Origin of the sequence: Rossellomorea vietnamensis (assembly GCF_008180615.1) — a bacterium.
In the GTDB taxonomy this organism is placed as follows: Bacteria; Bacillota; Bacilli; order Bacillales; family Bacillaceae_B; genus Rossellomorea; species Rossellomorea vietnamensis_D.
Window position 1 is genome coordinate 57,672 of sequence record NZ_VTEH01000012.1, and the last position, 57,671, is coordinate 115,342.

The window sequence follows — 57,671 nt, forward strand, 5'->3', positions numbered from 1 at the left end:
GTCTTTCGTGGCCGGCTCGAGTGCCACCAGGAGTCGATTTTTCATAGCTAGGTGTACTCCGTGGCCGGCTCGAGTGCCACCAGGAGTCGATTTTTCATAGCTAGGTGTCCTCCGTGATCCGCTCGAGAGACACCAAGAGGCTGATTTTCGTAGTTAGGTGTCCTTCGTGGCCGGCTCGAGTGCCACCAGGAGTCGATTTTTCGTAGTTAGGTGTCCCTCGAGACCAGGGTGAGTGACGCCTGGGAAAATCAGGACCCTGAAGGTATAACTTTATTTATAGAGAACAATGTGGTATTTTAAAGTTTATATTTTTTGAAGCGGAAGCATGTTAATACAAGGTGCTGCTGGCAGTAGAAATCATTTAACTATTTATTCGTTAATGAGAGCACCTTCACACGAATGTCATTGCTTTAGAAAGGAGGGAATGGTTTGTTTAATATACCAATTCAAGATCCCGTTATTATATTTGCTATTGCTGTAACTGTTTTCTTTTTGTCTCCAATCTTGATGAATAAATTAAGGATGCCAGGCATCATTGGACCGATTGTGGCTGGTGTGATTATCGGACCACATGGCCTTCATCTGTTGGCCCGGGATTCAACTATTGAACTGCTGGGGACAGTGGGATTATTATTTATCATTTTCATTGCGGGTCTTGAGCTTGATCTTGATGGCTTTAAGAAGTACCGCAACAGAAGCATTCTCTTTGGAGTGCTGTCCTTTTCCATCCCGCTGGTAATTGGGACAACAGCATGCCTTTTTCTTGGGTACAGCCTTATGGCATCTATTCTCTTAGGATCGATTGTCGGGTCGCATACACTGCTTGCCTATCCAATTGCAAGCAGGCTCGGGATATCAAAGAATAAAGCAGTAACCACTGCAGTCGGGGGCACCCTGCTTACGGATACTTTTGCTCTATTAGTGCTGGCTGTCATTACAGGAGCTGCAGCGGGCGAGTTATCCGCAGGTTTCTGGATGAAGATGGTGATATCTCTTTCTATCTTTGTATTCGTCATCATGTGGGGGGTGCCTCTGCTTTCAAGGTGGTTCTTCAAGAATGCAGGAAGTGAAGGCATTGCAAACTTTTCGTATGTGATGGTGATTCTGTTTGGATCAGCCTTCCTTGCATTGGCAGCCGATATGCAGCCAATTATAGGGGCGTTTTTAGCAGGACTGGCTCTCAACCGATTTGTGTTGGAGCATGGAACATTGATGAACCGCATTCGTTTTCTGGGCAATGCCCTCTTCATTCCTTTTTTCCTGTTATCCGTGGGTATGCTTATGGATCTGGGAGTCCTTCTGAGTAATCCATCGGCTTGGCTTGTCAGCTTGTGCATCATTTTATCGGTGTTCGTAGGAAAGTGGCTGGCTCCTCTCATCATTTCAAGAATTTATCATTACTCTAAAATTGAAACTAAAGTTATCTTTGGTTTGACCATCCCCCAGGCAGCTGCCACCCTTGCTTCCACATTGGTGGGCTACCAAGTCGGCCTTCTCGACCAGGCTACTGTGAATGCAGTGATTATCATGATCCTGATCACTTGTATTGCCGGACCCTATTTTGTTGAAAAACACGGACGGTTGCTGGCTCTGAAAGAAGATCAGTCACCTGGAGAAAGAAGTGAAGGTCCGGAAAGGATCCTTATTCCGTTATATAATCCAGACACAATGGAATCGTTAATGGATTTAGCATACATGATTAAACAGCCGAATACACAAGAAGAGCCGCTCTATCCATTAACAGTCGTCCAGAAAGATGTGAAGTCAGCTCATAAAGATGTGGAGAAGGCAGAAAAAATGCTGGGGCACGCCGTCATGTATGCTTCTGGTGCTGAGATGCCGGTCCGGATGCTGACAAGGGTAGACAGAAATATATCTTACGGAATTGAACGTGCCATTGCGGAAGAACGCATCAATACAGTAGTGGTAGGATGGAATGCAGAGCGAAAAAACAATCAGCTCTTTGGCAGTGTATTAGACCGTTTGATTGATGAAACACACCAAACCCTGCTGGTTTCCAAACTGGGACACCCGCTGAAGACAACTAAAAGAGTTCTTCTTATAATCCCTTACGGAGCAGATCACAAAACTGGATTCGAGGATGCTTTAAAAAGGATTAAGCTGCTGACCAGCAACTTGAGTGCGTCACTGCTTACACTCGTCATCAAAGATTCGATAGATGCATATGAACAAAAGTTGAATTCAATTAAGCCGGACCCTCCTGCTTCAATTAGAAGAGTGGAGAATTGGTCCAAGTTGGAAGAAGAAGAAGTACCTAAACTGACCCAGGATGACTTGGTTATCATCCTGAGTGCCAGAAGAGGAACGGTCGGCTGGCATCCAAAACTGGAAGAGCTTCCTAAACGGCTGGCTGCAATCGAGCCGGAAAGCTTCATTATCTACTATCCTTCCGAGCAAGGCCATGTAGATATCAGAGGTTCCCGCGGATTTGCCATACCGAAAGAAGTCTTGCGAAAACAGGATTACGATCAAGAATAATGGCTGGATAATGGCAATCGGGTGGGACACAGGGACAGGTCCCTCGCCCCACCATATATTTACAATTTCGAGCCGTGGTCCTCGGAGTCTTTTTTAAGAGCCACCAGGAGATGGTTTTAGGTTGCTAGGTGTCCTTCAGCACTTATTTAACAGAAGCGTAGGGGCAATTTTCCCCCATCAAGTGTCTTTTTCATGATAATAACAAGGGCCTGGCCAGCAAATCCACCAGATGGATTGCTGGCCAGGCCCTTTTCTAACTATCTTTTAAAAATTTGTCGAACAGCGAAGCCAGACTGCTTTAACGCAGTAATCCGCCTAATCGCTACATATCAGAGATGCTCCTCAGTACATTAAACCCTTAACATACCGGGTGTCAAACCCAAGGCAGCAAATCAGCCTCATTCAACTCATTTTTAAATTATCCAGAGATTCTTTTAAGCGGAAATGGGTGCTTAGAAAAAGATGAATAAGCGGCACAAGGCCATTATGTAAATCTGTGCCCATACTAATTTTTTATTATTCGGGAACAGTAATAGAGGAATTATTTTCGAAACTGCCAATAAGGAGAGAAGCTGCTGATGAGCCATTTCTTTAATAAGACTTCCCAGGAAGTTTTAGATGAACTGAAAGTTACCAAGAATGGGCTGCTGTCCAGTGATGTGGAAGAGCGGCGCGAACAGTACGGATATAATGAGTTGGTTGAAGGGAAAAGGAAAACAGGTATTCAGGTCTTTTTTGAACAGTTTAAAGATTTTCTCGTGATTATTTTGATTGCGGCAGCCATTATTTCAGCCTTCTTAGGAAAATTTGAAAGTACAATCGTGATCTTGGCTGTCATCATCCTCAACGCGATTCTAGGCACAGTTCAGCATCTGAAAGCGGAACAAAGCTTGAACTCTTTAAAAGAATTGTCATCTCCAGCTGCCAGGGTTCTGAGGGATGGCCAAAGAATGGATATTCCTTCAAGGGAACTGCTGGTTGGAGACATCCTGCTTCTCGATGCAGGTGACCTGGTCAGTGCGGATGGACGGATCATTGAGAATCACAGCCTGCAGATCAATGAAAGTTCGTTAACAGGAGAATCCTTGAGTGTGGAAAAGGAGATTGACCCTATTCCGGAAGAGGACGTCCCGATTGGGGATAAAACGAATATGGTGTTTTCAGGGAGCTTTGTTACATATGGACGCGGTGCAGCCGTTGTCACAAACACAGGGATGAACACGGAAATTGGAAAGATTGCCAATCTGCTCGAATCGGCAAAAGAGAAAAAAACACCTCTGCAGGAAAGTCTCGATCAGTTTGGAAAGAAGCTTGCGATCATTATCATCGCCATTGCAGTCTTGATCTTCGCATTGGATCTTATCAGAGGAAATGAGCTTGCGGAATCATTCATGTTCGCTGTAGCTCTGGCAGTAGCCGCCATTCCGGAGGCACTGGGATCGATCGTGACGATTGTGCTGGCTTTTGGCACCCAGAAGATGGCGAAGCAAAACGCGATTATCCGCAAGCTGCACGCTGTGGAAAGCCTCGGAAGCATCTCTGTGATTTGTTCGGATAAAACAGGGACGCTGACTCAAAACAAAATGACGGTCCAAAAAGTATATGTAAATCATGGAATGAAGAATCATGACGAGCTGGATTTGGAAAACCAGACAGAAAAGAGACTTCTGCTCACCTCATTGCTTTGTAATGATTCTGAGAAAAACGGTGAGAAGGAAATTGGCGATCCAACAGAACTCGCGCTGGTGAGTCTTGGGGAACACTATCAGCTCAATGAATTGAGTGTAAGGAAAGAGTGCCCGAGGGAGGGCGAACTGCCTTTTGACTCTGATCGAAAAATGATGAGTACAGTCAATCGCTATGAAGGCCGTCATCTCCTGTTCATTAAGGGGGCATTTGATGCTCTTTTATCAAGGGTCAACAAGATTGAAACATCGGAGGGCATTGCGGAAATTACCGACAGTGACAGACAGGAAATAGAAAGTGTAAACAAGGAATTTTCCAGAAGCGGGCTGCGGGTTCTCGGCTTTGCTTACAAAGAAGTCGAAGAGGGCAGAACCATTGAGTATGAAGACGAAAATGACTTAACGTTTATCGGATTGATCGCGATGATGGATCCGCCGAGGGAAGAGTCGGCAGGAGCGGTTGCCGCCTGTATTGATGCCGGAATCAAGCCGGTCATGATTACAGGAGACCATAAGATTACAGCATCGGCCATCGCCAAACAAATCGGCATCCTGAAAGATGAATCGGAAGCCGTCGAGGGTGCTCAAATTGAAAAATGGAGTGATGAGGAGCTGCAGGAAAGAGTAGCCGGCATCTCCGTTTACGCAAGGGTTTCTCCAGAACACAAAATCCGCATTGTAAGGGCTTGGCAGGAAAAAGGAAATGTCGTGGCCATGACGGGTGATGGCGTGAATGATGGACCGGCCTTGAAGCAGGCTGACACCGGAATCGCCATGGGAATCACCGGAACAGAAGTGGCCAAAGAAGCATCTTCCATGGTTCTGACAGATGATAACTTTTCCACCATTGTAAAAGCCATTGCTAATGGACGCAGCATCTACGCGAACATCCAGAATTCCATCAGGTTCTTACTGGCCGGAAATATGGGCGGGGTTCTAGCCGTTCTGTATGCATCACTGCTGGCCTTGCCGGTTCCATTTGCAGCGGTTCATTTACTCTTCATCAATCTTTTAACAGACAGTCTGCCGGCAATCGCCATCGGGCTTGAGCCTCACAATAAAAACATCATGAAACAGGCGCCAAGGGATACTAATACCCCGCTGTTGAATAAGTCTTTCGCCAAACGGGTGACGGTGGAAGGAATCATCATTGCTGTCGCAACCTTGATTGCCTTTCACATTGGATTATCCACCGGAGATGCGATGATTGCCAGTACCATGGCCTTTGCCACCTTGTGTTTAGCCAGATTATTTCATGGATTCAACTCCCGAAGCAAGCAGTCCTTATTCAAGATCGGGGTGTTCTCTAACAAATATGTCTGGTATGCCGTCATCATCGGGTTCATCCTGCTGCATCTGGTTCTGCTTATACCTCCCTTTATGAGAGTATTTGAAGTCGCACCGCTCAATGCCGCACAATTTGGCACCATATACATCATGTCTCTAGTGCCACTTGTGGTCATTCAGTTGTATAGATTGATTTTTGTAAAGTAACAAAGGGACCTTGCCTCTCAACAATGACAGAGGGGCAAGTCTTGTCCCTAGTTGGATATTGACACTTCACTCACAATATTATATTCTTATCTTACAAAGTGAATAGTTCTATTCCTAAAGGGGAGTAGCTTTTATAGCAAAGTCGTCAATACAGAGTTGAACAAGCTCTCGGCTTTGGTAGCAGCCAATCGCTGTTAGCAAGACCTTTACCTGTTTGGTAAGGTCTTTTTGTTTGCCTTAAAAACCTTTACCAAATTCCTGGTGAAGGTTTTTTTATGTTCTACCCAGACAAATTTGAAAGGAAGATGACATCATGAAAAAACTAAAACCTTCAATACTAGAGCTGATGAAACAAAACCGAGAAGAGTTATTAAGAGATAGAGAGAAGATGGAGAAGATCGAAAGACGGCTTGAAGAGAAGCATGCCAGCCAGAAATAACGAATTTGGCAACTGAAAAGAAAGGGAGAATACGAGTGTGAAAAAAATCGATTTCCTCATATTTATTATATTATAAGGAGAAACGATTTTAATTGAAAAACCATATACGGAGCTTGTTTATAATCTTCACCCTATTAACGGTGGCAGAAACACAGTTCCTTGCTGTAGTAAATGAAGACAAGAAGAACCCTCCGCGATTTCAGAACAGTATTGTCACAAACGTTCAGAACTTTAGTGATCATTCTTTTAAAAATAGAAGGTAAGGGCGTGGCTTGAGGCTTGGAGCTTGATAGGCAGCTTAGTGGCCCTAATGGCGGGGGTGAAAGACACGACACCAGCAGGCTGATTTTCGTAGTTTGGTGTCCCTGAATCCCCAACTGAGAGCCAGTTAATCGAACGTTTGATGAACTAGCAGAAAACCAGTATTATCAACTGCTGAGTTAATTTTAAAGGCTGAGAGATGCAATAATCTCTCAGCCTATTTATATAAATATAGGAGTTGGAAAGAAAGTTTGAAAAATAAGGGGAGAAATTCCCCTTATTTACAGAATAGTACCCAAAATCCTCTTAAATAGAGGGAGAAATTCCCGCTATTCTCTTAAAAACCGGGAAAATAGCTCGTTTTCCTTCGCTTAAGGGGAAAATTTCCCGTTATCTATCCAGGAATAGAGTCCAACTTTGCATTTAACGGGAAAATCTCCCCTTATTTTGGTGTAGAGCGGTGCCTCTACACTAAATATTAACGAGTCAACGCACCAGAGGCCAGTCCCCAGAACATTCAAACCTGATCCTCTGTTCCGATGGTACCTCAAAGTAAGGCGCTTCCTTGGTGCAGTCAAAGTCGACAGGAAAAGAATGCAAGCTAATCATACGCGCTTAATCTCCCATTCTATAAAAACAGTAGAGCTTGCAACCCTCTAAAGCGGCAGCAAAATTCGTATCGAAGTCCCTTCCCCCGGCCTGCTTTTCACATTAATGCTTCCCTGATGCAGCTGAACCAATTGCTTCGTAATCGCCATGCCCAAACCAGTTCCGCTTCCGGAATCGCTTGTATTGGTTCCGCGGTAGTATCTTTGGAAGAGGCTGTTGACGGTTTGCTGATCCATTCCGATGCCATCATCGGCGATCATCACTTGAAATAATTGATTCTCAATGGTGGTTAGTGAAACCGTGACGGTGGTTCCGGCAGGGGTATATTTAAGGGCATTTTCAACAAGATTATCTGTGATTCGTTGAAACCATTTGGGATCGACCGAAGCTAATATGGTTTCGTCCTCTGCTTGGAAATCAAGGGTCTTATCCGAGTAGTCCGGGTTGTTCATATACCCGATGACGGTCCTCCGTACGAGTTCCGTGATGTTGGCTTCTTCACGGACGATGGGCAAAGCCCCATTTTTGATGCGGTAGGTTAACGTCAAATCGTCCAGCAGATCGCCCATGTAGGATGCCTTGCTGCCAATGACCTCCGCAAACTCCCGCACCTCTGACTGTGACCAGTTGTACTCCTCGGACTCCATCATTTTCGAATATCCGGCTATGGAGGAGAGGGGGGTCTTTAAGTCATGTGAAATCCCGCTGATCCATTCCTCCCGGGTCATTTTAATTTTTGCCCGCTGCTCCTGGTTCTCCTTCAGTGTCTCCGTTAACTGTGTAAGGGTAGTGATAAGATCACGGTACAATTTAAATTTCCGTTTGAGCTTTCCGTTTTTCTTGAACAGGATAGGCTGATCAACATGGTTGATGGGCTGCTGGTAATGGCCTTTTCCGAGATTTTCGATCCATTTCATCATCGTCAAGAGCGGATTGCCGAATTTATAGGCATACCAAAAGGTGATTAGAAGCAACAATAAGAAGATCAACACGGCGACAAGGAGGATGCTGCTTCCGATCTTGCTGTCTACCGTTTCCTCCAATGCGGCAGCGGTTCCTTGGTTAGGCATTCCGAGCAAAATCGTCTGCTGAGTATCTCTATCATAATGAGCTGAAACGGATTCCTCCATAGATTGAGTCAGCTCCAAAATGTCTTCCTGAGTATAGGACTCACGCTTCTCTCCGGCACGATACTCATCCGTTACTTCCCCAGAAGAGTTCACCAGCTGTACCCAGGCATTTTTGCCCTCCAATTGGGACGCCATTCCTTGTTGCAGTCCCAGTTCACCTTGCTGCCAATCAACCTGCTCGACCACTGACTGTAATAGGAGAGATTCGCCCTTCTCTTTCTTTAAAAAAACTAAGGGAGAGTCAGAGTCTGATTCATCGAGCTCCCAGTAGGCATATTCGAGTGTCGGATCTTTTTCCAGCAGCAGGCCGGCGAGTTCTCCTTCCTTAAAAGAGAGGCCCTCGGGTTCGGGATAGCCGCCAAGAACTTCTCCTTCTTTTGATACGACGAGGAGGGTGCCGTACTGCTCTTCAAGCAGTCTCTTAAGTCTCTCTGAAATCGTCGCTTCTCCATCTTCGAGTGAAACGTTTTCCGAAACAAAATAATTTTCAGCTTGCAGCAAATCAAATTCCGCCTCTGTATCGGAAAGCAAGTACCCGATCAGGCCAAAGAGGAAGAAGAGAAATAACCCAACGAAGAAGAAAATGAGCATGAGCTGAAGGAAAAGCTGAATCATAAACCGTTTATGAATGTTCATGGAGGTCTCCGTGCGGAATGAATTTATACCCCAATCCTCTGACTGTCACAATATAGCGCGGGTCACTTGGCTGGTCTTCAATCTTTTCGCGAAGCTTCCGGATATGGACCATCACCGTGTTGTCTTCTCCCAGGAACTCCTCGCCCCACACCTGTTCATACAGCTGATTTTTACTAAAAAGCTGGTTCGGGTGCTGGCAGAAAAAGATCAAAAGCTGATACACCTGGGCGGGGAGATCGACTTTCCGGCCTTTTACAGTAACCACTCCGGCAGACGTGTTGACGTTCAAGTCACCAAATACATAGGTTTTTAGAGGAGAGGCAATGGCTGCCCTGCCGTCTTTCCTTCTTAAATGAGCCTTGATCCGCGCGACGACCTCGAGCGGATTGAAAGGCTTTGTAATGTAATCATCCGCTCCCAAAGCAAAGCCGGACAGCTTATCCAAATCAGTTGTCCTGGCTGTCAGGAAGAAAATCGGAGCGTCGGTTGTCTCCCGGATCAGCGGACAAATCTCAAAGCCGCTGCGGTCGGGCAGCATGACATCGAGCAGGACTAAGTCGTATTGCTTCTCTCGGCAGCGAGCCAGTGCGTCGCCCGCAGTGTGGGCGCTGTCTATATAATGAAAATTTTCTTTTTTTAAAATGGTGGCGAGCATTGTAACGATGGAAACTTCATCATCTACAATGAGAATCTTAGAATCATGCATTATCCTAACCTCTATTTCTGCTGAAATTATAGATTCATCATATCAATATCTTTCATGGAAAAATAGGAATTAAGGTAAAATTAAGGAAGAGATTCGCAGGCTTTAAGGAAAGGGATGTAAGATGGGGATATCAATAAAAGTCGTATTGATATCGAAGGGAGAAAAGCAATGTTTGCCATTGGAAAAAGAGAATTCCTGAAATTATTCAAGGGTGTCAAATCAATCATCATCATCCTGATCCTGGTTTTAACGTCATACTACTCTGCAAAATTTTCAAACCTGCTGCTGTCACTGGACGAATTCTCACCGGAGGATGCGGATAAAATTCAATATGCAGGATTATTATTTTTATTACTCTTCTTTGGACAATTGTTTGTCATGGGATTGTCTCATGATGCGATGAACCGGGAAATCCATGAACGGACGATGCGGTTCCTGGTCACGAGGACCTCAAGATTATCGATCGTGCTCGGAAAATTTTTCGGAATCGTGCTGTTCTGGTTAACGTGTGTAACCCTGTCCTTCCTGATCATTTTTATCATGTCAGGCACGATGGATTTCCTCAGCTACTTCCAGACGTTGAGTCTGCTGGTCTATCAAATAGCGCTGACCATCCTTTTGTCCACCGTGATTCCTAAACCGGCATTCACCATGTTTCTCAGCATTATCATCGGACTGGCCTTTCCTATGCTTGGCTTTTGGTTATCATTCACGAGCAATCAATGGGTGGCATGGCTGAAATACCTGACACCGTTTCACTACTTGATAGATGATTACACCTTTCCTATCATTTTACCGCTGGCTGCCGTAATGCTCGTCATTTCATACATCGTGTTTAGAAGGAGGGAGTGCTGATGGCTGTGATTGAAACCAAACAGTTGGTTAAAACGTATGGAAGAGTGACCGTTGTAAAAGGAATCGATTTGTCTGTGGAGAAAGGAGAAATCTTTGGGTTCCTGGGCAGGAATGGAGCAGGGAAATCCACTTTTATCAACATGCTGACAGGCATCATCCTCCCAAGCTCGGGTTCATTCTCATTATTAGGAGCGGACGGCCCGAATGATGAGGTGAAAAAGAGGATCGGTGTGATGCCGGATTACACAAGCTTTCCGGAATCCATGACAGCGATGAGCTATTTGAAATTTTTATCAGAGGTGTCGGGTAAAAAAATCTCCAAGGAAGAATGCCTCACCGTTTTGAAAAAAGTCGGCCTGGAAGCAGACGTCCATAAGAAAATCGCGAAATATTCTTTCGGAATGAAAAAGAAGCTGGGCATCGCGCAGGCCATTATCCATGATCCGGAGTTGATCTTCCTGGACGAGCCGACATCCGGAATCGATGCCGAATCTGTTGTCCACATTCACCAATTAATCCGCGAATTGCATCAACAGGGAAAAACGCTTTTCATGACTTCACATAACTTGGATGAAGTGGAAAAGCTCTGCTCCCGCATTGCGATTATGAAAGAAGGCCGGATCGTCAAAATGGGATCCATGGACGAACTCCGGTCATTTTACCAAACAAGAATTGTCGTCAAAATCAAGCACGGATCCATCCCAGAGTCAGAAGAAACACGCTTGCTGCAATGGCTGGAAGGTGCAGGCGAGGAACTGGAGCTACTGGACAACCGCCTCCAGATCACCGTCGGACAGGAGAAGAAAATTGCCGAGATCATCCGCGCGTACAACCAATGCAAGGTGGATGTGTACCGTGTCGAAGTCGAAGAACCGACTCTGGAAGAAATTTTTCTAGATGAACGAAACCAACATGGGGGATAAGGAAGTGGAAAGAGCATGAATATGCCGCAGAAAAAATTAGCCCCAGAGGCGGTGAAGGTATGGAGGATCTCGAGCATCATTTCCAGTGCAGTCGGGTTTCTCGTCCTTGCTGTCCTATTTTATCTGGATCATTATTTTTCATGGAGGGAGTGGGCGGAATGGCTGCTGATCGCCCTTACACTCTTTACTGCCGTGGAACTGATTTGGTCGATGTTTCAGCCGAAATGGCTGTACAAGAGCTGGCGGTTTGATATCGACGAGGATTTTTTACAGTTAAAATCGGGAGTCTGGCAGGAGCAGCATCACCTCGTGCCGATGACCAAAATTCAGGCTGTCTCGACAGAAAAAGGGCCGCTGCTCCGTAAATTCGGATTAAATTCCATCATGATCGAAACGATGGGGTCGTCCCACACCATCCCCGCCCTTCCTGAAAAAGAAGCGATTGAAATACGAAACAAGATCGCCCACTTTGCAAAAATCAAGGAAGTGGAACAATGAGTTCGCCGTCACGCTATCATCCGCTTCTAATGGTTTTCCGCCTTTGGAAGCTGGTCCGTGACTCGGCCTTCTTCCTGCTGTTTTTATTTGTGTTGAAGAGAGATTCAGACTCTCTCTTTATCTACTACGGAAAATGGGTTTTCCTTGTCATTGTCACCCTCAGCCTGATTTCCATCCCGCTGAAGTGGCTGTACGAAACCTATTCTTACGACGAACGGGCTTTTTATCTGAAGAGGGGTATTTTCACCAAGAAAGAACAGACGGTGCCTTTTTCAAAAGTGCAGAACGTCAATCGGCACACATCGCTTTTGCACCGTGTCTTCGGCTTAACGTCTCTGCAATTTGAAACAGCCTCAGCAGGGGAGGATGCGGAGGTGAAGTTTGATGCTTTGACCCTTCAGGAAGCCGGCAAACTGGAGGAGCTGGCGAGCAGTAATGAGAAGGATATTTTGGAAGAGTCAGAGGATGCTGCTCCAGAAGAGGAGAGAGTCGTGCACTTCCGTCCTTCGAAAAAAGACACCATCAAAGCCTCATTCATTTCGATGAGCTTCCTTCTATTGATTCCGCTTCTATTTTCCTTCTACTCCAAAATCAACGATATCTGGGATGTGGAAGAAGAGGCGACAGGCATCTTTTCGTTCATCATCGGCTCAGCAGCAACCCTGACTATTGTGGTTGTCGTGATTCTGATCATATCCGTCCTTTTGGGAGTCATCCGCACCTATCTTAAATACGGTGCCTATGAACTTTCCTCCGATGGAGACCGGATCTATATTAAGAATGGGATGCTGGAGCTGCAGAGCTTTTCCATTCTGAAGAACAGAGTGCAAGCAGTGGAAATCAAGCAGCCCCTGCTTAAGCGGTGGTTAGGGCTGGCAGAAGTTGAGCTGGTAAGTGCCGGACAAGGGGCTATTTTGGAAGACACCGCAGACATTAAATCACTCTATCCATTTCTGCCCACTGACCGTGCGTATGAATTGATCTCTGAGCTTTTACCAGGTTACTCTGTCGAAAAAGAGATGACACCTCTGCCGTTAAAATCGCTGTGGATAAGGATGGTGCGGCCAAGTTGGCTGTGGATCTTTGGCACGGGAGCTCTCTATTGGTGGAAGCCATCCCTGTTTGGAACCATCGAAGTTTCCTGGCAAATTCTCTCGATTGCCTTGCTGGCGGGAATCCTGCTGTGGAGGTGGCTGGACTTCCTTAACACCGCCTATACTGTGCAGGAGAATTTTGTTCAATTTAAAAAAGGCTTCTCCGTATCCTCGATTTTCGTGACCAAACGGGAAAAGGTAATCGAAGTAGTGGTCACTCAGTCACGGATACAGAAGCTGATCGGCGCGGCCTCGATTTCAACAATTAACCGAGCCAATCCTATCAGGGTGGAGGATGTTCGGGATATCCCTAAGCCTGCTGCTGAGCGGTTTTATTCTTGGTATATGGGTAGGTGAGGGGAGTCTTTGGTTGGGTGAGGGTCTGTCTTTGGTATGTTTGGTGCCGTAGCAGGGTACACCTAGCGTATGATCAACTAGCATGAGCTCAATATTATCAACAGCCTAACTATAAAGTTTCGCCGACTAAAAAGGCTGAGAGATGGTATGATCTCTCAGCCTTTTTCAGTGATACTTGTAAGAAATGTGAGAATAATAAGGGAAGAAAGTTCTCTTATTTAAGCAACAGCCTCCATAGCAGCAAAAATAGAGGAAGAAAATTCTGCTATTTGCTTAAAATCCGAGAAAATAGGCCACTTATCATTACTTAAGGGAAAAAAGTTCCCTTATTCAGTGAGTATCCGGTTTAAATTGAATTTAGCGGAAGAAAGTTCCCTTATTTTAGATTAGGGTAGTTACTCCACTAAGGAAAAGACTTCTTACAACACTCGGAACAAGTCCCAAAGGTGTCCCTCGAGCCCCGTCTAAAAGCCACTGTTACCGAATTTTCATTTGAAATGCAACTAGATCCACGTAATCAAACGTTTGATTAATTAATAGAAATCCAGTCTTATCAACCGCTGAGGCTATATTAGTTTCGCGGGGAGTCCAAATTTATGGACTTGGATTTTCTTGGCGGCGGTCACCAAGAAGCATCCATGCCCCACTTCTTCAGCTTTTTCACCAAAGTAGAATGATCAATCCCCAGAGTTTTCGCGGTCTTTCTTATGGAGGTCTCCTTCTTGAGGGCATCTTTGATCAGGTTTTGCTCGTACTGTTCGACTCTTTGCTTTAGGTTTGTGCTAGTTTCCGAGTTGTCTCCTGTAATTCTTGCTGCTCTATGGATGTGCGGGGGCAGGTCCGCGGCTTCGATGGTCAGGGGTGGAACCGAGACGATCATGCTTTCCACCAGGTTTTTGAGTTCGCGAACATTTCCCGGCCAGCTGTAACGCTTCAGCATCTCTCTGGTTTCCGGAGCCATTTCTTTCTGGATGTTATAGGATTTACAAAAAGAAGTGAAGAAGTGGTCCATCAATACCTCAATATCATCTGGTCTTTCAACCAAGGGCGGAATGTGAATCTCCACGACCTGTAATCGGTAGTATAGATCCTCCCGGAAGCTGCCTTGATTTACTAACTCTTTTAAATCCTTATTTGTAGCGGAAATGATCCGGATATCCAGCTGCTTTACTTTGCTGCTTCCGATTCTTTGAATCTGCTTTTCTTGTATGACACGAAGCAGCTTGACTTGCAGGGGCAGGGGAAGTTCTCCGATTTCATCCAGTAGGACGGTGCCTTTGTCAGCGAGTTCCAGTAATCCGATTTTTCCGTCTGAATTCGCGCCTGTGAAAGCTCCCTTTTCATAACCGAATAATTCGGATTCCAGCAGGTGCTCCGGGATGGCCCCGCAGTTCACTTTTATGAAGGGCTTATCTTTTCTGTCACTGTAATCATGGATTAAATTAGCCAGTACTTCTTTTCCTGCGCCGGTAGGTCCGAGCAGAAGGAGGCTGGTGGGGAAAGGGGCGACTTGTTTAACTTTATGGATGATTTCCGTCAATTGGCTGCTTTGGAAAATGACTTTTTCACCGGTTTCGTCAACAGAATAGGTGAATCGATTATGATTCATCTCTGAAAAGCTTTTGGCTTTTCTCAGTTCTTTGCTCATTTGCGTCAGCTGTGTGATATCCCGGACGCTCGTAACGATCATTTCAATGCTGCCGGAGTCATCCAGCACCGGATTTCCTGTTACGATGACATCTTTTTTGTTATCAATTTTTTGCAGGATGGACAACGGCTTTTTTTCTTCTAAAACTAACAGGGAAACGGATTGGTCAAAATAACCTTCTTTCATCAGGTCGGCCATATGATTGCCAATCAGATCATTCCGATTAAAGCCTGTTATTTCTTCATAGGCGGAATTGACGAATAAAGTGAGTCCGTTTTTATCCACAACATAGATGCCGTCAGCTGAGGATTCAATGACCTGTTCCATCTGCTTCAGCAAGACCCGGTAATGTTCCATTTGTGAGATTTCCTGAAGGACACCCACCGCGCCCATCAATCTTCCGTCCTGGTACAGCGGGGTCCGGTTCACCATATACTGGGCACCGGCAATCTCCATTTTCACACCGATTGAACTCTGCTCCGTTTCCAATACCTTGTGCAGTTCAGAGTTCGGGATAAATTCTCTGATGTCTTGTCCTGTATAGTCTTCATCTCCGTTACATAATAGATTGCTTGCGGAGGGATTCATAAATAGTATTCTACGATCCCGGTCCACCACAATCACACCATTGGTCATGGAGGCAAAAGTACTTTTTAGAATATCTTTATCCATGATAACGTTCTGCACAATCATCCCACCCGTACCTGTTGAATTTTGTCACCGCCTGGTGAATATTATCACCGCTTCAGAAAGCGCTTACAATAAAGCGTAAAGCATCTCTTTGGTGAATTTTATCACCACCTGAAGAAAATCTCAATTTATAAACCTTGTTATCACACTATTTTAACAGTTGGCACAACTCTTGCATGTAAGTAAGTGAAGGAGGTTAGGAATCTATGAAGACAAGAGGGTTATTGATTAACGGCAAAACGGTAGAAAAAGAGAGAACATACCCCCTTCGCTCTCCATTTGATGGAGAACTGCTGGCGAATATCAGCATGGCGGACGAACAGGATGTTGAGCAGGCGATAGAAGGCGCACATTCAGCCTTTGAAATCATGAGTAAGATGCCTGCCTATAAACGAGCGGAAATCCTATCCAAGGTGTCGGATATCCTTCGCAGCCGCAAAGAGGAGATGGCCCAGGTCATTGCAAAAGAAGCAGGCAAGCCGATCGGGACCGCCAGAGGAGAAATCGACCGGACCATAGTAACCTACCAACTCGCTGCAGAAGAAGCGAAAAGGATCTATGGGGAAACGATTCCGATGGATGCAGCGCCAGGAGGGGAAAATCGGTTAGGTTTCACCTGGAGAGAGCCGTTGGGAGTGGTAACGGCAATCAGTCCATTCAACTTTCCTTTCAATCTGGTGGCACATAAGCTTGGCCCTGCCTTCGCAGCCGGAAATACCATCGTCTTGAAGCCTGCGGAACAGACCCCGCTCAGCGCCTTTTACATCGCCGAAATTTTTAAACAGGCGGGTCTTCCCGAAGGTGCGTTATCAGTCGTGACCGGAAGCGGCAAAGAACTGAGCGATGCTTTGATTACAGATGAGAGAGTCAAGAAGGTGACTTTTACCGGCAGTGCCGCGGTAGGGAAATTGATCAAGGAGAAAGCGGGACTCCGCAAAGTTACCTTGGAGCTTGGTTCCAACTCAGGATTGATCATTGAACCGGATGTGCCTGTGGAGAAAATTGTCCAGAGATGTGTCGATGGTGCCTTCGGATTCGCGGGACAGGTCTGCATCTCCCTTCAAAGAATTTATGTTCATCAATCCATTTACCAGGAATTCAGCGAACAGTTCATTGAAAAAGCGAAGGGGCTGAAAACCGGAGATCCACTGGATGAAACGACGGATATCAGCGCGATGATCAGCAGGGAAGAAGCGGTACGGATTGAATCATGGATAGAGGAAGCAGTGGATCAGGGGGCGTCAGTCGGATTGGGTGGAACCCGGGAAGGCTCTGTTTTTACTCCTACCGTCATGCTGGATGTGACCAATGATATGGCTGTTTCATGTCAGGAAACCTTTGCTCCCGTCGTATCAATCGTTCCTTATGAGAACTTGGATGATGCGATCCACATGGTCAATGATTCTGTGTACGGCCTCAATGTGGCTATTTATACTCAGAATATCAACAATGCGATGAAAGCAGCTAAAGAACTGCAAGCAGGCGGTGTCATCATCAATGATATCCCTACCTTCAGATTGGATCACATGCCATATGGAGGGGTAAAAGAGAGCGGCTACGGCCGTGAAGGAATCAAATATGCTGTTGAGGAAATGACAGAATTAAAATTTGTCACGATTAAAACCACATTCTAAGGAGGAAGAAAAATGAACATTATTACACCAAAACCAAAGCTGTATGTTATGGATAATGGACGAATGAAAATGGACAAGAACTGGATGATCGCCATGCATAATCCCGCAACGATTAACAATCCAAATGCACAGACAGAGTTCGTTGAGTTCCCTGTGTACACAGTACTGATCGACCATCCAGAAGGAAAAATCCTCTTTGATACAGCTTGTAATCCAAACTCGATGGGAGCAGAAGGACGATGGGGAGAAGCGACTCAGCAGATGTTCCCGATTTCCATGAGTGAAGAATGCTATCTTCATAACCGTTTGGAGCAGTTGAATGTAAGACCAGAAGAGATCAAATATGTCGTTGCGTCCCATCTTCACTTGGACCACGCCGGCTGCCTGGAGATGTTCACCAATGCCAAAATCATCGTCCATGAAGACGAATTGAACGGAACTCTTCAAACCTATGCCCGCAACCAGAAAGAAGGAGCCTATGTATGGGGTGATATTGATGCATGGATCAAAAACAACCTGCAGTGGAAGACCGTAAAACGGACAGAAGATAACCTGCAGCTGGCAGAAGGAATCAAGCTGTTGAATTTCGGAAGCGGCCATGCCTGGGGAATGCTCGGCCTCCATATCGATATGCCGGAAACAGGCGGAATCATCCTTGCCTCTGATGCCGTCTACACAGCCGAAAGCTTCGGACCGCCAATCAAGCCGCCAGGAATTCTCTATGATTCAGTGGGCTACTCAAGCGCCGTTGAAAAAATCCGCAGAATCGCCAGAGAAACCAATTCAGATGTATGGTTCGGACATGATTCAGAGCAATTCAAGAATTTCCGCAAATCCACCGAAGGCTATTACGAATAAAAGGAGGAACAAGGATGAGTTTTTCAAAACTGGTATTCGCTCCTTTAAGTTATACAGGATGGGGTTCATTAGAGCAGCTTGTGCCTGAAGTGCAAAAGTATGCTCCTGAAAAAATCCTCGTTGTGACCGATCCTTTGCTGGCTGACATCGGCCTGGCAAAACGAGTGACAGACCCTCTGGAGGAGAACGGATTCAATGTGACTCTGTACACAGACGTAGTACCGGAGCCTCCTTTGGAAACAGGGGAAAAGCTGGTATCCTTTACCCGCGAAGGAAAGTTTGAACTGGTGATCGGCGTCGGCGGGGGAAGCGCAATGGACCTCGCCAAGCTTGCAGCTGTAATGGCTGCCCATGAAGGCCCGGCTGCAGATTATTTGAATCTATCAGGAACGAAACAGGTAGAACACAAAGGTCTGCCTAAAATTTTGATTCCAACGACCTCCGGGACAGGCTCAGAGGTGACGAATATCTCTGTCCTTTCATTAGAGTCAACCAAGGATGTCGTCACCCACGATTACCTGCTGGCGGATGTCGCAATTGTCGATCCGGAATTAACCGTCTCGGTCCCGCCGAAAGTAACGGCCGCAACAGGGATCGACGCCCTGACTCATGCAGTCGAGGCTTACGTGTCAATTAACGCCAGCCCGACATCGGACGGACTTGCTCTCCAAGCGATAAGACTGATTGCCCGCTCAATCAGGACAGCCGTCAAGGACGGAGAAAATAAACAAGCCCGTATTGATATGAGCCACGGCAGCTATATCGCCGGACTGGCTTTCTTCAATGCCGGAGTAGCGGGAGTCCATGCACTGGCCTATCCGCTTGGGGGACAATTTCATATTTCCCACGGTGAATCCAATGCCGTCCTGCTGCCCTACGTCATGGGTTACATCCGAAAAAGCTGCACCACGCGTATGGCCGACATACTGAATGCCCTGGGAGGAAACTCTCTCTACTTATCAGATGATGAAGCTTCCTATAAGTGTGTCGAGGAACTCGTCCGGCTCGTCAAAGATGTCGGCATTCCTCAGACTCTATCAGAATTCGATATACCCGAATCAGCTCTGGAAAGCCTGAATCAGGACGGAGTGAAGCAAAAAAGGCTGCTTGCCAGAAGCCCGCTTCCTTTAGGAGAAGAGGATATCCGGAAGATTTACAGGTCCGCGTTTGAAGGCAATGTAGTTGAGGGGTAGTGCGTAGTAGAATTCCTGTAGTACCAGGTGTGCTTGTGAGGTGCAAGACGGAAAATCGCAGGCCAGATCAAACCTCACAGTACAATTCCAAGTTAGAACGGCTGAGAGATGTAATAATCTCTCAGCCTTTTTCTGAAAATAAAGGAGTTGAAAAGGAAGTCTGAAAAATAAGGGGAGAAATTCCCCTTATTTACGGAATAGTGCCCAAAATCAGCCTGAATAGAGGGAGAAATTCCCGCTATTCTCTTAAAAACCGGGAAAATAGCCTGTTTTTCAGCGCTTAAGGGGAAAATTTCCCCTTATCTACGCAGGAATAGAGTCCAACTTTGCATTTAACGGGAAAATCTCCCCTTATTTTTGATGAAATGTGTTGGTTACTAAATTAGTTCAAGCCCTGGGCCCTATCACCTAAATGAATTGTAGTTTATGCTCCTTCCTTGTTTCCCTAATTCTCCCAAACTATAATAGTAGTAATAGAAGCTAGAAATTAAAGGGGTGAAGACAGTTTGGCAAAACTACCAATCAAACCAATTGTAAAACTAGCCAAAACCCATGGGCCGGCAGCTGTTAAGTTCGTTAAGAAGCACGGACCCGCGATATCACAAGGAGCAGCCTTTGTGGGCAGCGCCGGCAAAATGGCAAAGGATTTTCGGAAAAACAGAAAAGAGTCTGAGCAGTACCTGGAGAAAAACCATCCTCGAAAAATCCGTTTTCAACAGTATAAAACGAAAATATTGCCTGATCTTCATAACATGAATAGATTAGAACTTTTTAAAGGTAAATTAGAAGTTGAAGGTTTTATTGCGCAAATCAAAGAGGAAGAAAAGAAGGAGGCAGGTGTGAAAAAGCCGCTCCATTCCAAGCGCCTGAAAGACTGGAACGATATATTAATTCAAATTGAGGCGAAAATAGCGAATAAGGATTACCAGGAATATATCATGATCTATAATAATCCTTCCTATCATAGTGAGTACTTTAAAGGGTATGAAAGACAGCTGAAAAAGTTCAAAAGCTTAGCGGAAAATCAAGACAACGACGAACTGTATGAATTTCTTCTTACACATACAAAAAGAAGCAGAGAAGAAATCAAGGTCGATTTTTCACTGTGAATCAATTCTAAAAAGGCAGACAAATCAAAAGGTCCATCTGCCTTTATCCACATTTACTGCCCCACCAACGGATACGTCCTGATTTCCTGCGCCGTATCGTTCACTAAACGAATTTCCCACGCATTAAAGTCAAGCGCGGCAAGCTGCATGGCGTTTTCAAACACCGTGCGGTCAGCTTCTGTAATGGTCTCCTCATCCATCGTATATTGAACAGTCGCATTTCCGTTTTGGAGTGAAGCGCTCACGATTTCCAATCCTTCTACAATGGCTGAAGAGTAGAATGTGTCTTCATTTTCCACTGTGCCCATCGCTTCTACCGTCTCCGGGAGGGATAGAGGCTCTCCGTTTTCATTCTCAACCTGCTCCTCTAAGTCCCCGCCGGGCAGGAATAGAGTCTGCTCTGTGTCTTTGTCGTAAATCGTATAGTACCCGCGCGAAAGTCCTCTTTCGTCTTTGATGATGATGGGCTTATCAATTGGGCTTTGCGCTACAATGATGTCTTCCTCGCCATCGGGATTGGTGAAAATAATTTCTTCAATGCCATAGAAACCGCTGATCCCGACTAACGAGTCATAGAATAGAGTCGTCTGTGCAGAAGTTGTGGATAACTGATTTCCTTCTACATTAAAATGCACCTGAAGCCTTGGCCATTCTGCAGATATCTCAGTAAAGGAGCCAAGGATCTCTTGTTCAGAAGGATCATTTTCGATAAGCGACGTCTTTAACCGTTCTTCGGGTGAAAGGTTTTCCCCTTCTTCACGTGTAATCGTATAGGCTGTAAGAAACTCGGTCCCTGTATCGTACGGGTGTGAGTCAATGAAATAATTCGGAGTGATTTGAGCTCCTCCGTAGGTGTCAGAATTATCATCACCGTCTTCATTTGAGGCTTCGCCAGCTTCATTTGAGGAATCATCGCCTTCACTTGTGGATTCGTCTTCCATGTCCTCTTGCTCAGTGGTGTCTTCATCACTAGTTCCCTCGGTTTCCAGTTCGTCCGTATCCTCTGTCACTGCGGCATCTTGAGAGTTTTCATCAAGAGCTTCGTCACCTTGGCCGGTTGCACCGTTTTCAGAGTTTTGGCAGCTTACCAGCAGAAAAGCAATAGAAGCCATTCCAGCTATCCTGGTTATTTTCTTCACTCCTAATTCCCCCTTTTTTTCCTATGTACCCTATCCTGGGATATTAAACAGATAATTACATATTTAGAACAGAGGGACAGGTTCCTCGTCCTACCAAATATTAACAATTGAAAGGGTGAGTCAGCAGTAAGGTCACCGAAAGAACTCCAGCTGAATAGCTGTGTAAAGCTTTATCTCCATTGGGTGGCAGAGTCTTTTTATTTTTCAAGAGAATTGTAGAACTAACCCTGTCATTTAGGAAGGAATTAATGTACGACAGTTGAATTAGAAAAAGAGACACAACTGGAGGGGAATGATTTATGACGTTAATCACAAACCTGGATACACCGACCTTACTGCTCGATTACCAAAAACTCATGAAAAACATTAACGAGATTACAAGCTTTGCAAAAGAGAATAACCTGGCATACCGGCCGCATATCAAAACACATAAATCCGTCGATATCGCGAAGCTGCAGCTGCAAGCAGGAGCTGTCGGTATAACCACCGCGACCATTCCCGAAGCAGAAGCAATGGCTGCCGGCGGTATCAAGGACATCCTGATCGCACACCCAATCTCTAGTCCGCAAAAGATTAAGAGATTGATCAACCTTCTGGAGAGAGGCGTGCAGCTGAAAATAATAGTAGACAGCAAGGAACAGCTGGTCTATCTGCAAAAGGAACTGGAGCATACACCTTTTACATTAGAGGTATGGATAAAAATCAATTCCGGTCTGAACAGATGCGGCGTGGAACCAGGCAAGGATGCCCTAGTTTTAGCGAAAGAGATAATGATGCATACAAAACTGAAGCTCGGCGGGATCTTAACCCATGCAGGACATTCCTATGCGGCATCAAGCTCTGAACAGATTGAAAAAATCGGTCTCCAGGAAGGACAGGCAGTCGTCCAAAGTGCCGAGGAGTGTGAGAAAGCGGGGATCCCCATCCCGGTAAGAAGTGTCGGTTCCACACCGACCTACAAAATCTCGGGGAAAGTGCCGGGAATCACGGAAATCAGGCCGGGGAATGCGGTATTCTTTGACGCCATTCAAGTGGGATTAGGCGTAACAACCATTGAAAACTGTGCACTCACGGTTTTGGCTTCTGTCGTGGGTGTTCATCCAGACCGGATTGTCTTTGACACAGGAAGCAAAACCCTCTGCCTGGACAAAGGCGCACATGGAAACGAGAGTGTGAAGGGGTTTGGCCATGTGGTCGGGCATCCGGAAGTAACGATTGAACGGTTGTCGGAAGAACATGGGGTTGGAGTTGTCGCTGGGGAAACTTCCTTAAAATTAAACGATAAGGTGCAGATTATTCCTAATCATGCTTGTACAGTTGCGAATATGTTTGAGGAGTATGTTGTGTATGAGGGTGGAGAGATAAAGGATGTTTGGAAGGTGGAATAAGATGACATTAGGGGAGATTTGAAAAAAGATAGAAGAATTTTGGTCAACCGAATAACACAAAAAGAAAAAGGCACTTATTTAAGTGTCTTTTTTGTCCTGACTATTTGCTAGAGTTTCAAAAGAGCAATCAGCTGCTCGTTTAGTTCGAGGATCTTTTGCTTAATGGATCTCCCAACTCCTTTTGCGTTATACGGGAGGTAGTACAATACGAATACGACGACTGAAATGGCGATTAATCCATAAATGATCTCAACCAAAATAAGAATCACTACATTTTTTTAAAACATAATGTCATAAACAGGCCAAAAACCAGACCGGCTGCTTTCACGAAATATGGAATGAGGGACAAGTGAAATGAATCCCCGCACACCTGTCCTTTTTGTTTGAAAACTTCAATCCATCCTCACAAGCAAAGTTCATATGAAAATGATAAAATTTTCAATGACTAGAAAGTTGAAATAGATTCAGTGTCACTGTCACGTTGCTTCAAATCAAATTTATATCATCTATTATTTATGACGATAATTGAACCATAACACTGAAGAGGAGTTGTTTTCTTATATGACTGTATCCATTTCATTATCTCATGAGGAAATCAGGGCCATTTTAAGAGGAGCCGATGCCATTATTGCCCAGGGAGGAAGAACGCTCCTAGCCAAAATTTTGAAGGGATCACGTGAGAAGAAGGTTCTGGAGCTGAAGTTGGACAAGTCTCCCGTGTATGGCCGCTTTCGCTCGGAAAAATTGGATAACATCATGCTGAAAATCGACTGGATGATTGATCATGATTTTCTCGAAATTGAGTACTTTGGAAAACTTCCGATGATTGTTTACACGGAGAGGGGATGGCTGATCGAATCGGATCAATATACGGATGAATTCATCAGCGAGTGGGAAGAATGGATTTCACAGAAAAAAGAAAATCCGGACATGACCTATTTAAAAGATCGGAACCGGCAAATGATTCTTTTGATGCTGCAGAAAATCAAAGAGTCCGGAAATAAAGATTTCATTCCTTATCTGAAATTATGGAAAGAGATTGATTATAAAAAAGTCAAAACCGAGATTCAAAATACAATAGAGGCTTTGGAAGCAAGTGAACCAGTCGATGAAGCAGCAGCTCGGGAAAGACAAAGCAGAATTCATGAGGCTTTAAAAGGAGCGGCACCGGAAGATTTCCTTCTGAAGTGCTATGAATGTGGAGACCGATTCTTATTTACTGTCGGAGAACAGCAGTTTTATAAGCAGAAAGGGTTTGACTTGCCGAAGAGATGCGGTGACTGCCGCGAATTGAACTTAGAACATTCCTATTGGTAATAAACGAGCTTCAGTCTTAAGGAGACAGAGGGACTAGGTTCCTCGTCCCACCAAAAATAATACCACCTGTAAGTAGAGCCATGAGGCTTGGCGGCGGTTTGATAGACAGCAGGCTTCAGTTGTTTGAAGTCAGATGTCCTTCGTGACTCACATGAGAGAAATCAGGCGTCTGTTTTACAAAATCAGGTGTTCCTCGTGAGTGGTATGAGAGACACCAGAAAAAAATATTGTAATAAATGGTTGGTTGTAAAAGGAGTAAGAATATTTCTCCCTGGTTTTACACACTATTAAAAAGATAATGTAAAAGTTATTTATTACATCCAGAAAGGACAGAAGGTATGAAAAAAATTGTGCTGCTCATTTTCACAGTCTCATTCTTGCTCATAAATTTATCTCCTGTCCAAGCGCAAAATAATCCGAGAAACATTTATGAGGTAAAACCAGGAGATTATTTATGGAAGATTGCTCAGACCTATAATATGACTGTGCAAGACCTGAAACAAATCAACGGCTTACAAACAGATCTCCTATTAATCGGGCAAAAGTTAAGGGTTTCCATTGATTACAAAGTTGTTCCCGGAGATACGCTTTGGAAGCTTTCGCAGACTTTTACTTCTACAGTTCCACTAATCAAAACAGCCAATGGTCTTAAATCGAATACGATTTATATCGGGCAAAAATTAAAGATTCCTCCGAAAAAACTCAGAATGAAAGGACAATTCTTTCTGATGACAAGAGAGGAATTTAAAGACTGGATTTTCAACCAAAAATTCACTAGGAAAGTGGGAAAGGTTCAACAACATCATACGTACCAGCCATCTTATCAGTCATTTAACGGTTCTAATCATTTTACATTGCTGCAGGGGATGAAGGACCATCATGTAACAGGCATGAATTGGAGCGATATCAGTCAGCAATTGACCACATTCCCCGACGGTTCAGTGGCACTAGGCAGACCGTTCAACACACCTCCCGAAGGTTCATTTGGATTGCTGAATGAAGCTGTCATGCACGAAATCGAAAAAGATGCTGTAGCGATTGAAAACGTCGGAAACTTCGATGCTGAACACATGACAGACGAGCAAAGGGAAACCATTATAACGGTTACCGCCTTGCTCATGTTGAAATATGATTTGCAGCCAACGGTTGATACTATTACTTATCATCACTGGTGGGATATTAACACAGGGAAGAGAGTGCTAGATGCAGGTCACGGACATGCTATTAAGACTTGCCCTGGTACTGGATTTTTTGGTGGAAACTCCACAGACGATGCAAAAAATAACTTTTATCCTCTAGTAGACAGAAAAATGCATGAAATTTGGGCTGCTATGCAATAGTAAGGAGTAACGTCTTCTTTTTCTAGAACCATCAGGCCAGCCCCCAAGTGCACAAACTATTAACGTGCCGGGAGTCAGGTCGCTAACTCCCTAAGTGCGATAATTTAAAATGCGTGAGGGACAGCTATCTTATTGAAAACGAGGATGTTCACTGGAAACCGCGACAGGTACCCGGGTCAAGGAACTTGTGAAATTACTACAAAAAAAGGAACCATGTGGCGTATCCCCATGGTTCTTTGTGGTTTCTCACTTCAGTTTAATCTGCACCGGCTTGCTCTCCTGCGTATGAATCGTCTGCGGCTTTCGCGTTCCTAAAGCCTTTCTTTTTACGGAGCTTGTCACGCTGTGTATCATTTCTCCTACATCTTGAGCCGACTCAACCAGCGGGTCAACGGCTTTCATTTTTCCTTTTACATCGTCAGAAATCTGGTTGGCTGTATGAATCATTTCTTCTGCTTCATCTGTGAGGCTGTTTACAGATGTACGGGCATCATGCAATGTCTTTCTGGTTTCAGCAAGTGTGGCCATTACTTTTCGCAATGTGAGGATCAAATAAACGACGAGAATCGTAAACGCGATAGCTGCGATAACAGCACTCATCTCAAGCATTGAGACCAGCTCCCTTCTTTTATACAAGTCTATGAGAAGGGAGGGGTAGACATTCCTTCTCTTGAATTGGAATTATTAGGTAAGCGAGGGGCTGAGACCTGTAATTCAATCTAAAAATCTGCGTGCTTTTTTCTTAAACGAACGTTTGATTACAAAGCGGGGATCTGACTTTGAAGTAGATCATTCTGAAGGAAGCTAACATCCGATTAAGACGCGGGACCTTCTAAAGGTTGCACATTAGGGATAGCGTAGGGTGGGGTTCTTTGTTCTTAAGTTAGGGGACAGCTTTTAGTAGCATTTAGCGGCGGGTTTCCTAATTTTTATAGTATACCTATTCATTAAGAACTTCCCAATCAATTAGATCATCATTTTCGATGTCCAATTCAGCCTGTTTGAGTATCTTTTTTTCTTTTTCGGTTAAAGGAGCATTATCGGCTTCTACAATCGTTTCTTTTTCAATAACTACCCGGAGAAGGTTATAAACAAGCTTGGTATCCTTTTCGTTCACAAGGCCGATAAGCAAATGAAGATCTTCTTTTTGAATACTCATAGAACCACCTCTTGAAGGATTTTGTTGTTTTTATTATATGCCATAAGCGGTAATGGGGACAGTTGCTTACCGGGGGTCAGGCCCCTTAATCAGTAAAAATTGATAAGTACCTAACACATGAATTACTATAGAAGGTAGTAAATTAGTGTGATGTTGGAGTGAGTTTAATGAAGTGGACTTTTGAAAAAAACAAGAAACCTCTTTTTGTATTGATCCTTATCCTTTTATTCATTGCCGGTCTGCTCGATATAATCTTTGAAGGCTTGGTCTTTCAATTATTACCGGAATCGGTTCAGGCATTTTTTAAGTTCTGAAAATCTGATAACACCAATATACGAATTTCACTTTAGAATGCTGACTCTCATGCTGAGAGCTCAGCATTTTTTTTGAAAGTGGTGTCCTGTTTTCAAGAACCTCTCTATATAAAAGGTGAGAAAACAATTTATTGGGAGGTTTTACTAATGACTGGATGGATCAAATTTAACAGAAGCACGATTGAAAGTCCGATTTGGGGGAGCCCGTTTACCTTGAGGCTTCTATTATTATTGAGCTGCAGGGCGCTGCAAAAAGAATTCATGTATATAGAAGAAGTGAAGGTACATAGAGGTCAGTATTTACGGTCGTATTCGCGGCTGGCTGAAGATTTGCAGTATGTGGAGAATGGCAATTTGAAGATCCCGTCGAAGAACACGATCAAACTGAGTGTCGATCGTTTGAGGAAGTATGGTCTCATCTCTACCGAGGAAACCAAAATCGGTACGTTGTTTACATTACTCCAAAATGACGGAGATTTTTCTGCGCACGAAAACGGTAGAACGGAGGATGAAGCACAGCAAGACAAAGCGGTTATGAATGCGTCACTAAAAGAAGAATGTAAGAAAGGTAGAGAAGAGAAAGAAAAAGAGAGCGTGCGCGCGAGGAATGACCTGTCTTCTAAACCAGATGTGCAGAGGAGAGTTGAGAAGGTCACGGAAGGATTTTTGAAGCTACGAAACTCAGGATTTTATATTTCTCCTAAAGAGCAGTGTGCCATTGGAAAAATTGCTGAGAAGGAGATTGAAGTAGAAACGCTGCTGTGCTGGATGGGCGAGATCCAGTCTGCCTACCGAAAGCGGAATACGAACAGCACGATCAAGTCGTTTATTTACTACGAGAAGGCTTTGCGGCGAAAGATCAGGGACTCAAGCAGTGCGTCAAAGTCGCCAACCTCTTCTGCTCATCCTTTAAAACAAACGAATGACTTCCTTGCCAAGCTGGAGAAGTGGAAGAGAGAGGGGGAGGACCGCCTTGCAAATGGATCTAAGAGAATCAAACCGTCCTTTGAGCCTGAGTGGATCCGATGAAATGGCGGGTGGGCAGGCATTGTTTGAAGCCGAAAGCATGGTGCTTGGAGCAGTTTTCCTGGAACCTGCGGCCATCAACGACATCATCCTGAAACCACAACATTTTTCTCAGAGCAGGCACCAGGTTATTTTTACAGCGATGAGGGGGCTGCAGCACGATGGGGTAGAAATCAATGCTTTCAGTTTGGTCAATCTTCTGGGTGCCGGGATTGAAAATGTCGGCGGCGTTACATACCTAACGGAGATCTCCCTTTGCTGTCCTTCAGTGAGCGGGCTGGAGCATTATCAGGAAGTGATGTTGAAGTCTTACAGGATAAGGGAGCTGCGTAAATCGGCGGCCCATTTCCTGAATCATTCGAGCGGGGAAACGGCAGAGGCTTTTTATCAAAAATATGTTGAGACACAGGAACTCAGGAGCGAAAAAGGGAAAAGAAAGGGCGAGGCATTAGTCGAGCTTTATGAATCTCTGTATTCCGATCCAGTACATGCCGGCATCTCTTCCGGATATGACAACCTTGACGGATTAACGGGAGGGTTCAAACCAGGGGAACTGATCATTGTCGCCGGAAGGCCATCGATGGGGAAGACCGCCTTAGTCCTCAATCTGGCCTATAACACAGCCTTAAGAGGAACGGTGGTCGATTTCTTTTCGCTCGAGATGAGTGAGGTGCAGCTTTATCAGCGGCTGATCAGCAGGATGACCTACATCGATGCGTCCAAATGGCAGAATCCGTTTCGTATCTTCTCAGAAAAAGAAACCCAAAAGGCGAACGAAGCACTGAACACGTGCTACAAAATGCCTTTTCAAATCCATGATCAAGGCAGGCTTACTCTGGATGAAATCCGGGCAAGAATCCAGAAGACAAGAAGGGAAAACGAAAATGCTCCTTGTTTAGTGGTCATTGATTATCTGCAGTTGATTCCGGTTGAAGGTAAGTTTGAACGTCATGATCTCGCCATAGGTGCCATTACCAGGGAATTGAAGCAGATGGCAAAACAGTACAAAGTGCCGATCATCTTACTGTCCCAGCTTTCCCGGTCAGTCGAGCAGCGCCAGGACAAACGGCCGTTGATGTCCGACCTTCGCGACTCGGGGAGCATTGAACAGGATGCAGATATCGTCATGCTGCTTTATAGGGAAGGGTATTATAAACAAGGTTCCACTGGGCTGGAGACGGAAATTAACCTGGTTAAGCACCGGAATGGACCGGTTGGGACGGTTAGGTTGAATTTTATTAAGGAGTTTAGTTGGTTTGTTTCGAAGTAAAAAGGGGTGTTGACGGGAGTGCTTCTGTTAGGGAAGAGCATAACTTTTATTTAACTGGAGGGACAGAAGGGGACTGTCCCATATTCAAAGAAAACTATAATTAAAGCAGGGATGATAAGGCTTCTGAGATTTTACCTCTGTGTCTGCTTCGATACGCTTAAGAAAAAACAGTGAACTGGTTGAAGGGAAAATACCTTACTTTCACTTCACCGCTGATTGCATCCAAAGCCACAAAGCCATATAGGCGGCTGTCCCCGCTCTTCTCGCGGTTATCTCCCATAACATAAATCGAACCTTCTGGCACAGTTACCTTTAAATCTTCTGTTAGATTTTGACCTTGTTCCACTTTTTCCTTGTTAGCAGCAAGATAGGGTTCAATATATTCTTTTCCATTCACCCTTAACACATCATTCTTCACTTCGACTATATCTCTGGGAAGACCTATTACTCTTTTAATATGCTCCTCACCATGATTTGGGGATTGGAAGACAATTAGGTCGAAACGGTTAATCTCACTGATTTTAGAAATGAATACTTTATTATTGGTATCGAAGGTCGGGTTCATGGACTCACCCTTAACCGTAACAGGAGAAAACAAAAACTGCCTGCAGACTAGCACTACAGCCAATGTTATTAAGATTGTCTTAAACCAGGAGGACAGCTCTTTAGATTTAAAAGGTTCCATATGCTCTCTCCTTTAGTGGTTTCCCTTTAATTTCTCCTGCGATTTTACCATCTTCCATTTGAATGATTCTTTCACATAAGGCAGCAACTTCTAAGTCATGAGTAACAATAATAACGGTCTTTCCTTCTTCGTGAAGACCCAATAATAAATTGAGTATTTCTTTGGAGGTATTTTGATCAAGTGCCCCTGTAGGTTCATCCGCCAAGATTAATTGCGGTTCGTTAATCAGTGCTCTGCCGATGGCAACCCGCTGCTTTTGCCCCCCTGAAAGAAGGGCTGATTTTTCTTTGGCTTTATTATCGATTCCTAATCGGGCCAGTAAATGATCGACCTTTTGTTGACGTTCTTTTCTTAAGCTCTTGTCCTTAACATACATGAGGGGCAAAGCAACATTTTGCCTTACGGTATAGTGATCTACGAGAGCAAAGTCTTGCATCACGAAACCAATCGCCTCGTTGCGAAGCTTGGCCATTTCTGTTTTGGATTTATGGCTGACAGGTTTATCAGCCAAATAGTAATCACCTTGGGTTGGGTAATCCAAGCACCCAATAATATTCAACAAGGTTGATTTTCCGCTTCCGGATGTCCCCGTAATAGCTATTAATTCTCCTTCGGCAATAGTGAGCGATACTCCTTGCAGAGCATTGACAAGAGAATCCTTACTGCCAAAGGACTTCTGTATGTTATCCAATCTGATCATAGTCATCTGTTTCTCCACCTCAATATTGTGCTGACTTCAATCCTGTTCATTTTAACAATGGGCACTACACAGATCATGCCACCAAGAAGGATGCTGGCAAGAATGGTAATGTTTCCTGATGTTCCAGTCCCGGCTACGCTAAGGCTCACCAAGTTGCCTATGATGATGAAAGGGAGAATTTGCGAAACAACACGGACCACCAAAGAACTGTTCAAGGCACCAGAAAGCAAATGTACACCGAATTCATACAAGTTCTTATCAATAAATTGTAAAAAAGAGATAGTAAAACTGATTAAAGTAAATAGAGATACTAATGAAGTTAAAAATAGCTGCATTTGTATCCATTTTTCCTTATCACGAACCACCACTGTAACTTGATCTCTCATACTTTTATAAGCGAAAGAGTAGGTATCAAGTTCAGCAGCATATTTGATAACGTTACCCATTCCTTCTTCCTTGGCGGGAATAATATACGCTTTGTTAATCAGAGCATCTAAATCCGTATTATCAATGGCGTAGTTCACATTCTGCGGCATTAAAATCATACTATCAAGATGTTGAAAGTCTCTTGAGGACATGATGTCAATATAACTCATTCCTTCCTTTAATACTCCCACCACTTGATATTCAAGACCATTCAGATCGGTAAATGAATCTCCTGTTTTAACAACGTCTCTAAAATCAGACCCCACTACTACAGGGATAGATTCCCCAACAGTTGTATAATCTTGTTCAGAAAAGAGCCGCCCTGAATCTGTTTCCATATTAAAGTACTTGAAGAATAAATCGGATACCGTGAGATAAGGAAGAACCACTTGGTTTCCGTATCTTTCAAGGCTGTCAACGTTCAGGAGAGCACCCTCTTGACTATCCATTGTGGAAGAATACAGGGAAAAGGACTGAAATTCTTCATTATTAAAAATGTAATTGTACAGGGCTTTCAAATCCTGGAATCGTTCCTTATTGCTTAGCAGTTCATCTATCTGTTTTTCATCCGTCATATCCATCAACGAATAGATTTCCTGATGTTCATTCAGCCTTTTTACTTCTTTGGTCATTCTTTGGAGGTCGATAAATGAAGTGATTGTCAGGTTGATCAGAACCAGAACCATGACCGCTTGAACCAGCAGGATCAGAGAAGTGGCCTTTCTTCGCCACAAATCTTTCAACGCAAGAAGAAGTTGATACACCATAATCAAATCCCCTTCCTGATGGTTTCTTTTTTTCGGTAGTCCCATAACGTAGAAGTAATCTCGGTCATCGTCCCTAGAATAAGGCAAAACACTAGTGCAATCACAATTCCTCTGATATTAAGGTCATTTACGACATAGTTGAAAACACCTGATTGAACGATGATGAAAGAGACTGCTAATCCTGCTGCAAAACTGCCAGCAACAATCAGCCAGTAATCTTTCAGCAGCCACCACTGGAGGCTCTTGAACGTTGCGCCCACCAAATATCTGGCATAAATTTCATCATTTCGAGAATGTATCCAAGCCAGGGTGGTTCCAATTGTATTAATGGCAATCAAAAATAGAGTAGCGGCCAGTAAGATGACTACAAGTGCCTGATCCTGGATGACCAGCCCGGCTCGTTCTTTGACTGTTTTTTTCAGCGGAAGGATTTGATAGTTCAATTCCGTATTTCCAGATACTAACGTATCAAGCGTCTGCGTGATTTCTTTTGCTTCAAGGCCGTCAATATAATAAGTTCCAGTTACATCCGCTTGCTTGTCTAATGACGCATAGAATGAACTGTCCTGATTGATATTCTTTTCTTGCTTATCAAAAGATGCAATTACGTGATATGGCTCGCTTTTATAGAGAAAAATCGTTTCTCCATCCTGTGTTACTGTATTATGCAGCAAAGCCTCATCCAAAATCATTACGGGAGATTCTTCATCTCTTGAAATTGTTTTAACAGAAAAAGGGAGTTCTCTATTATGTATTAAATATTCCACCCCATAGTTTGAGCCGTTATCTTTATATAACAAGAAAGGGGAGGAGTTCTTTGCAAGCAATTCATCAACGAACTGCCCAGTAGTCAGGGAGGATCCGCCTGAAGGAGAAACAATGGAAACTTGTAAACTCTCATCTCCGAGGCCGTCTTGAAGGATGCCTGTTGCCTTATAAGAATTTAATAGAGCAGAAAACGCCAAACAACTGAATGCCGCCACTGCAATATAATAGATGATGATATAAACAGATTTCTTCACTAGTGTTGTCATTCTTCATGACTCCTTTAAAAGCGGATGCTCACTCTTTTTAAAGAATGAGCATCGCAGATATCACGATTAAGCTGATTGCGTTTTAGAAATATAACTATCCATAATTAGTGTACATGGTAGAGAACGGATTGTTCGATTTACTCTTGGATACACTATATTCTTTGTTTGTTGAAGTGCTGGAAGCCTTGGAAGAATATACACGCCCAGAGTCGTAACTGCCTTCTTGAATTCTTACATAAGTTTGTTTAACATTTTCTCCAGCTTTCAGGTTATAACCTGCACCACTTACAACTTTCCAGCTTGGATTAAACCATGCAGTAGCTGTAATGGTAAAAGTACCAGTGCTTGAAAAACCATTGATCGTTTTTCCGGCAACCATGCTTCCTCCACCAACTAATAATCCCAATGCTAAAGTAGATCCAATAATTGCTTTTTTCACTTTCATTTTCATTTTTCCTTTCGTCGATAACCGCGGCTAACTTGTAAGATTTTGTATACAAGCTAATATTAATTCCACTCTACTAGAATAGTCAATCGGAAATTGTAAAATATTCCTAAATAAATAATTTCATCTTCGAGTAGAGCTGCAGACTAAAGTAGGTTTGGGCTGTACAGAGGGGCGAGAAGGTTAATAGAAGAAGAGTTTTCAAGGGATAAGTGGACAGATGAGTAACAGTTCACTGTTCTCCGTCTCTTAGTTGTCACTAAAATGAAGAAGGTGAAAGTAGTTATTAGGGGGCAGAGAGACAAGTGAACTGTCTCTTCGGTTGAGTAGGTTAATTTATGTAAAATGAAAAGTCATGGAAAAAGCTATGCACTCATCAGAAGAAAGAGTGAGGGCCAGAGCCCAGGTACAATAATGTATTCTTTACCTGGGCTCTGGCCCTGACTTGCTGCACCTTTTAAAAAAGGAAATTACCCCCACATTGCTAAGAATCTAAAGCTTAATAAGAACAAGAAACTCCTCAAATAGCTTCCGACATATGTCGTGGCGTCACTGTGACTATACAGGAATACCACCTTTGGAATAGACAGTATTTCGTTTTTCATTATTTCTCATTCTTTTAATATCAGCACGTAGGAAAAGACTAATAACGAATGCGAAAGAAATCAATGTCAGAAAAACGTAGAAGACAGGAATGTAGCTCCCGGTTGATCCCCTGATACTTGAAACAAGTAACGGGCCGAGAATCCCGCCAAGAGACCAGGTTGTTAAAAGATACCCATGTATTGCCCCCAGTTGTTTTGTTCCGAACAAATCCCCAATGAATGCCGGAAGATTGGAGAAACCTCCGCCATAACAGCTGACCACTAAAAAGATTAGTATTTGAAACAAAATTATATTTGTTGTCATTGGTAATGTAACAAACGCTATCAATTGGATAACAAAAAAGATTATGAACACATTTTGCCTGCCTAAATAATCCGAAGCGGCAGCCCATCCAAGTCTTCCACCGCCATTGAAAATCCCCATGATTCCTACCATGGCTGCGGCCGCTGCAGCAGATAAGCCAACGATGTCTTGAGCCATTGGAGATGCGACAGATATCATCATAATTCCGGCACTTGTATTAATTAACATCATCGACCATAACATCCAAAAGTGTTTTGTTCTAATAGCTTCGTTCGCTGTTAATTGTCTTAAGTCTTTTTTGATGGTTTGTTCATCAGCTGCCGCCGCTTTCTTAAGATTATCTGGTAACCAGCCTTCTTTAGGAGGAGCAATATACGAAGCACCCAGAATCATAAGAACAAAATAACTTGCACCTAAAATATAAAAAGTACTTGAAATCCCTATCGACTCCATAAGAGCAGCCGCTGCTGGAGCAGTAATGAGTGCTCCCATACCAAACCCTAGTACGGCCATACCAGTTGCTAAACCTCTTCGATCAGGAAACCACTTTACTAATGTCGAGACAGGTGAGATATAACCAATCCCCAATCCAAATCCACTCAGCAATCCATACGTGATGATGAAAAGGATGGAAGAATCCAATACGACAGCAATTCCTGAACCGGCTTGTCCTAACCCAAACAATACAGCAGCGACCGCCGCAGATTTCCTGGGGCCGTTTCTTTCTACAAAGTTTCCCATAAAAGCAGCCGTAAATCCTGCAAGCGCCATCATTACTGTGAATGCCAATGTAACGTGTGATTCTGACCATCCCATATTGTCAACCAACGGATTCTTATATACGCTGTACGCATATGCAGCACCAATGGAAAGGTGTATAGCTATTGCCGATAAAGCAATAAGCCACCTGTTTTTTGTTTTCTTCACATAAACTCCTCCTTAGATGAAATATTTTCTCCGTGAATTCTCCCAGTTTCTGTGTGATATATACAAATATAGTATAGTCAGGAATAAAAATCTAATAATTTAGACTAATTTAATTATTTTTACAATTTCAGCAAGAGAGGCAGCCCCCTAATGGCATCTACCACAAAAGAAAGAAGAAAAGGAACTAGTACGCAGTCCTGAAATAGCAAAAGGAAAATGACTAACCCTGAAGAGTCCTGAATAATATGTTGAGAGTAAACTTAATATTAACCAGGGGGGAGTCCATGTTAATAAAGCTATTAAAAGGTTTGTTCGCTAAATGGGAAATGATCTATTCCACTCATGATTTCGCTGAATACTCAGCCATGAAGGGGAGGCTGGAAAACAATAGCATTCCCTATAAGATGAAAACGGTGAGTCCAGGAGCAGGAAAGGGAGAGGCGGCCTCGTATCAACTTTTCGTGTCAAAAGCCTTGATGAAAAAAGCAAATGAGGCGATTCATTATAAAGATTCTTAAATCAAGAGAATCAGGAAAATCAAAGAATCTGGGCCTGCCCCCCAGTACACTAACGTATTAACGCATTAATGCACCGGGGGTCAGGCCCCGTCTTAAATATAAGTTTTCTGATAAATTTGAATATTAAGTGCTGCTATGCCATAATTTATCTAAAAAGTATGGGGGATGAGAAAATGAAGATGGCGGCCAAGGATGTAAATTCATTGAATGGCGATCGACACCTGACCATTAATGAATGGGAGGAAGAGGCCAAAGCGCTGATGGAAAGGAAAGCATTTGATTACATAGCAAGGGGGTCAGGGGAAGAATCCACTTTAATGGCAAACAGAAAAGCGTTTTCGAGGTATCAAATTTCCCATAGAGTCCTTCGTGACGTTTCCCATATCGATACTTCCATGAACTTGTTTGGTAGTACGATCTCATCTCCTGTCCTGCTGGCACCTATTGGAGTGCAGACCATCGCACATCCAGAAGGGGAGCTGGCATCCGCCCGCGCAGCTGCCGCCATGAATGTGCCTTTTGTAGTAAGCACAGTTTCTTCTTATTCAATGGAGGAGATTGGGGAGCAAATGGGAGACTCAATTCGGTGGTTTCAGCTTTATTATTCAGGTAATGAAAAGGTTGCCGAAAGCATGATTAAACGTGCAGAATCTTCGGGATACACAGCCATCGTCCTTACAGTTGACACGCCAATCATGGGCTTCAGGGAAAGTGACCATCGAAACAAATATTCACCGGTAGGCGAGGGAGCCGGAAGCGGAAACTATTTCACAGACCCTGAGTTTTGTCGTTTGCTCGAAAAACCTGTTATGGAAGACAAAGAAGCCGCATTAAAAAAGCAGTATGAGTTATTCGAAAACCCAGCTGTCACATGGGATGCAATCCGCAAGATCCGGCAATACACCAATCTCCCCATCCTTCTAAAAGGGATTGTTCATCCCGAAGATGCCAGCCTTGCTTTGGAGTATGAGGTAGATGGATTAATAGTTTCCAATCATGGAGGAAGACAACTGGATCATGGAGTGGCAACTTTGGATGTTCTGGAAAAGATCTGTGATGTTGTTCAAGGAGAAATTCCGGTATTGTTTGACAGCGGCATACGTCGGGGAAGTGATATTTTCAAAGCATTGGCACTTGGTGCTTCAGCTGCACTGCTCGGAAGGCCTTTCATCTACGGCCTTGCCAGAGAGGGAGAAGACGGTGTGAAAAAAGTCGTAAGTCAAATCACGACAGAATTTGAAACAACAATGGCCCTTGCTGGAGCAGCGAAAATCAGGGAGATAGATAAAACTTACTTGGTATGGAAATAAGAGAATAGAAGGGACAACAAGCTGAGGGAAAGGTCGAAGCCACTGAAAAATGATCATTTTTATTACTTACTAAGCACGCATTTTGCGGATTTCAAAAGTGTAAAATTAAAGTAATAGAAACAGATTGATCTCCCTTCTTAGAGGATAGTATTGCTGCTATCCTCTTTAAATTTGCGCTAGAGTGGTTAACTTGGCTTGTAAGGCCATGCTTTTTAGGAGAATCACCATGAAAAAACAAAAGATGGCGAGTCTGCACATTCTTTAGTAGAATTTTATGGAGTGTTTCAAAATTAATTACTAATAAATAGTATAAGGGAGGGGGGGTCTCCCGCGCTATTACTACCGGAAAGTAGAAGGAAAATGGGAAAATATATAATTTATAATTTGAAACTACTACCCTTACATATGTTTTTGTACCTATGTTTATTTGTAGGTATATTATTGGCTGGTAACGCGGATGATTTTTTACTGCCTGTTACAGCACTTATAGCCCAACTTTACATAGCAGGTCTTATTCCTAACATTATATATGCAATTAGACATAGAAAACAGCACTGGAACCTATCCGGGCTACTTCTCACTCTGCCTATCCTGGTTGTCCCGTATATAGTAATAGCGTTAATCATGAGAGTTTTTTATCTGGGTTAACTCTCTGAGAGTCAGGCCCCTTTTCCGCTCTATTAACTCATGGTTCAATGGAGCAATAATGATTTTACTTTCAGTATTCATATTCCGCCCTGCCTTTTTCATTGATTTAACTTTCATTAAAAACAAACTTATTCAGCAAATGCCCCTTCTACTACCAGTAATTATGAACCTAAAGTCCAGGGCCGTTATGCGTTTGGCGGGTTACCCATTTGGCCAAGCATCATGATAACGATCACAATCCCCGCACTGAATAGGGCGATATAAATGGCTATTCCAGCAAGTATATTTTTTTCTGTCTTTTTAACGAAAGCCATAACCCCAAAAACCACCGATACAATAATGGACAAAGCGATAAGAGATAAACCGAAATAGATATCAATCCTTATTAGTCTATAAAGGATCGCAAAGAAAAAGGGTACTGGGAAAACGCTTAATAGTAATGACCAGTAGCTTAACCAAGAGAATTGTTTCAATCTCCTCACTCCCTCAATAATTATTTATTCATCCTCCATAGCCGCCCATGCCTCACTTTTCTTGAAACGTAAGATACTGTTTTTTTACATAAAGAGATTTATCCTTTATTTTCCTTTATTAAACAATTTTATCATTAGTAGGTGTATTACAGTAGGAAATCAGGGCCTGACTCCCTATACATTAACGCATTAACGTGCCGGGGGTCAGGCCCCTTTTTTTTGAAGTTTGTAAAGGAGTTTAGTTGGTTTGTTTCGGGGTGAATGTGGTTGGTGTGAAACAGGTAACTCTACATTAATTTTATAAAGGTAAAAGTGATGGAAAAAGCAGTGTACTCCAAATCCCAGGTACAATAATGTATTCTTTATCTGAGCTCTGGCCCTGACTTTACTACACCTTCCGACAAATGTCGGGGTGTCACTGTGAGTGTAGATTAATAGGAAAGGCCCTTTTCTAAAAGATTGTTTCTTTTAAAAGCTATTTTATCTCCTCCTCATTTTCACGTAGAAGGATTGGAGCGTAAGGCGTGTGACCTCCTGCGGGACTAGCGGGACAGGTGAGACCCCGGAGGCGAAGCCGAGGAGGCTCAACGCCCGCCCCGCGGAGTCGCGCGCCTGTAGCGGAAATCCATTACTTTTAAAATAGCCACAATCTTTGCGAAAACAGTCAAAGGAAAAGACTAACCCTGAAGAGTCCTGAATAATATGTTGAGTATAAACTTAATATTAACGAGGGGGAAGTCCATGGTAATAAAACTAATAAAAGGTTTGTTCGCTAAATGGGAAATGATCTATTCCACTCCTGATTTCGATGAATACTCAGCCATGAAGGGGAGGCTGGAAAACAATAGCATTCCCTATAAGATGAAAACGGTGACTCCAGGAGTTGAAAAGGGAGAAGCAGCCTCGTATCAGCTTTTCGTGTCAAAAGCCTTGATGAAAAAAGCAAACGAGGCGATTCATTACAAAGATTAATAAATCAAGAGAATCAGGAAAATCAGAGCCTGCCCCCCCAGTACACTAACGTATTAACGTACTGGGGGTCAGGCCCTGCCTTTCAGACTCCCGCTACATTAACGTACTGGGGGTCAGAACCTGCCTTTTTATAAGTACTAGAACCTTAAAGATAGTCCTATAAAATAAAGTATAACAATATGTAATGGATAGAAAATGTAAAAGAAATATTTTAGCCCGATACCTTTTTCTCCATTGTATAGCAAGATAAAAGGCAGTGCTAAAATCATCATCCATTGAAAATCCATACTTGGTATAACGATATCCCAAAAATGCCCTTTCAAGTCATTAAAATTGCTTATTACAATAATCATCGCAAAACAGTATAGGGTATAAGCCATACTGCTCTTGAGCTTATTACCATGATAAAAGTAAAAGATTGATCCCATCAAGATAAAGAGTACACTTCCTTCAGTAAGGAAAAAATTTCCGAGTAACGAACCAAGGAACATATAGTTTGCTATTGAGTCATTTAATTGAAGTAAATCATAGTTTTCCACTAGTAGAACAGCCAACAACATAGAAACTATTTGCCAAATAAAAAGTAAAATAATAAATTTAAATTTTCTATTTTCGAATAGACATATTAATAAAGAGATAAAAAATAGAGGACTAAAAAAATTGTTAGTAATGTAAAAGGTGTGAATTGGCGACTCTCCTACTTTTTGTGGATAATAAACAAATTGATTGATAGTCATATTCAATAAAGCCATTCCTACAGATGCTACATATAAACGAATCATGTATTTTCTTCTACTATGTGTATGTTTGTATCCAACAATCACGCAAAAAATAAAGATAGGAGCAGAAATTCTACCAACCCACCGAAACCAATCAGGGGTGTCGGGTATAAAATGACCTAAGTGGTCAATAAACATGGCGATCAATGCAATGGTTTTTAATTTTGTATTTGTCATCTCACTCCCCCTTGTTAAAGATATTAAAACGCCAAGGTAAGAACCTTGACGTTTTATAAGTGCTCCCCTTTTTAATAGTCAACATAACCCTCAAAATTGCTTGGAGCATGAAAGCGTAAATAATATCCTTCTTCAGGGTCTAATCCACTTGGGTAACCGTATCCTGTGCTATTTGGACTGATATAATAGGTTTTAACTACAGTCTCACTCAAAAAATAAGGCTTCATAATATCAACTCTTAATCTTGAATCACTATAGTTACGCATTTGAATTTTGTAAGAACTAGAACCAGTGAATTTTTTATTAGTATACAAAGAAGAGATTTCAGCTTCTCCAGCAAAATACATTCTTCCATCTGAAAAAATATTATGTTCACTACCAGGAGGGGTTAGCCCAAGTGGAGAAATACCTTCGTCATCTTTCTTAGACTCTAACTGGGGTTCTATAGAAACACCTATATTCTCTGTTACTAACTTCCTATCATTTTCACTGTGCTTTACTTCAGTAAATGAGTTAGCTGTGCCCGTTACAAATGTGCCGAAAAATAAAAGTAAAATCAAAGCTAGAACCTTTTTCATAATTTCCTCCTTCTTTACTATTATTCTACTCAACACTAACATACAAATAATTGAATTATTGTTAAAAAAATGTAAATATTATCCCTCATTTCCCAAGATGTTCTTTTAGACACTGGCTGTTCCACAACTATCTTGGATACGGATGAAGTAGAGGAGATTGGACTTGTAATAGACCGAGCAAATGGCAGGCCAAGAAGGATGTATGGAGTTGGAGGGGAAAGCGAACTCTGCTACGAAATCAGGGCCTGACCCCCAGTACACTAACGCATTAACGTGCCGGGGGTCAGGCCCCTAATGGTAAAGAGTCCTGAATAATATGTTGAGAGTAAACTTAATATTACGAGGGGAAAGTCCATGGTAATAAAACTAATAAAAGGTTTGTTCGCTAAATGGGAAATGATCTATTCCACTCCTGATTTCGATGAATACTCAGCCATGAAGGGGATGCTGGAAAACAACAGCATTCCTTATAAGATGAAAACGGTGAGTCCAGGAGTAGAAAAGGGAGAAGCGGCCTCGTATCAGCTTTTCGTGTCAAAAGCCTTGATGAAAAAAGCAAACGAGGCGATTCATTATAAAGATGCTTAAATCAAGAGAATCAGGGCCTGCCCCCAGTACACTAACGCATTAACTTACCGGGGGACAGGCCCCGCCTTTAAGGCCCCGTCCTTGTAAAAGAGTTAATCTATTTAATGAAGAATGATATACTAAAAACAATAACAAGGAGGTGTAACCAGTGAAATGGGAACAAGTACGTGAACAGTATCCGGAGCAATGGGTACTTGTAGAGGCTATTTCGGCCTATTCGAAAAATTCAATACGCTATCTGGATGAATTAACAGTCATTTCTCACTTCCCCGATTCAACTCCCGCATGGAAAGAATTCAAAAAACTTCATTTAGCAGAACCTACACGTGAATACTACATTTTTCATACTGACCACCATACAATTGAAGTTAAAGAATAAAAGTTCACTGGAGTCAGGTGACGACTTCAATGAAGATAGAGATGACTGATGGATTACCCATCGTTTCAGTTATATAGAATCAGGCCTGACCCCGGTACACTATTAGATTAGGCACCTTTATCAAATGTCTCTTATATAAGGTGGTAATTATGAAAATCCAAGAACTAATAAACACTGTTAACTATTGGGACTCAACACTTCTAACATTAGACATCAACTATTTTGCAGATGAATTAACATTAAAATGTGAAGAAGGGTCTTTTCTGTTTGTTGGGTGTAATAACTTGAACATTGAGAACTATCACGTTTCAAGTGAAGAAGAAATCTCTCCAAAGCACTGGGAATATGGAAAAAGCCCTTACTCCCTTCAAGACATCAAGGTGGTTGAACTTAATAAAGATACAAAAAACAAATATCAAGGCATATATCAAGTGAATATATTGATGGATTTAATGCTTATTAAGCTGACATGCAATAAAATTACGGTAAAGGACGAAAAGATTACTCTATAGATTATAAAAAGCCCACTTTATATTTAATGGGCTTTATCGGGACAGAGGAAACTATCCCATATTTCCTTTATGGTGAGACTCCTAAGAATCCCCGGGATCATTCCGCCTTCCCAATTACTCAAACAACTTATACCAATACAATGTAGTTTCAATATTGGGGTTATATGACTGCTTCAGTGTATCAGCCCCGCCCAGCAAGAATCCGTGCTTCACATAAAATCTGCATGCACCAAGGTTATCATCTTGTGTTTCCAAGGACATTCCTATAAGTTTCCTCTGTTTTGCCCACTCTTCCGCTTTATTTAAAAGCAGCTTTCCAATTCCGCTTCCTCTATACTCTTTTTTAGCAGCAATGTTTTCAATATAACAGAAGTGATTCCAGTCCTTAACGATTCTAATCTGCCCTATGCAAGTATCATTGGTATAAGCTAAAAACAAGGCTCGATCCTCTGAGTTTATATATTGTCTCCAATCAAGTTTGTCATCTGGAAAACGTGTTTCGCTGGGTTCATCAAAAAGAATCTCTTTATAAGTCCATTTTCCTGATTGCAAACTGGGAACAACTTTTCCATACAACGTAAAATAATCATTTGTCTTATGGATGTCCTCTATTAACTCATGTTTCAATGGAGTAACGATAATATTACTTTCACTATTCATATACCACCCTGCCTTTTCATGGAATTAACTATCATTAAAAACAAACTTATTCAGAAAATGCCACTTTTACTCCCAGTAATTATAAATCTATGCGAATCACGGTCTGCCCCCTATCACAATAACGTATTTAACGTACCGGGGGCAGGCACCGCTTTTCATGAACCTAAAGTCCAGGACCATCATGCGTTTGGCGGGTTACCCATTTGGCCAAGCATCATGATAACGATTACAATCCCCGCACTGAATAGGGCGATATAAATGGCTATTCCAGCAAGTATATTTTTTTCTGTCTTTTTAACGAAAGCAATAACCCCAAAAACCACCGATAAAATAATGGACAAGGCGATAAGAGATAAACTGAAATAGATATCAATCCTTATTAGCCTATAAAGGATCGCAAAGAAAAAGGGTACTGGGAAAACGCTTAATAGTAAAGACCAGTAGCTTAACCAAGAGAATTTTTTCAATCTCCTCACTCCCTTAAAAATTAATTATTCTTTCGCCATAGCCGCCCATGCCTCACTTTTCCTGAAACGTAAGATACTGTTTTTTCACATAAAGAGATGTATCCTTTATTTTCCTATCTTAAACGATTTTATCATTAGTAGGTGTTTTACAGTAGGAAATAAGGGCCTGACCCCGGTACGTTAATGCGTTAATGTACTGGAGGCAGGCCCTTTTATTCTATTGCCTTCAACGGAACAGCACATGTTACCATCATTGCCACTTATTTTATTTTACCTTCTGAAATGTGCTTAACAATCTTTTGGTTTCATCAAATGATACATCGTGGGTGACTAGTTCAAGGATATGTTCATCTAACTCTCCTTTTACATGAACATCATCTGTTCCTTGCACTTTATATATCCTCCATTGGATGCCATTCACCTTCAACGCTTCGATTTCATCACCAAGCGGTCTGTCAAAATCTCCTGTTTTTCTAAGATAGGTGTCCTTTGGATAAATCCTTGTATAAAGCAAACGTGATCCTGACCCTTGTTCAGTTTCTGGCTTATCATAGCTATAGACCACAAAGGCTTGGTAATCTTCCTGATACTTTTCAATACTGGCGGAAAAAGGTGTGATCTTTGAGTTGGCAAACTCAAAAAACAATGGCATGGTTTCTCTTTGATCCACCATGACTTCTTTCACCTTACTAAGTTTTGTATCAGCATGTTCAATAACCTCTAGTTCACTTTCCCTTTTATCTTGAGGGGGAGGATTTAACCATCGCCGTTCCTCTTGATATTCTTCAAGTTCAGGTTCAAATTCATCTGTCAGATAAGTTTCATTAATAACAAGGTTGGATGGATGTAAATAACTGACTAATTCTCCTGCCTCATTATAAACCTCTCTTTTAACAATTATTCCAGTGTCTTTATCAATCCATATACGAAAATCCTTTTCTTCCGGCTGCATAATATTAACAAGGCTATCGTCAAGTCTTCCATAAATAACAAGTGTGTTATGTCCCAGCAGCTCTTCATTTTGTTTTTCGATGGTCCATTCATTTTCGTACCTTAAGAACTTTGCCACAAATGTATAATTAAAAAGGGAACTAAAGGCAATTAGACTTGGCGGGCTTTCCCTGTACATTTTTCTAGAATCAAATTCAAAAATATCATCGGGATCCATATTAAAAATATCCTCTGCTTTCACGACAGGTCTTTTCTCTTCTGGTTCATAGTCTTTCGTCGAATATTGATTTAAATCCCATTTCAAATGCCACAGTTGGTTACTGTTATAATAAGTCTCCTGAGTAGTCTGTTTCGTCTGGGGATTCTCAGGATCCGGGTGGTTGATAATCTTCTCGTAACCTCCAATAACTCCCTTATTACTCATCTTGTACTCAACCGTTTCCTTAGAGGAGGAACCATCATAATACCTTTCATATACTTCAAATTTCCCTGCAGCTGTTTCAAAGTAATCCACGGAGTTAAATAATTTATGCAGTATTTCCTCTTTGGTCATTTTTTCATAGTTTTCCTTTGGTTCGGGGTGTGAAACTTGTAAAGATTTTTGATCGTTATCAGCAATGACGTCAACGTCAGTTTCCTTTGTGAGAGAATCCTCTTCAGATATATTTGTATTATTCACCAGAATATAGCTGGCAGAACCGATGAACAGAGTGGTAAAGCAAAGACTCAACACAAAGCCAAGGTTTATCCTCCGATTATGTTTGACATTATCATGGTTTGTGACAAAGGTTTTCCTGACTTTCACTTTGTTCTTCTCCCTGAAATCCAAGCCATTAAGAACCGTGTCATCCATATCTTCTTTTAGCTTTTTTAATCTGTCAGTCAATTCTTTCCCCTCCTTTAAGTTGCTTCTTCAAAAGGTTCCTTGCACGGTGCAATCTTGTTTTGATTGTTTGGCTGCTGATTCCCAAGAGCTCGGATATTTCTTTGTAGGATAATTCTTCATAGTAGAATAATATGATGATTTCTCGGTATTTAACGGGCAGTCCCAGTACACATTCGGAAAGTTCCCTTTTTGCTTCAAGATTGATGACATCTTTCTCAGGTGTTTCATGGGTGACACTTTTTAACGAAAAAAAGTTACTTGTAATAAGATTCTTGAAACTCCAGCTCTTTAATCTATCTTTACATAGATTTACAGTGATTGAATAAATCCAAGTCTGATAAGATGAGTCGTGCCGAAACGTATCTAACTTTTGAAAACATTTAATGAATACTTCCTGTGCAATATCTTCAGCTAGCTGTTCTTGCTTTAAATAGGTATAAGCTAGCCTCACAACCTTTCTGCCATACTCATTCATCAACCATTCTACTATTTCTTCTCTGTTCATTTCATTATGATCCATCACTAACCTTTTATCTCTTAACATCAGTTATCCCCTTTCCACCTTTAGACGACTCCCAACAGATATGGTTGCAAAATAAATAAAAATCACAGCAAATTTGCCTTCCAATTAACTATCCGTCGTCTAACTGATACGACACCAAAGTAAAGAGCCCCACTACGGAAGGTTGAAATAAGTTAGAAGGAAATCTGACCGTTGATGAAGTCAACGTGGAAGTCGTTAGGTAATGTGTAGAAAAAGGAAACCTAGAAGGCACTGGGACGAGCACTAATACGACTCATACAGAAGCAAATACATTTAAGTGTACTGCCGACATGGACAGAAGGAGAGGGTAACTGTATTAGATTTCCATTAGGGAGATAACGTCTATGCGCCTGCCGAATATATGAAATTAGTTGACGGATTTTCAATAAGGAAAAGGTTAAAAGTTGATTCTCAGTATTTTAGCAGAGAGACATGTCATAAGTGAGACAAGGAACCTCCATCCCTCTAACGTTCAACCTCTCTAGTCAGCGACAAGCTGTTGAATCAGCGGGTTATCGTCAACCTGTACGGCAATAGACCGATCTTGAATTCCGAGCCATTCGATATAACTCAAACCAAAATAAGCAAGCGTGTTATAAGTCCCCCAGTTTTCATGCTTTCCACCCTCAATAACCTGAATGCCATGCTGCAGCATCGTTTCTTTCGCGGATGCAGGATCAGATGAAAAGTGAACAAGGTGGTCAAAGGCAAGTGAAGTCATTTTGTATCCCTCGTTTTTGTTTAGTGGTGTGATTCTATTTTAGCAGGTTTCCTAAAAGCTCTAAGTGTCTGTATGTGCTTCTAAGGTCTTGCCGCACCGGCTATATTTATCGACAAATGTCGGGACGTCACTGTGACATTAAAAAGAAGGAGAATAAGAATTTATGATTTGGGTAAAAATAAATTTTACAGATTGTAAAATTTATTTTTACACGCGGTTTTACTTTTACTGTATAATGAAACTAAATAAGTTCGGAGGTGATTAAGATGCCGCTCTATCAACTACAGAGTATTATCGGGGAAAACTTACTTAAATTTTTAAGAGTGAATGGCTATACAAAAACTTCTTTAGCTAAAATGACAGGAATTTCCCGGCCGACAATTAATCAAATAGTAGAAGGCAAAAGTCCTAACCCGAAAATTTATGAGGAACAGATACAAAAGATAACGGATGCTTTTAATTTGCCCATTGACTATTTTACGTATTTTTCTGATGTTCAACAGGAAAAATGGCATTTACCATCTACTCAGTATTCAGATAGATCGACTTTCTCTAATAGAAATGAATTAACCAAAGATCTATTAAGTGATTTAGATGAGTTATTAACGGTTGCCACTTTTTATATAAAGGGGTGAAGAAATGAGAATATCGAGTAATAACCTAAATGAAACAGTAAAATTAAATAGACAAATTAATAATGAAATCCAGCGCCACTTAAAATATATGCATAGGTTTCTTGCTAAATATGATATACAATCCCCGGAAAAACTTGCCCTGCAAATTTTAAAAGACCATTATTTAATCCAAATTCCTATTCCTGACCCTGATTGGGGAGGAGCAATTAGAGAACTTCCCAATGGCAAAAAAATCCCAGTAATTAATACTGCACAACCTCGACTATATCAATACTTCATTTATTGGCATGAAATTTACCATCTTACAGAGGACTTTTCAAATTCACATGAAATTTCAACAGAATTTGATCTAACAGAACGGAAAGCTGATTATTTTGCAAGTCAAATGGTAATAAGTAATGATCTTTACAATTATTTCTTAGATTTAAAGCAAATAGAGTTTATTAATCGAGCTGCTATTTGTATGGATACTTTTAAAGCGCCGTATAAGGCTATTTTAATTCAATTATATGAATCGGCAATAGAGTATAAGAATGAAGTTCTTCAAGAAGAAATAAGATCTAACTTTGATCTATCCTTTAATATGGATTCCTGGGTAGAGATATTTCAAAAGTTATCGCTTGATGAAAATCTAGTTAAACCTTCGTATATAGTGGATTTTGGACTTTTGAAATATGAAATTGACTCTATAACAGATACTGATGACCGTGTTTATAATGAAACAAAGGAATTTATTATCGGATTAGAAAAAAAATATTTACTAGTGAAAGGGAAACTGGAAAGTGGGGAATTATAGAGATTTAAGTGGGAAACTTAATGAGAAAGAGACTAATCGAATTCTGATTATGGACAACAATAATTTAGAATTTTGTACTCAGCATAAAGATATCTTTCTTGTTGATGAAGTATTTAGGAATTACGATATTATACTGATACCTGAATGGGTTCATCGTGAAATCTCTCATAGTGAAAGACGGCTAGAGTACCTAGCCAGAATCCCTGTTCCTTATTTTATAATCAACGAAGAGGAAGATTATGTTGAGTTTGTTGAATATCAAGAGTTTAGATTGATGGAGCTTTTTAAACATGCTTCTTCTTCTATATCACCTGCTAGAAAGTATTTTTCAGGATTAAAGAAATATTATAACCAGAATGTTGACCTGCCAGAACAGTGGATTGATGGTTTTTATGAAGAAGGATTTGAAGTGCAAGATGGTTCGGATTTAAGAAAGAATGCAGGAGAAACTTCAATTTTAGTGTTAGTGTATTTGTTGCTTCATCATTACCCTTCCTCAATAAAAAATATCACGATATTCTCAAGTGATAAGGGAACCATGACTATTAAAGAAAAGATTATGGATAACCTTCATAAAATAGAATTAATACATAATCCAGCAACTCCTATTAGCTTTATGAGTACTGATATTTTACTTATTGAGGCTGTTTCCAAAGGTTGGGCTGATATTGAAGATATTGAAAGGTTGCGTCCGAATAGTAAAAGAGTAATTTATTCTAGGAAGCTCGAAAATCAAAGTAGTTCAAGACATGAATATGTAATGGAAACAGGCGATTTTATTAAGGCTTTAAAAAATATAGAACAATATCATTTTGAATTCTGAGTCTATTATGAGCCGAATCAACATGCCATATTTATGTTCCTGCTAAATAAGCAGATGAAGTGTATAACAGAATAAAAGAATCAGAGAATCAGGGCCTGACCCCCAGTACACTAACGAATTAACGTACCGGGGGTCAGGCCCCGTTTTCATACCACTGTAGATTCTACAATATCCTTTCTTCGATAAACGTTCAGAATAAGGCCTAGCAGTGCAGAGTATACTAGCAGCAGGCTTCCGCCATAACTAATAAACGGCAGGGGTACTAACATGATGGGCACTATACCAAGACCCATTAAGATGTTCCAGCAAGCAGGAACAATGAAGAATGCAGCCCCTCCGATGGCTATTAATCTGCCGAATAAATCCTCTGTTTTAAAAGCATTTGAAGATATCCGTAAAATAAATACAAAGAGCAGCAGACAAAGGACAATTCCAAAAGCCCAGCCAAAAGAATAGACGAGAAATGGGAATACTAAATCTGTATGTGCTTCAGGGAGCTTTAGATCATTGTTAAGTCCGTTGCCGAACCAACCAGCCTTTGAAAGGATATCTTTCAGGGGTATGAGTGTATCAGAGAGGTAGCTATTAGGGAATGTAAGTATCATCATATTAAAGAAAAGGATACCTATAAGCAAATTTCCCACGGCTGCTTTAATGGCAAATTGTTTATGAACATAAGAAAAAACATACATCGCTAATACGCTAAAAAAGTATATAATACTAAACATAAATTGTGGGACCATGATGTAGAGAAGGACTGGAGTCCAAAATAGGAATAATAGCATTCCTTGTTTTTTCCACCCCTTAGACACATTGATTTTAGAAAAAATGCCGGCCCACGCGATCAAAAATAAAAATAAAGATATAGCCGGACCATCAATCGTAATACCTCCGAAAGAAATCCATCTTTTTGCTCCGTTAAGCTCAACGCCAACTAAAAAAGTTGTGAAAAACAGGATTAAGCCGCCTCCATAAAAATACATCCACAAATTTTTCAGTTTCCTGTAATCAAAGAAAAGAAATCCTATGAGAGCAAGAACAGCAAGGACGAGCCAGACTGCTTGTGTTTTCATATAAGAAGAGCTGGGCACTGAAACACTGCCCATCAGTGGAAGAAAACTAATGCCTGCAAGAAGGACAAATAACACAATAAGGAGCCAGTCCATTCTCGGTTTATGAAGATGATTCATGTTTTTACCGACAGTAGAGGGATCTCCCATTTCCTGCATTGCCTTTTTATCCGCATCCCCTACAGATAATCCTCTCTCTTGAAAGGACCGGCTTAGCTCTTCCATATGATTACTAAGCTCCTTTTTGATCATACTGTGAGCTTCCTTGGATTTCACTTTAGAGATGACTTTACTTAAATATTCCTCAAATTTAGAAGAACTCATAAAGAAGCCTCCTCGAGTAAAGATTTCAGTGATGCGCGTTGTTTTGAACCTCTAGGTTCCAGAGCAGCTGCATATTTTTTTCCTTTCGCAGTTAGGGAATAGTATTTCCTGTCTTCCACCCATTTTGAAGTAATGATTTTCTTATTTTCAAGTAGATGTAAAAGGATATAAAGCTCGCCTTCATCGCTTTTAAAGCTAAGCTCATTTTTTTGGAAAAGCCCGGTGGAAATATCGTACCCTTGCTTTGCTTCATTTTGCAGTGCATACAATAAATTTTTAAGGGTTTCTACTTTCCAACAGTGAAGGTCTAGGTGAGATTGCTTCTTCCGGATCGTTTCTTTCACCACATTTTTTCTCTCCTCGGAAAATGAAAATCCCTCAAGATCTTTTTTTATAGAATTCTTTATGTTTTGGAATGGATCGCTCATGGCTAAACCTCCTTTTTCATCTTGTTCTTTAATAATTCTCTGGCCTGTTTTAATCTGGTTTTTAATGTATTTCTATTTACACCCGTAATCTTGCTGATCTCTAATAAAGAAAGCTCCTCGTAGTAATGTAAAAAAACAACTTCCCTATATTTTACTGGTAAATCTATAATGGCACTCGTTAAACTGTTTGCTACATTCTTTGAGATGATTTCCTCTTCAACGTGTTTTGACTTGGATGGGATATAATCCAAAATTTTATCGCTGAATTGTATTTTGCGGTAATGCCAACTACGCAAGTAATCCTTACAATGATTAATGGCGATTGCATATAGCCACGTCTTTATTGATGATTTATTATTAAACTGACCTAGTTTTTCATGGCATTTAATAAATATCTCCTGCGTTAAATCCTCGGCTGTCGTTCGATTCTTTACATAGGAAAAAACCAGATGCAGTACATCATCGCTGTAGGTATCCATTAATTGGCCGATAACTTGTTCGTTATTATCTATGCTATTAACATTCACTGCTATTTCTTCAAGTTCAGCCATCTTCGTTTCCCCCCTTTCACCATTTTAGACGAAGCAAGCATCATTTTGGTTTGGAAAAATTTAAAGGCGTTACTGTGACATAAAAATCCCACTCATCATCATAAGCGAGGGGGATTTCGGGTTCTATTTGGACAGAGGGGGGGATCAGGACACTAACGTATCAACTTACGGTAGTGTGGCCCCTGTACCGAGTTGATAGTAGGAAAGGAGAGATATAAATGAGAATTCAAGAAGATTTCCATGATGTCCCGGCGGGTGGAACCATTATCTTTCAACACTTACTGATTTATTTGGAACAGGGAAGAGAGATAGAATTTGTTTATAAAGATAAAGAATATTTTATTTCTAATACGAACGAAGGAAGAGCTTTATGGATTGGGGATAATAAGATGAGCGATGGCTTTAACAAGGACAATTTGTCTTTTACGGAATCAGTGAAAGTGGATGGAATTGCTTTAGCCGCCATTTTTAAACAAAGTCAAGCTGCTATTTCTACTGTTTTTAGAAAAAATCACAGTCCCCCATCACAGTAACGTACTGGGGGTCAGGCCCCGACTTTCATGTTCTTATTTTTCATATCTTTCAATGCCGTGTAATTCAAATAATTCTCCTGAATTAAAAAGTTCTATTGTAACTTCTGCGTTACCACTTGTAATTCCATTATCACCTTTTGCGATTTCCTTTAAAATCTTTAATGCTGTTTGTGTTCTATAGTCAACTAATAAGGCATAAACACAGGAGCTTGATAATACACTAGGGAGTTCGCTTTTAAGTAATTGGTCTAATAAATCTTTAGCTAGTTGGTGATCCCTCTTCATCATGTATCCGATTTCAAGTATCCTTTCAGAGTAATACTTTCCATCTTTATATTTACCACTTTTTTGTGTTTCCTCAAATTTGATTGCGTTCATTGTAAATGCTCTTGCGAGTGGGCCGGTAATATTTTTTTCATATAAATACCGCCTTATTACTATTATTATTGCTTCATTATTTTTTAAGCCATATTCATATTGGTAGTCAAAACTTTTCCCTATGCGCCCTTCGAATATAGGAAATTAGGGCCTGCCCCCCAATTCATTAACGTACCGGGGTTAAGGTCCCATTCTTCATTTTTGTAGAAAAAATCAGACAGTAGATAAAGATTTCGTATTTACATTTTATTTCCTATATTGTAAAATATTTAATGTAAAAATAATTATTATACATTTATAGGCTTATTATATAAATATTTTCCATTTTTATTATATACGAATATACCAATCTCCACCTTTTTAGGAGATAAAGAAAAATATACTGATTCACAAACACAATATAATCTCATTTCCCTTATTGGCAGGGGGATAACTTTGTTGTGGACTTGTATATTTTTATACTTTATCAAGAAAAGGGGAGATTTTTTGTTTTGGTAAGAGAAAAATCAATTTGTTTAGTACTGTAAAACTTGCAAAGGAAAGGGAGAATTTAAATGTTGGTGTACTTTAGCATGAAATCGGCAGCTGCCTTGTTAGCTTTGTGTATTGTAGCAGGTATCTTTATGGGAAGAAGTAATTATAAGGGATTCTATATATTGGACTTTGTATCTTTGGGTGCTGGACGAGCAATTAGCGGAGTGCCATTAATCGGTTTAATAATGTATCTTTCAGGTTCCCTAATGGCATTCGTATCAAAGGTAATTATTGAATCATCAGAATTTGGTCATTTCGAACCCGTCATCAGCCTTCTGACTTACTTTATTTTCACAATTGTAATCTTAATAAAGACTCCTGAAGTATCTGCCGAGGCTCCCACAGGAGAAGGTGATAGCACTTTTGACGATGACAGACTTACTATGGAGGATGATATTGAAGCTTATATAAAACAAAAGCATGAACGTCAATATCAGGATTATCTAAAAAGGAGAAAAGAAATAGGGTCAAAATCTTTAACAGATATATTAGCTGAAAGTCAATCTGCTTCAACTAATATTCTTATTCCTAATGACTCAGACGAAGATCAATGGGAACAAGAAGATCAGGGGGAAGAAGATTATCAAGATGAGCTAGATCGAATAGTGGAGGAGAGGGAAGGCGAAATTGAAACGAGAAGAGAGGAAATGGATGAGAAAGATACAATGGAGGAGGCGGTAGCCTGGGATGATCTGGAGGATGAAATGGATCGTATAAGGCAGGAAATGGAGGAAGAAGAAAGACAGGAACACTATTATTAGGATTATTAACTAATAGGTTCTAGTATTGCAGAACAGTAATACCGAACAGTAATACCAAAAGCCTGGAGGTGAAAGTCTCCAGCTTTTACTCAGAAATTTGCAGAATAATTTTGGCTACTCAAGGTTATCGACGAGTGAATTTCACTATTTTCTTGATATCCATAACCAACTTAACATTCCAATTTTTAACTATAAAATAAATAAAAAATTTCTTGCCTTTATAATTATGGTAAAATAATAAAAAAATAGAAATTTAAGGGAGATTACATCATGAAAAAAATAATTATTAGTACACTGTTAGGAACATTCTTAGTGTTTTCACTAGGTGCTTGTAGTGATAAAGAAGAGAGTGTAGCAAAATTAGAGAATATGGATACCCCGCAACTTTTTGATGCTGAAATGGGTAAACCATTTAAGGCAGTCCGCATTGGCGGTGATCAAAATAGTATCGTTGAGATAACGGTTAACAATTATGCTATTGAACAAAATTTACATGAAAATGAAGAGGTTAATCAGGAATATGATTTTGCGAAATTTGATGTTTCTGTTAAGAATATTGGAGAAACAACAACCAAGGAGGATATTGTTATCAAACAAAGTTTTGATTTCTTTGATTCGAATGGTAAAGAAATTGAAAGAGGATTTGTTTTGGGTTTTGAAGACGAAGATTTTAAACAAGCAGAATTAAGACCAGATGGCGTAAATGAAGGGACACTTGTTACTGCTATACCTAAAGGCTCTGTACCTGCTGAGGTAATATATTCAGTACATCATATCTATTTGGATAAGAATAACCAGTATCTTATGAAACTTAATTAATGTATTAATCTTAGCTTTTAAAAAGGACGCAATCATTGCTTCATATGGTTGCGTTCTTTCTCTCTTATCCCCCTTTTAAGTATATTAACTTTTCTTAAACGTTTACTATTCACTAATAGAGCCAGGAACTGAACCAAAGTCACTAACGTGTTAATGTACCTGGGGGCTGGCCAGCCCTTAGGAATGGGCCGGTTGGTACTGTTACAATGAACTTTGTTAAGGAGTTTAGTTGGTTAGTTCAGATAAATCGAGTGTAGAATTAATCAAACGTATGTTTAAATCATTAGGTCAGGGGAAATCAGGGTCTGACCCCCATTACACATTAACGTATTAACGTATTAATGTGCCGGCTATATTAATCGACAAATGTCGGGACGTCACTGTGACATTAAAGATTGAGGTGAATTCCATGTTTAAAAGGAAATGGAAATTGAGTTCTATTATTATTATATTTGTCTGCCTGGTTGTGCTCTTGTCCTTACTGATAACAGATTTGCTTATTAGCAATATTACTACCCAAAGGATTCAGGATGACCAGGAAGAAAAAGCTCAAATTGTTTCCAGAACTGTAGCAGAATCGAAAATAGTGAAGGAAGGTTTACTGGATGACCAAGCAGCACAGTCCATCCAGAATTATACGAGTGAAGTACAGACCATAACCGATATGATGTTTATTGTGGTTTTGGATATGGAAGGAATCAGAAAATCCCACCCTGACCCTGATTTGATCGGAAAAAGATTTGTAGGTGGAGACGAAGAAGTAGTTTTACAGGGAGATGAGCATATATCAACCTCTGAAGGAACGCTGGGTGACTCATTAAGGGCGTTTACTCCTGTTTATGATAATAACAACAATCAAATCGGGGCTGTTGTCGTAGGGATTTCCTTGGAACAAGTACAGTCGGCCCTTTTACAGGGGCATCTAAATATCTTGAAGGGCACAGTATTTGGATTATTGGCTGGGATTTTAGGAGCGATTCTTGTTGCTAAGTACATAAAGAGAATGCTATTTGGACTAGAGCCGTATGCTATTTCAAAGCTTCTAGAAGAACGGAGCACAATGCTTCAGTCTGTTCATGAGGGCATTGTGGCAGTCGATCAGGACAAAAATATTACACTGGTCAATAAATCAGCCCTCAGAATTTTTAAACTGGCCGGATTATCTGAAGAACCTGTGGGGATGAAGATCTCTGACTATATGCCAAGCAGTAGACTGGACAGGGTCTTGAAGACAGGAAAGCCTGAACGCGATGAGGAACAGATTCTGAACGGGGTGTCAATCCTTGTTAATCGGGAGCCCCTCATTGTGGATGACCAGGTCATCGGAGCCATTTCAACTTTCCGGGATATGACCGAAATGAATCATCTTGCAAAACAGTTAACCGGAATTCGAACTTATGCTGAATCGCTCCGTGCTCAATCACATGAATTCATGAACCGGCTGCATGTCATATTTGGAATGGTCCAATTAGAAGCGTATGATGAATTAATGGAATTTATCCGTAAGCTGGTTGATCACAATAACAAGGAAGTCGATATGGTTACAAAAAGCATAAAAGACCCGGTGCTTGCCGGTTTCCTGATGGGAAAAATAAGTTATGCCCGCGAAGAAAACGTTGAGTTGATTGTGAAGAGTTATTCAACAATAGAGGAAATCTTTGAACCAGAGGTCAATCATGAACTGATCACAATCATAGGGAACCTAGTTGATAATGCGATCCAAGCCTTGGCGGATTGCGAAAAGAAAATAATAGAATTGAGACTGAAAGACGAAGGTGGAAGGTTGTTCATTAAAGTGGAAGATACCGGTCCCGGCATTAAGAATGAAAATAGTGCAGTCATTTTCGAGAAAGGATATTCCACTAAAGGTGAAGACCGGGGCTTCGGCTTATACTTGGTCAAAAAGAGCATTGAGCGCCTTAACGGAAGTCTCACAGTAAAATCGAGTGCTGAAGGAACGGTCTTTTCTGCAGAAATACAATATGATACCACGAGAGTTGGGATAGAACATGATTAAGGTATTAATAATTGAAGACGATCCGATGGTAGCAGAATTCAATAAGCGTTATCTGGATAAAGTGGATGGTTTCGCATTAGTGGATGTGGTTCATACAACCAAAGAGGCAAAATCGGTATTGGAATTGGAAAAAGTGGACTTGATGCTGCTGGATGTGTTTATGCCTGGCGGGAATGGCCTCGAACTGCTGCGGGAGGTAAGAGAAAGGGGGCTGGCTGTGGATGCAATATTGATCACAGCAGCCTCAGATACCGAGAAAATCCAGTCTGCCCTTCGCTTTGGGGCAATCGATTACTTGATCAAACCCTTTGAGTTTGACCGGTTTAAACAAGCACTGCTGAGATTCAAAGAAAAGCAGACCATTTTTCATAATAGTGAGAAACTCAGTCAGGATGAGATTGATCAGAGGTTATTTGAACCTGAGAAAAGTGAGATGGAGACCGATAAATCACTGCCGAAAGGACTTACCAAAAACACCCTTCAGGTAATCGTTGAGACTATTAAGGAACTGAAAAATTTTTCAACCGATGAATTAGCGGAGCACACAAACATTTCCAGGGTTTCAGTAAGGAAGTACCTTGTATTTTTGACGGAGCTGAAAGTATTGGAAGAAACGCTTGTATATGGGATCGGACGCCCGGTATATCAATACTCCTACAAAGAAAATGATAAAGTATTAGAAGGATATTTATAAAACCCAAGAATCTTTACTGGTTCTTGGGTTTTTTTTGGCTCTTTCCAGTCTGCTGCTGTATAAGAGACAGACGATTTATATACTCATGTTTTTTGAAAAGGCTCTTTTCGTAAACTTTGTTGCTATTTGATACTAATTCCGAAAATTAACCATACAGGGTCGGTGAAATCTGGTAACACCGAAAAGAGATAAGACTCTTAGTATCCGGGATTATTTGAAAGCAACAATATATGATAAAACAGCCTTTCTAAAAGATTGTTACTTTTAAATGCTATTTTATCTCCTCCTCCTTTTTACGTGGAAGGATTGGAGCGGAAGGCGTGCGACCTCCTGCGGAACTAGCGGGACAGGTGAGACCCCGCAGGCGAATCCAGCTTCAGCGGCCAACGACTAGCAGATTTCGGTCTCTCTCCTTGCGATAAGTCATCATCGAATCGCTGTCGCTCTTCGTGATTCCTTTATCTCATACGAGAGCCCTAAAATCTGTACGTCGCTGAACGGCCGCTTTCGCTTTTTATGAAGCCGAGGAGGCCGGGCGCCCGCCCCGCGGAGTCGCGCGCCTGGAGCGGAAATCCATTACTTTTAAAATAGCCACAATCTTTGCGAAAACAGCCTTTGAAAAAAATGGCCACAAGTCCGAAGAGGTTCGATAAGAAACGGAACGTCTGCTTTTTTTAATTTCAAAAAGAATGCAATAGTTTCATAACCTGTTTATCTTTTAAAAATCTCTCTAAGATAAAAGTAGATTATGAAAGCGATTACGTGAGGAGAGATTAAAATGTCCAGACGAAACCTGAGAGATGAAACTATTGCACTCCATAGACAGCATTCAGGAAAAATTGAAGTAAACAGTAAAGTGAACATTAAGACCGAAGAAGATTTAAGTCTTGTCTATACTCCGGGAGTGGCGGATGTCTGCAAGGCAATCGCAGAAAATGAGGCAGAGGTTGACACACTGACTTCAAGAGGAAACATGGTAGC

Annotated in this window: 56 protein-coding genes (1 of these 56 only partly in view); 32 read left to right on the plus strand and 24 right to left on the minus strand. The window is 41.6% G+C overall.

The window, feature by feature from the left end; all coding sequences use genetic code 11:
• Window positions 1-429 precede the first annotated feature (429 nt).
• The 3 genes from FZC79_RS14965 to FZC79_RS14975 all read left to right on the plus strand — a co-directional run bounded on the left by FZC79_RS14965 (window position 430) and on the right by FZC79_RS14975 (window position 6,117).
• Window positions 430-2,499: a cation:proton antiporter gene (locus tag FZC79_RS14965; RefSeq protein WP_148947579.1), complete on the plus strand. Its 2,070-nt coding sequence runs from the start codon at window positions 430-432 to the stop codon at window positions 2,497-2,499.
• Window positions 2,500-3,077: 578 nt separating this feature from the next.
• Complete coding sequence (locus FZC79_RS14970; RefSeq protein ID WP_148947580.1) at window positions 3,078-5,678, plus strand: calcium-translocating P-type ATPase, PMCA-type; 2,601 nt, start codon at window positions 3,078-3,080, stop codon at window positions 5,676-5,678.
• Between the two features lie 313 nt (window positions 5,679-5,991).
• Window positions 5,992-6,117 carry an FbpB family small basic protein gene (locus tag FZC79_RS14975; protein ID WP_148947581.1) on the plus strand — a complete coding sequence of 42 codons (126 nt, stop codon included), beginning with the start codon at window positions 5,992-5,994 and terminating at the stop codon, window positions 6,115-6,117.
• A gap of 917 nt (window positions 6,118-7,034) precedes the next feature.
• Here FZC79_RS14975 and FZC79_RS14980 read toward each other — a convergent pair.
• Window positions 7,035-8,753, minus strand: coding sequence for a sensor histidine kinase (locus FZC79_RS14980; RefSeq protein ID WP_148947582.1), 1,719 nt, complete (start codon window positions 8,751-8,753; stop codon window positions 7,035-7,037).
• On the minus strand, window positions 8,740-9,459 hold the full coding sequence (locus tag FZC79_RS14985; RefSeq protein WP_148947583.1) for a response regulator transcription factor: 720 nt from the start codon (window positions 9,457-9,459) through the stop codon (window positions 8,740-8,742). The genes FZC79_RS14980 and FZC79_RS14985 overlap by 14 nt, the downstream gene beginning before the upstream one ends.
• Window positions 9,460-9,627: 168 nt before the next feature.
• On the opposite strand from FZC79_RS14985, the gene FZC79_RS14990 reads away from it, so the two are divergent.
• From FZC79_RS14990 to FZC79_RS15005, 4 genes are read left to right on the plus strand one after another with little or no spacing between them, the layout of a single operon-like run.
• Complete coding sequence (locus tag FZC79_RS14990; protein WP_148947584.1) at window positions 9,628-10,314, plus strand: ABC transporter permease subunit; 687 nt, start codon at window positions 9,628-9,630, stop codon at window positions 10,312-10,314.
• On the plus strand, window positions 10,314-11,237 hold the full coding sequence (locus FZC79_RS14995; protein WP_148947585.1) for an ABC transporter ATP-binding protein: 924 nt from the start codon (window positions 10,314-10,316) through the stop codon (window positions 11,235-11,237). The genes FZC79_RS14990 and FZC79_RS14995 overlap by 1 nt, the downstream gene beginning before the upstream one ends.
• 15 nt (window positions 11,238-11,252) lie before the next feature.
• Entirely contained in the window at window positions 11,253-11,735 is a 483-nt protein-coding gene (locus FZC79_RS15000) for a PH domain-containing protein (protein WP_148947586.1), read from the plus strand.
• Window positions 11,732-13,186 carry a PH domain-containing protein gene (locus FZC79_RS15005; RefSeq protein WP_148947587.1) on the plus strand — a complete coding sequence of 485 codons (1,455 nt, stop codon included), beginning with the start codon at window positions 11,732-11,734 and terminating at the stop codon, window positions 13,184-13,186. The genes FZC79_RS15000 and FZC79_RS15005 overlap by 4 nt, the downstream gene beginning before the upstream one ends.
• 622 nt (window positions 13,187-13,808) lie before the next feature.
• On the opposite strand, the gene FZC79_RS15010 is transcribed toward FZC79_RS15005, so the two are convergent.
• A complete protein-coding gene (locus FZC79_RS15010) occupies window positions 13,809-15,521 on the minus strand; it encodes a sigma 54-interacting transcriptional regulator (RefSeq protein ID WP_148947588.1) in 1,713 nt (570 codons plus the stop codon).
• 209 nt (window positions 15,522-15,730) lie between these two features.
• On the opposite strand from FZC79_RS15010, the gene FZC79_RS15015 reads away from it, so the two are divergent.
• The 4 genes from FZC79_RS15015 to FZC79_RS15030 all read left to right on the plus strand — a co-directional run bounded on the left by FZC79_RS15015 (window position 15,731) and on the right by FZC79_RS15030 (window position 20,318).
• A complete protein-coding gene (locus FZC79_RS15015; protein WP_148947589.1) occupies window positions 15,731-17,158 on the plus strand; it encodes an aldehyde dehydrogenase family protein in 1,428 nt (475 codons plus the stop codon).
• A 12-nt stretch (window positions 17,159-17,170) separates the two neighbouring features.
• Window positions 17,171-18,016: an AhlS family quorum-quenching N-acyl homoserine lactonase gene (gene ahlS / locus FZC79_RS15020; RefSeq protein ID WP_148947590.1), complete on the plus strand. Its 846-nt coding sequence runs from the start codon at window positions 17,171-17,173 to the stop codon at window positions 18,014-18,016.
• A gap of 14 nt (window positions 18,017-18,030) precedes the next feature.
• Window positions 18,031-19,209, plus strand: coding sequence for an iron-containing alcohol dehydrogenase (locus FZC79_RS15025; protein WP_148947591.1), 1,179 nt, complete (start codon window positions 18,031-18,033; stop codon window positions 19,207-19,209).
• A gap of 506 nt (window positions 19,210-19,715) precedes the next feature.
• Entirely contained in the window at window positions 19,716-20,318 is a 603-nt protein-coding gene (locus FZC79_RS15030) for a hypothetical protein (RefSeq protein ID WP_148947592.1), read from the plus strand.
• Between the two features lie 53 nt (window positions 20,319-20,371).
• Here FZC79_RS15030 and FZC79_RS15035 read toward each other — a convergent pair whose 3' ends face one another.
• Window positions 20,372-21,457 carry a hypothetical protein gene (locus FZC79_RS15035; protein WP_148947593.1) on the minus strand — a complete coding sequence of 362 codons (1,086 nt, stop codon included), beginning with the start codon at window positions 21,455-21,457 and terminating at the stop codon, window positions 20,372-20,374.
• A 299-nt stretch (window positions 21,458-21,756) separates the two neighbouring features.
• Between FZC79_RS15035 and FZC79_RS15040 the strand changes: the two genes are divergently transcribed.
• The 3 genes from FZC79_RS15040 (at window position 21,757) to FZC79_RS15050 (ending at window position 25,502) form a co-directional block, all read left to right on the plus strand.
• Window positions 21,757-22,845 (plus strand): D-TA family PLP-dependent enzyme, encoded by a 1,089-nt coding sequence (locus FZC79_RS15040; protein ID WP_148947594.1) that lies wholly within the window; start codon window positions 21,757-21,759, stop codon window positions 22,843-22,845.
• A 561-nt stretch (window positions 22,846-23,406) separates the two neighbouring features.
• Entirely contained in the window at window positions 23,407-24,162 is a 756-nt protein-coding gene (locus tag FZC79_RS15045) for an RQC-minor-1 family DNA-binding protein (protein ID WP_148947595.1), read from the plus strand.
• Between the two features lie 338 nt (window positions 24,163-24,500).
• Complete coding sequence (locus tag FZC79_RS15050) at window positions 24,501-25,502, plus strand: LysM peptidoglycan-binding domain-containing protein (RefSeq protein ID WP_148947596.1); 1,002 nt, start codon at window positions 24,501-24,503, stop codon at window positions 25,500-25,502.
• A 246-nt stretch (window positions 25,503-25,748) separates the two neighbouring features.
• Here the strand turns inward: FZC79_RS15050 and FZC79_RS15055 are convergent, their stop codons facing one another.
• Both FZC79_RS15055 and FZC79_RS15060 read right to left on the minus strand, forming a co-directional pair.
• Window positions 25,749-26,111 carry a DUF948 domain-containing protein gene (locus FZC79_RS15055; RefSeq protein WP_148947597.1) on the minus strand — a complete coding sequence of 121 codons (363 nt, stop codon included), beginning with the start codon at window positions 26,109-26,111 and terminating at the stop codon, window positions 25,749-25,751.
• A gap of 331 nt (window positions 26,112-26,442) precedes the next feature.
• Window positions 26,443-26,661, minus strand: a complete 219-nt coding sequence (locus tag FZC79_RS15060) for a hypothetical protein (protein ID WP_148947598.1) — start codon at window positions 26,659-26,661, stop codon at window positions 26,443-26,445.
• A gap of 167 nt (window positions 26,662-26,828) precedes the next feature.
• Between FZC79_RS15060 and FZC79_RS23240 the strand changes: the two genes are divergently transcribed.
• The 3 genes from FZC79_RS23240 to FZC79_RS15070 all read left to right on the plus strand — a co-directional run bounded on the left by FZC79_RS23240 (window position 26,829) and on the right by FZC79_RS15070 (window position 29,271).
• Window positions 26,829-26,975, plus strand: coding sequence for a hypothetical protein (locus FZC79_RS23240; RefSeq protein WP_187442806.1), 147 nt, complete (start codon window positions 26,829-26,831; stop codon window positions 26,973-26,975).
• Between the two features lie 147 nt (window positions 26,976-27,122).
• Window positions 27,123-28,004, plus strand: a complete 882-nt coding sequence (locus FZC79_RS15065) for a DNA helicase (protein ID WP_148947599.1) — start codon at window positions 27,123-27,125, stop codon at window positions 28,002-28,004.
• Window positions 27,955-29,271 carry a replicative DNA helicase gene (locus FZC79_RS15070; protein ID WP_252183346.1) on the plus strand — a complete coding sequence of 439 codons (1,317 nt, stop codon included), beginning with the start codon at window positions 27,955-27,957 and terminating at the stop codon, window positions 29,269-29,271. Before FZC79_RS15065 ends, FZC79_RS15070 begins: the two co-directional genes overlap by 50 nt.
• Before the next feature lie 157 nt (window positions 29,272-29,428).
• Here the strand turns inward: FZC79_RS15070 and lepB are convergent, their stop codons facing one another.
• The 6 genes from lepB to FZC79_RS15100 form a co-directional block, all read right to left on the minus strand.
• Complete coding sequence (gene lepB / locus FZC79_RS15075; protein ID WP_148947600.1) at window positions 29,429-29,956, minus strand: signal peptidase I; 528 nt, start codon at window positions 29,954-29,956, stop codon at window positions 29,429-29,431.
• Window positions 29,943-30,662, minus strand: a complete 720-nt coding sequence (locus tag FZC79_RS15080) for an ABC transporter ATP-binding protein (RefSeq protein WP_187442807.1) — start codon at window positions 30,660-30,662, stop codon at window positions 29,943-29,945. The genes lepB and FZC79_RS15080 overlap by 14 nt, the downstream gene beginning before the upstream one ends.
• Window positions 30,659-31,849: an ABC transporter permease gene (locus tag FZC79_RS15085; protein ID WP_187442808.1), complete on the minus strand. Its 1,191-nt coding sequence runs from the start codon at window positions 31,847-31,849 to the stop codon at window positions 30,659-30,661. The genes FZC79_RS15080 and FZC79_RS15085 overlap by 4 nt, the downstream gene beginning before the upstream one ends.
• Before the next feature lie 2 nt (window positions 31,850-31,851).
• Window positions 31,852-32,883: an ABC transporter permease gene (locus FZC79_RS15090; protein WP_148947602.1), complete on the minus strand. Its 1,032-nt coding sequence runs from the start codon at window positions 32,881-32,883 to the stop codon at window positions 31,852-31,854.
• A 94-nt stretch (window positions 32,884-32,977) separates the two neighbouring features.
• Window positions 32,978-33,328 (minus strand): hypothetical protein, encoded by a 351-nt coding sequence (locus tag FZC79_RS15095; protein WP_148947603.1) that lies wholly within the window; start codon window positions 33,326-33,328, stop codon window positions 32,978-32,980.
• 558 nt (window positions 33,329-33,886) lie between these two features.
• On the minus strand, window positions 33,887-35,164 hold the full coding sequence (locus FZC79_RS15100; RefSeq protein ID WP_148947604.1) for an L-lactate MFS transporter: 1,278 nt from the start codon (window positions 35,162-35,164) through the stop codon (window positions 33,887-33,889).
• A gap of 284 nt (window positions 35,165-35,448) precedes the next feature.
• Here FZC79_RS15100 and FZC79_RS15105 point away from each other — a divergent pair, with 284 nt between their 5' ends.
• Window positions 35,449-35,682, plus strand: coding sequence for a hypothetical protein (locus tag FZC79_RS15105; RefSeq protein WP_148947605.1), 234 nt, complete (start codon window positions 35,449-35,451; stop codon window positions 35,680-35,682).
• 173 nt (window positions 35,683-35,855) lie between these two features.
• Window positions 35,856-36,992 carry an alpha-hydroxy-acid oxidizing protein gene (locus FZC79_RS15110; RefSeq protein ID WP_252183347.1) on the plus strand — a complete coding sequence of 379 codons (1,137 nt, stop codon included), beginning with the start codon at window positions 35,856-35,858 and terminating at the stop codon, window positions 36,990-36,992.
• Between the two features lie 833 nt (window positions 36,993-37,825).
• On the opposite strand, the gene FZC79_RS15115 is transcribed toward FZC79_RS15110, so the two are convergent.
• The gene (locus FZC79_RS15115; protein ID WP_148947607.1) at window positions 37,826-38,113 is read right to left on the minus strand and encodes a hypothetical protein; all 288 of its coding nucleotides are present in this window, start codon (window positions 38,111-38,113) and stop codon (window positions 37,826-37,828) included.
• A 741-nt stretch (window positions 38,114-38,854) separates the two neighbouring features.
• On the opposite strand from FZC79_RS15115, the gene FZC79_RS15120 reads away from it, so the two are divergent.
• Window positions 38,855-39,085 carry a hypothetical protein gene (locus FZC79_RS15120; RefSeq protein ID WP_148947608.1) on the plus strand — a complete coding sequence of 77 codons (231 nt, stop codon included), beginning with the start codon at window positions 38,855-38,857 and terminating at the stop codon, window positions 39,083-39,085.
• A 137-nt stretch (window positions 39,086-39,222) separates the two neighbouring features.
• On the opposite strand, the gene FZC79_RS15125 is transcribed toward FZC79_RS15120, so the two are convergent.
• The gene (locus FZC79_RS15125) at window positions 39,223-40,041 is read right to left on the minus strand and encodes a TraX family protein (protein WP_148947609.1); all 819 of its coding nucleotides are present in this window, start codon (window positions 40,039-40,041) and stop codon (window positions 39,223-39,225) included.
• Between the two features lie 71 nt (window positions 40,042-40,112).
• Window positions 40,113-40,619, minus strand: coding sequence for a hypothetical protein (locus FZC79_RS15130; RefSeq protein WP_148947610.1), 507 nt, complete (start codon window positions 40,617-40,619; stop codon window positions 40,113-40,115).
• A gap of 354 nt (window positions 40,620-40,973) precedes the next feature.
• Between FZC79_RS15130 and FZC79_RS15140 the strand changes: the two genes are divergently transcribed.
• From FZC79_RS15140 to FZC79_RS15150, 3 genes are all read left to right on the plus strand, one after another.
• Window positions 40,974-41,207 carry a hypothetical protein gene (locus tag FZC79_RS15140; RefSeq protein WP_148947611.1) on the plus strand — a complete coding sequence of 78 codons (234 nt, stop codon included), beginning with the start codon at window positions 40,974-40,976 and terminating at the stop codon, window positions 41,205-41,207.
• A gap of 148 nt (window positions 41,208-41,355) precedes the next feature.
• Entirely contained in the window at window positions 41,356-41,586 is a 231-nt protein-coding gene (locus FZC79_RS15145) for a hypothetical protein (protein ID WP_148947612.1), read from the plus strand.
• A gap of 149 nt (window positions 41,587-41,735) precedes the next feature.
• Window positions 41,736-42,098 (plus strand): hypothetical protein, encoded by a 363-nt coding sequence (locus FZC79_RS15150; RefSeq protein WP_148947613.1) that lies wholly within the window; start codon window positions 41,736-41,738, stop codon window positions 42,096-42,098.
• A gap of 114 nt (window positions 42,099-42,212) precedes the next feature.
• Here the strand turns inward: FZC79_RS15150 and FZC79_RS15155 are convergent, their stop codons facing one another.
• From FZC79_RS15155 to FZC79_RS15170, 5 genes are all read right to left on the minus strand, one after another.
• Window positions 42,213-42,758 (minus strand): GNAT family N-acetyltransferase, encoded by a 546-nt coding sequence (locus FZC79_RS15155; protein ID WP_148947614.1) that lies wholly within the window; start codon window positions 42,756-42,758, stop codon window positions 42,213-42,215.
• Between the two features lie 179 nt (window positions 42,759-42,937).
• Window positions 42,938-43,225 (minus strand): hypothetical protein, encoded by a 288-nt coding sequence (locus FZC79_RS23245; RefSeq protein WP_187442809.1) that lies wholly within the window; start codon window positions 43,223-43,225, stop codon window positions 42,938-42,940.
• Window positions 43,226-43,490: 265 nt separating this feature from the next.
• Window positions 43,491-45,062 carry a hypothetical protein gene (locus FZC79_RS15160; RefSeq protein ID WP_148947615.1) on the minus strand — a complete coding sequence of 524 codons (1,572 nt, stop codon included), beginning with the start codon at window positions 45,060-45,062 and terminating at the stop codon, window positions 43,491-43,493.
• Window positions 45,055-45,606, minus strand: a complete 552-nt coding sequence (locus tag FZC79_RS15165) for a sigma-70 family RNA polymerase sigma factor (RefSeq protein ID WP_252183349.1) — start codon at window positions 45,604-45,606, stop codon at window positions 45,055-45,057. Before FZC79_RS15165 ends, FZC79_RS15160 begins: the two co-directional genes overlap by 8 nt.
• 481 nt (window positions 45,607-46,087) lie before the next feature.
• Entirely contained in the window at window positions 46,088-46,327 is a 240-nt protein-coding gene (locus FZC79_RS15170) for a VOC family protein (protein ID WP_148939698.1), read from the minus strand.
• Window positions 46,328-46,593: 266 nt separating this feature from the next.
• Between FZC79_RS15170 and FZC79_RS15175 the strand changes: the two genes are divergently transcribed.
• The 3 genes from FZC79_RS15175 to FZC79_RS15185 are packed head-to-tail and all read left to right on the plus strand — an operon-like array spanning window position 46,594 to window position 48,581.
• A complete protein-coding gene (locus tag FZC79_RS15175; RefSeq protein ID WP_148947616.1) occupies window positions 46,594-46,962 on the plus strand; it encodes a helix-turn-helix domain-containing protein in 369 nt (122 codons plus the stop codon).
• Between the two features lie 4 nt (window positions 46,963-46,966).
• A complete protein-coding gene (locus tag FZC79_RS15180) occupies window positions 46,967-47,758 on the plus strand; it encodes a hypothetical protein (protein ID WP_148947617.1) in 792 nt (263 codons plus the stop codon).
• Window positions 47,745-48,581, plus strand: coding sequence for a hypothetical protein (locus tag FZC79_RS15185; protein WP_148947618.1), 837 nt, complete (start codon window positions 47,745-47,747; stop codon window positions 48,579-48,581). The genes FZC79_RS15180 and FZC79_RS15185 overlap by 14 nt, the downstream gene beginning before the upstream one ends.
• A 146-nt stretch (window positions 48,582-48,727) precedes the next feature.
• Here the strand turns inward: FZC79_RS15185 and FZC79_RS15190 are convergent, their stop codons facing one another.
• From FZC79_RS15190 to FZC79_RS15200, 3 genes are read right to left on the minus strand one after another with little or no spacing between them, the layout of a single operon-like run.
• Window positions 48,728-49,975: an FtsW/RodA/SpoVE family cell cycle protein gene (locus tag FZC79_RS15190; RefSeq protein WP_148947619.1), complete on the minus strand. Its 1,248-nt coding sequence runs from the start codon at window positions 49,973-49,975 to the stop codon at window positions 48,728-48,730.
• On the minus strand, window positions 49,972-50,403 hold the full coding sequence (locus tag FZC79_RS15195; RefSeq protein WP_148947620.1) for a PadR family transcriptional regulator: 432 nt from the start codon (window positions 50,401-50,403) through the stop codon (window positions 49,972-49,974). Before FZC79_RS15195 ends, FZC79_RS15190 begins: the two co-directional genes overlap by 4 nt.
• A 2-nt stretch (window positions 50,404-50,405) precedes the next feature.
• Complete coding sequence (locus FZC79_RS15200) at window positions 50,406-50,954, minus strand: sigma-70 family RNA polymerase sigma factor (RefSeq protein ID WP_148947621.1); 549 nt, start codon at window positions 50,952-50,954, stop codon at window positions 50,406-50,408.
• Window positions 50,955-51,172: 218 nt separating this feature from the next.
• On the opposite strand from FZC79_RS15200, the gene FZC79_RS15205 reads away from it, so the two are divergent.
• Window positions 51,173-51,487 carry a hypothetical protein gene (locus FZC79_RS15205; RefSeq protein ID WP_148947622.1) on the plus strand — a complete coding sequence of 105 codons (315 nt, stop codon included), beginning with the start codon at window positions 51,173-51,175 and terminating at the stop codon, window positions 51,485-51,487.
• Between the two features lie 33 nt (window positions 51,488-51,520).
• On the opposite strand, the gene FZC79_RS15210 is transcribed toward FZC79_RS15205, so the two are convergent.
• On the minus strand, window positions 51,521-51,865 hold the full coding sequence (locus FZC79_RS15210) for a hypothetical protein (RefSeq protein ID WP_148947623.1): 345 nt from the start codon (window positions 51,863-51,865) through the stop codon (window positions 51,521-51,523).
• 554 nt (window positions 51,866-52,419) lie between these two features.
• Between FZC79_RS15210 and FZC79_RS15215 the strand changes: the two genes are divergently transcribed.
• The 5 genes from FZC79_RS15215 to FZC79_RS15235 form a co-directional block, all read left to right on the plus strand.
• The gene (locus FZC79_RS15215) at window positions 52,420-53,160 is read left to right on the plus strand and encodes a hypothetical protein (RefSeq protein WP_148947624.1); all 741 of its coding nucleotides are present in this window, start codon (window positions 52,420-52,422) and stop codon (window positions 53,158-53,160) included.
• Between the two features lie 270 nt (window positions 53,161-53,430).
• Window positions 53,431-53,979 (plus strand): DUF4352 domain-containing protein, encoded by a 549-nt coding sequence (locus tag FZC79_RS15220; protein ID WP_148947625.1) that lies wholly within the window; start codon window positions 53,431-53,433, stop codon window positions 53,977-53,979.
• A gap of 409 nt (window positions 53,980-54,388) precedes the next feature.
• Window positions 54,389-55,996: a DcuS/MalK family sensor histidine kinase gene (gene dcuS / locus FZC79_RS15225; protein WP_148947626.1), complete on the plus strand. Its 1,608-nt coding sequence runs from the start codon at window positions 54,389-54,391 to the stop codon at window positions 55,994-55,996.
• On the plus strand, window positions 55,989-56,690 hold the full coding sequence (locus FZC79_RS15230) for a response regulator (protein WP_148947627.1): 702 nt from the start codon (window positions 55,989-55,991) through the stop codon (window positions 56,688-56,690). Before dcuS ends, FZC79_RS15230 begins: the two co-directional genes overlap by 8 nt.
• A gap of 778 nt (window positions 56,691-57,468) precedes the next feature.
• Window positions 57,469-57,671, plus strand: the beginning of a protein-coding gene (locus FZC79_RS15235) for an NAD(P)-dependent malic enzyme (protein ID WP_148947628.1). 988 nt of this gene lie beyond the right edge of the window; the window shows 203 of its 1,191 coding nt (coding positions 1-203); it begins with the start codon at window positions 57,469-57,471; the stop codon falls past the right edge of the window.

Bases quoted from the DNA above. Each gene is read 5' to 3' on its own strand.
- FZC79_RS14970 (WP_148947580.1), top strand. From the start codon at position 3,078: ATGAGCCATTTCTTTAATAAGACTTCCCAGGAAGTTTTAGATGAACTG.
- FZC79_RS14975 (WP_148947581.1), top strand. From the start codon at position 5,992: ATGAAAAAACTAAAACCTTCAATACTAGAGCTGATGAAACAAAACCGA.
- FZC79_RS14980 (WP_148947582.1), bottom strand. From the start codon at position 8,753: ATGAACATTCATAAACGGTTTATGATTCAGCTTTTCCTTCAGCTCATG.
- FZC79_RS14985 (WP_148947583.1), bottom strand. From the start codon at position 9,459: ATGCATGATTCTAAGATTCTCATTGTAGATGATGAAGTTTCCATCGTT.
- FZC79_RS14990 (WP_148947584.1), top strand. From the start codon at position 9,628: ATGTTTGCCATTGGAAAAAGAGAATTCCTGAAATTATTCAAGGGTGTC.
- FZC79_RS14995 (WP_148947585.1), top strand. From the start codon at position 10,314: ATGGCTGTGATTGAAACCAAACAGTTGGTTAAAACGTATGGAAGAGTG.
- FZC79_RS15000 (WP_148947586.1), top strand. From the start codon at position 11,253: ATGAATATGCCGCAGAAAAAATTAGCCCCAGAGGCGGTGAAGGTATGG.
- FZC79_RS15005 (WP_148947587.1), top strand. From the start codon at position 11,732: ATGAGTTCGCCGTCACGCTATCATCCGCTTCTAATGGTTTTCCGCCTT.
- FZC79_RS15015 (WP_148947589.1), top strand. From the start codon at position 15,731: ATGAAGACAAGAGGGTTATTGATTAACGGCAAAACGGTAGAAAAAGAG.
- ahlS (WP_148947590.1), top strand. From the start codon at position 17,171: ATGAACATTATTACACCAAAACCAAAGCTGTATGTTATGGATAATGGA.
- FZC79_RS15025 (WP_148947591.1), top strand. From the start codon at position 18,031: ATGAGTTTTTCAAAACTGGTATTCGCTCCTTTAAGTTATACAGGATGG.
- FZC79_RS15040 (WP_148947594.1), top strand. From the start codon at position 21,757: ATGACGTTAATCACAAACCTGGATACACCGACCTTACTGCTCGATTAC.
- FZC79_RS15045 (WP_148947595.1), top strand. From the start codon at position 23,407: ATGACTGTATCCATTTCATTATCTCATGAGGAAATCAGGGCCATTTTA.
- FZC79_RS15050 (WP_148947596.1), top strand. From the start codon at position 24,501: ATGAAAAAAATTGTGCTGCTCATTTTCACAGTCTCATTCTTGCTCATA.
- FZC79_RS15055 (WP_148947597.1), bottom strand. From the start codon at position 26,111: ATGCTTGAGATGAGTGCTGTTATCGCAGCTATCGCGTTTACGATTCTC.
- FZC79_RS15060 (WP_148947598.1), bottom strand. From the start codon at position 26,661: ATGAGTATTCAAAAAGAAGATCTTCATTTGCTTATCGGCCTTGTGAAC.
- FZC79_RS23240 (WP_187442806.1), top strand. From the start codon at position 26,829: ATGAAGTGGACTTTTGAAAAAAACAAGAAACCTCTTTTTGTATTGATC.
- FZC79_RS15065 (WP_148947599.1), top strand. From the start codon at position 27,123: ATGACTGGATGGATCAAATTTAACAGAAGCACGATTGAAAGTCCGATT.
- FZC79_RS15070 (WP_252183346.1), top strand. From the start codon at position 27,955: ATGGATCTAAGAGAATCAAACCGTCCTTTGAGCCTGAGTGGATCCGAT.
- lepB (WP_148947600.1), bottom strand. From the start codon at position 29,956: ATGGAACCTTTTAAATCTAAAGAGCTGTCCTCCTGGTTTAAGACAATC.
- FZC79_RS15080 (WP_187442807.1), bottom strand. From the start codon at position 30,662: ATGACTATGATCAGATTGGATAACATACAGAAGTCCTTTGGCAGTAAG.
- FZC79_RS15085 (WP_187442808.1), bottom strand. From the start codon at position 31,849: ATGGTGTATCAACTTCTTCTTGCGTTGAAAGATTTGTGGCGAAGAAAG.
- FZC79_RS15090 (WP_148947602.1), bottom strand. From the start codon at position 32,883: ATGACAACACTAGTGAAGAAATCTGTTTATATCATCATCTATTATATT.
- FZC79_RS15095 (WP_148947603.1), bottom strand. From the start codon at position 33,328: ATGAAAGTGAAAAAAGCAATTATTGGATCTACTTTAGCATTGGGATTA.
- FZC79_RS15105 (WP_148947605.1), top strand. From the start codon at position 35,449: ATGTTAATAAAGCTATTAAAAGGTTTGTTCGCTAAATGGGAAATGATC.
- FZC79_RS15110 (WP_252183347.1), top strand. From the start codon at position 35,856: ATGAAGATGGCGGCCAAGGATGTAAATTCATTGAATGGCGATCGACAC.
- FZC79_RS15120 (WP_148947608.1), top strand. From the start codon at position 38,855: ATGGTAATAAAACTAATAAAAGGTTTGTTCGCTAAATGGGAAATGATC.
- FZC79_RS15125 (WP_148947609.1), bottom strand. From the start codon at position 40,041: ATGACAAATACAAAATTAAAAACCATTGCATTGATCGCCATGTTTATT.
- FZC79_RS15130 (WP_148947610.1), bottom strand. From the start codon at position 40,619: ATGAAAAAGGTTCTAGCTTTGATTTTACTTTTATTTTTCGGCACATTT.
- FZC79_RS15140 (WP_148947611.1), top strand. From the start codon at position 40,974: ATGGTAATAAAACTAATAAAAGGTTTGTTCGCTAAATGGGAAATGATC.
- FZC79_RS15150 (WP_148947613.1), top strand. From the start codon at position 41,736: ATGAAAATCCAAGAACTAATAAACACTGTTAACTATTGGGACTCAACA.
- FZC79_RS15155 (WP_148947614.1), bottom strand. From the start codon at position 42,758: ATGAATAGTGAAAGTAATATTATCGTTACTCCATTGAAACATGAGTTA.
- FZC79_RS15165 (WP_252183349.1), bottom strand. From the start codon at position 45,606: ATGTTAAGAGATAAAAGGTTAGTGATGGATCATAATGAAATGAACAGA.
- FZC79_RS15170 (WP_148939698.1), bottom strand. From the start codon at position 46,327: ATGACTTCACTTGCCTTTGACCACCTTGTTCACTTTTCATCTGATCCT.
- FZC79_RS15175 (WP_148947616.1), top strand. From the start codon at position 46,594: ATGCCGCTCTATCAACTACAGAGTATTATCGGGGAAAACTTACTTAAA.
- FZC79_RS15180 (WP_148947617.1), top strand. From the start codon at position 46,967: ATGAGAATATCGAGTAATAACCTAAATGAAACAGTAAAATTAAATAGA.
- FZC79_RS15190 (WP_148947619.1), bottom strand. From the start codon at position 49,975: ATGAGTTCTTCTAAATTTGAGGAATATTTAAGTAAAGTCATCTCTAAA.
- FZC79_RS15195 (WP_148947620.1), bottom strand. From the start codon at position 50,403: ATGAGCGATCCATTCCAAAACATAAAGAATTCTATAAAAAAAGATCTT.
- FZC79_RS15200 (WP_148947621.1), bottom strand. From the start codon at position 50,954: ATGGCTGAACTTGAAGAAATAGCAGTGAATGTTAATAGCATAGATAAT.
- FZC79_RS15205 (WP_148947622.1), top strand. From the start codon at position 51,173: ATGAGAATTCAAGAAGATTTCCATGATGTCCCGGCGGGTGGAACCATT.
- FZC79_RS15210 (WP_148947623.1), bottom strand. From the start codon at position 51,865: ATGAACGCAATCAAATTTGAGGAAACACAAAAAAGTGGTAAATATAAA.
- FZC79_RS15215 (WP_148947624.1), top strand. From the start codon at position 52,420: ATGTTGGTGTACTTTAGCATGAAATCGGCAGCTGCCTTGTTAGCTTTG.
- FZC79_RS15220 (WP_148947625.1), top strand. From the start codon at position 53,431: ATGAAAAAAATAATTATTAGTACACTGTTAGGAACATTCTTAGTGTTT.
- dcuS (WP_148947626.1), top strand. From the start codon at position 54,389: ATGTTTAAAAGGAAATGGAAATTGAGTTCTATTATTATTATATTTGTC.
- FZC79_RS15230 (WP_148947627.1), top strand. From the start codon at position 55,989: ATGATTAAGGTATTAATAATTGAAGACGATCCGATGGTAGCAGAATTC.